This is a genomic window from Actinomycetota bacterium (genome assembly GCA_035640355.1).
Classification (GTDB): Bacteria; Actinomycetota; UBA4738; order UBA4738; family HRBIN12; genus CALGFI01.
On the sequence record DASQWI010000011.1, the window covers coordinates 57672 to 114675 of the forward strand.

The window sequence follows — 57004 nt, forward strand, 5'->3', positions numbered from 1 at the left end:
CGGCGCGGAACTCGCCGAGGAGCATGCCGAGAGCGGAGAAGTGACCCGGCGCCGGCGGGATCACCGTGCGAGCTACGCCGAGCTCGCGCGCGAGCAGCGCCGCGTGCAGCGGACCGGCACCGCCGAACGCGACGAACGTGAAATCGCGGGGGTCGTGACCTCGCCGCAACGTCACCAGTCGCAGCGCATGCGCCATCTGCGCGACGACGTACCGGAGGACGCCACGCGCCGCGGACGGAGCATCGACGTTCAGTTGCTGCCCGAGCCGGGCAAGGCTCCGATGCGCCGCGCCGACGTCGAGCGGCATGGTTCCACCGAGGAAGTAGTTGGGGTCGAGGCGTCCGGCGACCAGGTTCGCATCCGTGACCGTCGCGTCGGCGCCACCGCGTCCGTAGCACGCCGGACCCGGATCGGCGGCCGCGCTCCGTGGGCCCACGTGCAGGCCGCCGGCGTCGTCGACCCACGCGATGGAACCGCCTCCGGCGCCGATCTCGACGATCTCGACGACCGGCACCTGGATCGGGTAGCCGGCCGTCTTCGGCGTCCGTTCGACGTGGTGCAGTGTCTCGATCCGAACCCGACCGTCGCGAACGGCCGAGGTCTTCGCGGTGGTCCCTCCGATGTCCAACGTGAGCACGTCCGCCGTGCCGAGCCGTCGTCCGAGCTCCGCGGCGGCGGTGACGCCGGCCACGGGTCCCGATTCGAGGAGGGTGATGGGTGCCGTGACGGCGCGTTCAAACGACGAGACGCCGCCGCTCGACCGCATCGCATAGAGCGGTGACGCGATTCCGGCGTCGCGCAATCCGGAACGGAGGTCGTACAGGTAGTCCGCGACCGTGGGCTTCACGTAGGCAGACAGCACGGCCGTGCTTGTCCGTTCGTACTCGCGCCACTGCGTGCTGACCTCGTGCGAGGCGACGATCTCGACGCCCTTCAGCAGCTTCGATAGGAGCTCGGCTGTTCGGCGCTCGTGGTCCGGGTTGATCCACGAGTGAAGGAAGCAGATCGCGACGGCGTCGATGTCCGCGCGAAGGTGGTCGGCAATTCGCTCGACGCCGACTTTGTCGAGCGGAACGAGGACCTCCCCGCGATGGGAGATCCGCTCGCGCACCTCGAATCGAAACCGCCGGGGCACGAACGGCTCCGGCTTTCGGTAGGAAAGGTTGTACAGGTCGGGGCGGTTCGCCCGTCCGATCTCGAGGACGTCGCGGAACCCCTCGGTTGTCACCACGGCCGTCCGGGCTCCTCGCCGTTCGGTGATGGCGTTGATCACGACCGTGCTGCCGTGGACAAAGGCGCCGACGTCGCGTGGTTCGAGGCCGGAGCGCTCGAGCGCCGAGAGCACGCCTTGCTGGAGGCGCGTCGGCGTCGAATCGGCCTTGGCGAGGAGAAGCTCGCCCGTCCGTGCGTCGACCGCCGCGAGATCGGTGAACGTGCCGCCGATGTCGATCGCCAGCGCTACGGGGCTCTGTTCGGCGCGCATATCGCCTTATACCGCCGCACGACGCTCAGACGTCCTGATCGATCACGTCTCGGGCGAGAGCCGAACGAGCGCGCCGTACGTCTCCGGCCGGCGGTCGCGGTAGAACTGGAACAAGGCGCGGGCCCGCCGGATGGCGCCGATGTCGCACTCGGCGACGAGAACGCCCTCGTCGTCAATCCCCGCCTGCACCAGTACGTTGCCCCATGGGTCGGCCACGAAGCTGCTCCCGAAGAAGCGCAGCACCTCCTCCTGGCCCGTGCGGTTCACCGCGGCTACGAAGACCTGGTTGAACAGGGCCTGTGCCCTGCACGCCGTGATCCACGACTCGCGAGACGAGAACTCCGGCTCGGTCGGCTCGTCACCGATCGCCGTCGGGAACGCGATGAGCTCGGCTCCGCTCAGCCCGAGGCTACGTCCGACCTCGGGGAACCACTGGTCCCAGCACACGGCGAGCCCTACCGCGATCTCCGGTTCGCCTGCAGGGACGACCCGGAAACCGAGATCGCCCGGCGCGAAATAGAACTTCTCCTCGTAGCCGGGGCCGTGCGGGATGTGCACCTTGCGATACTTGCCGAGGAGCGCGCCGTCGGCCGAGACGGCGATCGACGTGTTGAACATCAGGCCTTCGGCCGCGCGCTCAAACACACCTCCGACGACCGTGATCCCGTTCTCCCTCGCCATCTCGGCGATCGCAGTGGCAACCTCGCCGCCTGGGACCTGCTCCGCCAGCGCGTACAGCTCGACATCCATGCGCTGTCCGACGTACCGGTCGGCAAACAGCTCGGGAAGGACGACGACGCCCCCGCCGCTCGACGCGGCCTCAGCGACGAACTTGGACGCCTTGGCCAGGTTGTCTTCGCGCGAGGGCGACATCGCCATCTGCGCGATCGCGACACGGGCGACGCGCGGGCTCCTGCTCATGCCCGTTTCGTGGACCTGGGTATCGGGGTCGTGTAGCCGGGGTCGGGCGTGTAGACGGCGTGCAACTTGACCTCCTCGTCCGAGCGGAACAATCATCCATCAAACGGCCATAGGGAGGGATCGTGAGCGAGACGATCACGGAGCCCGAGGGTCGCAAGCTCTTCACGCGGCAATCATCGGGGCTCGTCCGCGAGGTCAGCGTCACCAACGCGCTGTTCTTCAATACCGCCGCGTTCGTCGGAACCGGGGTGGGCTGGTATCCGGTCTTCTACACGCTCGCGTTCATCCCCGTCGGGTCGGCGCTGTTCACGACGTATGGGTGGGCGGCGATCATCGTCGGCGCGTTCTGCATCCTGCTGGCGTTGATCTTCGCGTCGTTGTCGAGCGTCATGCCGCGCTCAGGCGGCGACTACGTGTTCACCAGCCGGCTGATCCCAGGTGTCGGCCCGTTCCTCGGTTGGGTCGAGTCGTTCACGCTCGTGATGGCGTCGATCGCCATCATCGCGTTCGAGGTGCCGATCGTTCTGCGGAACCTCCAGATCACGGGCCGGATCATCGGCATCGGTACGGGCAGCGACTTCTTCGAGCGGGCGAACGGGTGGTTCGCGCGCGACGGCGTCATCATCGGATGGCCCGGGTTCATCGGCGCGCTGCTTGTTCTAGCGCTCATCTTCTGGGTGGTGATCCAGTCCACACGCCGGTTCCACCGCATCGTCACGGGGCTCGCCGTCGTCTCGCTCGCATCGGCCGTCGCCATGTTCTTGTTCGGACTGATCTCCATCAGCAAAGGAGCGTTCGAGTCGAACCTTCCGCGGTTCGCCGACGGCGTGACCGTCGCCGACCTGCAGCAGGCGGCCATCGACAACGGCTTCAAGGGAGACAGCGTCGGGATCTTCCCCATCTCGGTCTTCGCCTTCATGGCGGCGATCCTTCTGCTCAATTTCATCGGCTTCCAATACAGCGCATACATCGCCGGTGAGGTCACCGGCAACGTGCGGCGTGGGATCCTCATCGCGTTGCTCGGCGCCCTCGGGATCGCCGTGGTAATGAGCAGCGTGTACACCGACTTCCTTTCGCACCGCATTGGGCTGGACACGCAGCTCGGATGGGGCGGGCTGTTCTGGCTGGGTGATCCGTCGCTCCCGCTCGGCCAGCCGAACTCGCTCCCGCTGCTCGCTTCGATCTCGCGTCCCGGGCTGTGGCCGATCTGGGCAGCCGTCTCCTTCGGCGGGGCGATCTTCCCGTTCCTACTGTGTCCTGTGTACCTGAACTTCATCGGCCGCCTTGGGCTCGCGTGGAGCCTGGACCGTCAGGTTCCCGAATGGTTCGGCAACGTGAGCGAGCGCCTGCGCGCGCCGATCAACGCCATCCTGACGGCGCTTGGGGTCGCGGTCGTGTTCGCCATTCTCCAGAACTTCGCACTTCTGCCGACGAGCGTCGCGCCGCCCGACGGTCACCTCAACCTCGTCGCCACGCTGTGGTTCAGCATCCTCATGGCCTTCCTCACGTGGTTCATGCCGGGGATCAACGCCCTCGTCGGGCCGTTCGCGCGCCGAGACCTGCTCCGGAACGCACCGTGGCGTTCGTGGCTCCCGGTGTTCGGGATCGTGTGGGTGGTGTTCGCCGGCGTTCTGTTCTGGTTCGCCGGATTCAAGCCGATCATCGACGCGCTCGGCGCGGGCGAGGAGTCGACCCTCGATTACCTGAACCGGACCGGCATCACGTTCACTCTGATCTTCTTCGGACTCGCGATCATCGTGTACGTGATCCAGGCCCTCCGCCGACGGGCTCAGGGTGTCGACGTCGCCATGATGTATCGAGAGATCCCGCCAGAATAGGTCTGGTGGGAAAGGACACCGTCCGCCTGTACGTCGTCTCCGACATCCACGCCTCGGAGAAGGCGTGGCGCAAGATGCTGAACGCAGCCCGCTCGGGCATGTACAAGGCCGACGCCGTCCTGTACGCGGGCGATCTGACCGGCAAGGCGATGGTCCCCGTCGTGAAGACCGGCGACGGCTTCGCTGCGGAGATCGCCGGCCGCAGGCGGATCGTTCGTTCCGAGGACGAGCTGGAGAGACTCGAGCAAGACATCGCGAACCTCGGCTACTACGCGTTCCGCACGACGGAGGACGAGATGGAATCGCTCCGCTCGGATCCGGGCGGGCTCGCGGAGCGGTTCCGAACGGAGATACAAGGTCGGGTCCGGGCGTGGATGCGCCTTGCAGCCGAGCGTATGGAGGGCTCCGGCGTGCCGATCTTCCTCATCCCCGGCAATGACGATCCCTACGAGATCGACGAAGCACTCGCGGAGAGCGAGTACTGCGCCAACGTCGACGGACGGGTGGTCGACATCCCCGGCGGCCTGCAGGTGATCGGCTCGGGCAAGTCGAACCGCACGCCTTGGAGCACGCCGCGCGAGGTCGCGGACGACGACTTCCGCGAGGAGCTGACGAAGTTGACCGATGAGGCGCGCGATCCGCAGCGCACGATCTTTCTGATCCATTGCCCTCCGTACGACTCCGGCCTTGATCGCGCGCCGCTGTTGGACGCCAACCTCCGGCCGAAGGCCTCGGCCGGCGACCTGCTGCGCGGCCCCGTGGGGTCGACCGGCGTCCGGCAGGCCATCGAGGAATACGCTCCGCTGCTCGGGTTGCACGGCCACATCCACGAGTCGGGCGGCGAGGCGAGGATCGGGGCGACACTCACCGTGAACCCGGGGAGCGAGGCGGCGTTCGGTGTTCTCCGCGGGTACCTGATCGACGTGGGCCCCGACGGCGTCGAGCGCGCGTTCCGGGTCGAAGGCTAGGTTTCGCTCCGATGGCGGAGCGCGAGACTCCCGACCTGCTTCCACGCGCGCTGGGGCTGATCGAGGCCGCGGCGGCGGAAGACATTCCGCTCCGGCTCGTCGGCGGTTTCGCTATCCGGGTCCTCTGTCCGATGTTCACGCCCCGGATACGCGATCGTCAGGACCTCGACCTGGCGTCGGTATCGGACGTGCGACGGCGGCTGACCGACTTCCTGGTCGAACTGGGCTACGAGCCGGACAAGCGGTTCAACGCGCTCTACGGGCACAAGCAGCTGTACTTCGTCGCGTCGGACGGCGTCACGGTCGACGTGCTGGTCGACCGGCTCGACATGTGCCACGTGCTTCCGTTCAAGGATCGCATCGCCCGCATGCCGACGACGCTCGACGTGACCGACGTGCTGTTGTCGAAGCTGCAGATCGTCGAGCTGAACGAGAAGGACGTGCAGGACGTTCTGTACCTGCTCTCGGCGTTCGAGATTTCGGACAGCGACGAGCCCGGCACGATCGGTCTCTCGCGGTTCGAAGAGATCCTGCGCGATGACTGGGGCTGGTGGCGAACAGTGACGGGCAACCTGGACCACATCCGGCAGCTCGCCACGGGCCCGTCGGCCGGGTTGATCCCTCCGAATGCCGAGCGCGATCCGGTCGAGCAGATCGACGCATTAGCTCGTGCGGCGAGAGACGTCCCCAAGACGCTCCGGTGGCGGGTGCGCTCAAAGGTCGGTGAGCGCAAGCGCTGGTACCAGCTTCCGGAAGAGGAAGGCCACGACTGAGCGGCCGTCACCTCAACGTTCCGATGCATCCTCGTCTTCGGTCGTCGACTTCGCTAATGGTTGCTACGGGTCTACGCCGGTTCGGTGAATGTCAGGAAGTACCCGTCAGGATCTTGCACGCCGAGTTCTCGGGTACCCCACTCGCGGACCTCGGGCCCCCATGCCGGGGTCGTGTGGCCCTTGATCTGTTCATACAGCGCACCCACGCTCTCGGGCCGGAAATAGAGCGTCCCTGTAAAGGACGGCGGTCCGGGCCACGGCGTGTCACCACCGAGGAACTGGAGGATCACTCCGTCCCGCGTTACTTCGCACCAGGTGGGCTCGCCCGATTCAGGGAAGACGCCGAGGATCTCGAAGCCCATCCGCCTGTACCACTCAATCGTGCGAGCAACGTCGTCGCTCTTGAGGATCGCTGAAACGGATCCCTCGGCCACGGTGGTGAGGATACGAGACTCGCTTACGAGATCCGCTCGAGGAACCCTTCGTACAGCGAGACGAAGCCGTCCTCGTCGAAGGTGATGTCGGCGGTGAACGTGCCCGAGGAGTACCGCACGACGCGATCGCCCAACGGCTCGTACCGCTGTTCCGACGCCACCAGCGCCAGCTCAGGCACCTGCACGAACGTCATTACGTAGTTGCGCGCCGGCCCGGCCTCCATCAACCCGTCGCGCATCACGGGCAACGAGTTGAAGAACGGCGACGCGAATACGTCGAAGAAGTCGCGCTCCTCGAGGGCGACGTGCATCCGACGCTCCCCATCGAGCTTGACGTCGAGGTCGGCGCCGTCGAGGGCCCATCGAAGCTCGTACGTCCGCCCGATCTGCACGCCGTTCGCCCGATCGAACGACTCGACGTGCGCCACTTCCATTCCCGGCTCGTCGAGACGCTGCCAGACGAGGGTCCTCATCGCGCGCGGAGCGCGGCTTCGACCTCGTCGAGGTGCTCGCCACGGTGGGACGCGCGCACGCAGTAAATCGGGCTGTCCGGGTCATTCGGCCACATTCGGTCCGGCGGCAGCGCGGCGACTCGCTCGTCGGTCTCCTGCGCGATCCGCAAAGACAACCGAACCAGATCGGCGGGAGGGACGGCGTGGATCAGCGGACGCGTCGCGTCGTTGATCCAGTCGACGTCCTCGGGCTCGGTGTCGGACTCGGCGAACGGTTCACCACGGTCGAGCTTGTCCGCCAGCGCGAGGATCCGGGCGTCCCAGAACGCGATGTGCCCGAACACGGCCGCTACCGTCCAGAACTCGTTGACCGGAAGTCGGAGGTTCTGTTCGCTCAGCCCGTCGGCGAGCGTTCGCATGCGCTCGAGCTCGCGCGCGTTCTCCTCGACATAGGCCCGTTCGTCCATGGCGCCCCATTCTCCCCGACGGAGGCCGCGGGCGTCGCGAACGCGAGGGGAGCCGCCGCCGGTTCCGTTCGCCGGAGAGGGCGAGCAGAATCAGCCGATGAGCGCGGGGATGCGCGAGGAGCGCAAGGTCGTCACGGCTCTCTTCGCAGACGTCGTGGGCTCCACTCGGCTCATGGAGGAGCTCGATCCAGAAGACGCTCGAGAGGTACTGGGGGCCGCCGTTCGCCGGATGGTCGAAGCGGTGGAGGCGTTCGGCGGAACCATCAAGGACCTTGCCGGCGATGGCGTCCTTGCTCTCTTCGGCGCCCCGGTCGCGCACGAAAACGACGCCGAACGTGCCATCCGCTCCGCGCTCCGGATCGTTCGCGATGTCGACGTCGACGAGTCATCTGTATCCGTTCGCGTCGGGATTGAGACCGGACTGGTCGTCCTCGGACCGGTGGGCGCCGGAGGCCGAGTGGAGTACGGGGCGACCGGCGACGCCGTCAACACCGCGGCTCGTCTGCAGGCGCACGCTCCGCCCGGCGGAATCCTGGTCGGCCGAATCACACGACGAGAGGTCGATGACCTCTTCGATTGGGGCGCGGAGCTCCTTCTCGAGCTCAAGGGAAAGTCGGAACCAGTATCAGCGTTCGAGGTCCTGGCCGAACGATTCGACGCGAAGACTGCCGCTGCATCCGTGCCAATGTTCGGGCGCGAAGTCGAACTCGAACACGCAACCCGCGTCGCGGATCGCGCCCTAAGCGGCGATGGGGGTCTCCTTCTCGTCGTCGGCGAACCGGGCATTGGCAAGAGTCGGCTGGTCGAGGATGTCCGCGACCATGTTTCGACCTCGGCGCTCACTTGGCTCGAGGGTCGGTGCGTCTCGTTCGGTGAATCCACGCCGTACCTGCCGCTGCGCGCCCTCGTGTTGGAAGCGCTCGGCGTCCCGTACGCCGAGTCGTTGATTGACCCCGAGGATCTGGGCACGCGCGTTCGGTCGCTCGATGCGGATCTCCATGACGCCGTGCCGTATCTCGGCGCGTTGGTCGGCGTCCCCTCCGACCGCGCGCACACGCTGTCTCCGGAGACGTTGCGACTTCGCACGATCGACGCGCTTCGGCGCCTGATCCTGGCGCTTGCCGAACGCGGTCCTCTCGTGGTCGCGATCGAGGACGTGCATTGGGCTGACCCCTCCACCGTGCGCTCGCTCGAACGCCTGATCCCCGCCACGGCGGGGACGCCCGTCCTGTTCGTCCTCACGACGCGATCGCGCGATGCGATCGTCGGTGTCGCGGCGAGCGCCGGCGCGAACGCCGACGTGATCGAGCTCGAGCCGCTCCCGCCCGATCGGCTCGACGAACTCGTCGCGGCGCTCCTCGAAGGCGGGGGTGTCCCCGCACATCTGGCGCGACGGGTCGTCGACACCGCCGACGGTAACCCCTTCTTCGCGACCGAGCTCGTTCGCTCGCTTGTCGCCTCAGGTGTCCTTTCGCGCGAGGGCCGGGCGTGGGTCGTGAGCGATCCGAACGTGAGCGTGGAGCTGCCGACGACGATCGAGAAAGTGGTCCTGGCACGACTCGACCTGCTCGAGCCGTCCACGCGCGACGTCGTCACCGCCGCATCGGTGCTGGGGCGCACCGTCACTCTGCCGCTGGTCGAGCGACTCGTCGGCGCGAACGTAGCTTCGGAGACGCACGAGCTCATCCGCGCTCGACTGTTCGCGATCAATGGGCATCCCGACGAGGTGTCGTTCGCGCACGCGCTGATCCAAGAGGTCGCGTACGGGTCGTTGCTGAAGCGACGGCGGCGCGAGCTGCACGCGGTTGCGGCGGCCGCGATCGAGGAGCTGTGGCCGGATCGAATCGAGGAGAACCTCGGTGTTCTGGCACACCACCATCGTGGCGCCGGCGACCTGGAGGCGGCGCGGCGGTGTCACCACCTCGCGGCCGAACGCGCCGAGCGTGTCCACGCGGGCGAGGAGGCGCTCGAACACCTGACGGCGTCGATCGACCTCGCAGCGGAGCTCGGAAAGACGGCGGCCGACCGTGACGTCGCCGAGCAGCTCCTAGCCCGTGCGCGCGTGCGCGCGAGAACGGGCGATGCCGACGGTGCACGCAGCGACCTCGAGTCGATCCTCGCCGAACCGGAACGACCGCCCGAGCTGGCCATGCGCGCGCACGACGAGCTCGGCTTCGTCCTCGCCGGGGCGGCCGACTACCGAGCTGCCGTGCCGCACCTCGAGACGGCGCTCGAGGCGGCGAGCTCGCTCGGAGATACGTGGGGCGAGGTGAGCGCGCTCAGCCGGCTATCGATCGTCCACGCGAACCGTTTGGACTTCGATGCCGCCATGACGCACGGTGAACGCGCGATCGGGGCGGCTTACGGCGAGGAAGGCGCCGAGGCGATCGCGATGGATGCGCTCAAGCAAGTCGCCCTCGAGACCGGTGACTTCGAGACGCTCGAGCGTCTCGCCGAACAGCTTGCCGAGATCCACCGACGGAATGACGATCTGTGGCTGCTGCAGTTCGCCGTGTTCGAGGTCGCATACGCCGACGTTGCAAGGATGCGAGTGGATCGCGCGTTCGCCGGTCTCGAAGAGGCACTTTCGATCAACCGGCGCATCGGCGACGTCGGTAACGAGCCGCTGTACGTGGCGATGCTCGGCCGGGCGCACCGGGCCCGCGGCGAATACGACCAGGCGGCCGCGTTGGGTCGGCGCGCGTTCGACCTCGCCCGCGAGCTCGGGCACGGTGAGTGGATCGCGTGGACGGCGGCGTGGCTCGGCTCGACGCTCCTCGAGCTCGGCGCGATCGGAGCGGCGACCGACGTGCTGTCGGTCGGCGTCGAGGCCGCTGACCGTTCCGGCGCCGACTTGCACCTCGTTCGGTGCGTTGCCTTGAACGCTTGGGCTTGGCAGCGGCTCGATGATCCGAGCCTCGCGCGGGAGTGCGCGGACCGGGCGACGTCGATCCTGGAACGGATCCGCGTCCGCCCTCCGAGGGCGTACGTCGCGGGACAGGACGCGTACGTCGCCGTAGCGCGCGTGCGTGTCGAGCACGGAGAGCCCGACGTTGCAGTGGAGCTCGTCGCGCCAGTCGTGGCGGCGTGTCGTGCTTGCGAATGGAGCGACGGCGTAGTCGACGGCTCGCTCGTGCTCGCACGAGCGGCACTGCAGCTCGGCGATGGCGCCTCGGCAGTCGCGGCCGCCGAGGCCGCCGTCGACGAGGCCACGCGCGTCGATCTTCCAACCTCGTGGCGCGCACACCGAGTGCTCGCCGACGCGTATCGCTCAGCGGGCGAGCCCGAGCGGGCGGCCGAACACGTCGCCGCAGCCGACGATGCGTTTGCGCGCATCGCCGAACGGATCGATGATCGGGACATTCGAGACGCCTTCGCGTCCGCAGCTACGAAAGAAGGAGTGGAACGATGAAGGTGACGAGCCTGCACCACGTCGCCATCCGGGTTCAGGACCCCGATCGCTCGCGCTCGTTCTACGAGAACGTCCTCGGCCTCTCGTTCATGGAGATCCCGGTGGGTGGGGACATGACGAACGCCTGGAAGGGCTCGCCGTCAGAGGGGTCGCTCCTCGCCACACAGGCCGGCGATACGTTCGTCATCCTAGAACCGCCGCTGGAGGGGACGGCGGCCGATGATCGGTTCAGTGAGCGCAGGATCGGCGTCGACCATCTGGCGTTCGGGGTGGAGGATCGGGCCACGCTCGACGAGCTAACCGAGCGTCTGCGCTCAGTCGGCGCCGAGACAGCCGGCGTGGAGCACGACCCTGTCCTCGATAAGGACTATGTCGCGTTCCGAGACCCCGACAACGTGCAGTGGGAGTTCTACATGCGGTGAGCCGCATTCGGGCTCAGACGTGCCGGATCGGCGCCGTCAGGATCGGGTCTGACGTCGGCTGGGTCGAGCACTCCGAGGGCTCCACCGTGACGGCCATCGCGTCGGTCGTTCCTACGTCGGCGTCGACGAAACGGAACACGGAACCGTCGGGTGCGGGTCGGAAACACGGACCGGGGACCACCGCGCTGCCGGAGATGATCCACAGCTCGTAGACGCGGTCTGAGGGCGGCGTTTCAAGGTCGGATCCGAGCACGTACGCCCCCGCAGTGCCGGGCGCGTACGCGACCGACAGGCTTCCGGGCACCTGCCCCTCGAACGTCACGACACGCGCGCCTTCGGCAATCAAGGGGTCGTCATCGAACAGGTCGCCCGCGGCCCAGCCGCCGACGAACAACGCGAGCGCGGCTGCCGCGGCGACGAGCGGCCGCAACCAGCCGGGACCAGCGGGCTTTCGCCGTGGCAGCACCGGCGGTGCAGTCTCCGCAGTTCCGGTTGCGTCACGCGTCGCCGTCGCCAGGACGCGATCCTCGAACCCCTCGGGCAGGGCGACCGGGTCGACCGCGAACGCGAGCCGACCCGCGACCTCGTCGGCGTCGGCCTCCAGGCGACGGCACTCGGCGCAGTCGGTGCCGTGCGACGCCATCTCGGCCTGGAGCGTGGCGGCCTCCTCTGGGTCGAGGCCGCCGAGAGCTCGTGCCGCGGTCAGCTCCTCGATCAGCGCGTGGTCTCTCATCGCGTCTCCAGGAGAGCCGCGCGCAGGCGCCGCATCCCGAGTAGCGTCCGCGACTTGACGGTACCGAGCGGCAGGCCGAGCCGACCCGCGATCGTCGACTGCGACATGCCGCCGAAGTACATCAGCTCGATCACGCGCCGCTGCTCCTCTGGCAGATCGTCGAGGGCCGCGCGTACCGCCTTCCTTTCCTCGGGCAACCCGAGCTCGTCGAGGACGTCGTCCGCGGGATCCGGGACGACGACCAGATCGGCGCCGCGTGCGTCCAGGGCGCGTCGGCGCTGCGATCCCTCGCGCCGAACGGCGTCGACGGCCCGGTGGTGGACGGTGCCCATGAGCCACGAGCGAACGGACCCGCGATCCGCGTCGTACCCGTCGGGATTGCGCCACACGGCGAGGAACGCCTCCTGGACGATCTCCTCTGCGAGGAACTGTTGGCCGACGACGCGTCGAGCGAGCGACAGCGCCGTCGGTGCGTAGCGGCCGAACAGCGCGCGGAAGGAGGCTTCGTCTCGGGCCCGCACCCCGTCGACGAGCTGACGGTCCTCGTCGTCAACCGGCATGGGGACATCCCAGGTCGTTCCCGGTCGTGCCACGTCGAGGATCAGCTCGCCCACCGTTCTTTCGCTCGCGCGCCTCTGGTTGTTCGCACCGGGACGCGCGTCGGATCGACGACGCCATGGGCCAGAGCCTAGCGACCTCGGTTCTGTCGATCTCGGGTGATCCGGTGGGGGTCGGTCCGCGAAGGAGGCGTTGACCGCGCCACTCCGGAGGTGGTGACGAAGGACGGCGCCGGACGGACCGGCTCTTTCGCGGACGCGGTCGCGACAGAACGCATCGACCGAAGGAGGGGAACGTTGCATACGAAGCGAATGCGAACGCGGGCGTTCGCCGCGGCGGCGGCGTGCATCGCGGTGGTGGCGGCCGGGCTCTTCGCGCTGGCGCCACTGACGGGCGGCGCGTCCAGCCACCGCGAGGCGCCGCTCGTGGCGGCCGATCCACAGATCGACACGACCGACGTGTGGGCGTTCGTCAGCGAGGACCGGCCCGACACGGTGACGTTGATCGCGTCGTGGATCCCGTTCGAGGAGCCGGCCGGCGGCCCGAACTTCTACGCCTGGGCCGAGGGAGCTCGCTACGACATCAACATCGACAACGACCACGACGCGAAGCCGGACGTGATCTACCGGTGGGTGTTCTCCGATCACTACCGCAACCCGAACACCTTCCTGTACAACACCGGCCAGGTCACGTCGCTAAACGATCGGGATCTGAACTTCTTCCAGACCTACGACCTGATCCGGGTCGACCGTGAAGCCGGACGGAGCCGGCTGCTCGTCGATGACGCGACGGCGGTGCCGAGCAACGTCGGCGCGGCCTCGATGCCGAGCTACAACTCCAACCTGTTCGACGCCGGAACGGTGGGGTTCGGCGGGCCGAGCAAGACGTGGGTGGGGCAATCCGACGACGCGTTCTTCCTGGATCTTCGCGTGTTCGACCTGCTCTACGGGGCGGACCTGTCCGAGGTCGGCGACGACACGCTCGCCGGGTTCAACGTGAACACGCTCGCCCTGCAGGTTCCGAAGGACGACCTCGCCGCCGGCGGTGACGCCGATGCGAAGCCGATCATCGGAATCTGGAGCACCACGTCCCGGAAGAGCCTTCGGGTCCAGGAGCCAGACGGCTCGACCGCGGCACGTGGCAGATTCGTCCAGGTCTCGCGACTGGGGATGCCGCTCGTGAACGAGGTCGTCATCCCGGTCGGGCTGAAGGACTACTTCAACGGATCGAAGCCGACGGCGGACGGTGCGGCGCTCCCGCTCGTGCAGGACCCGGAGCTGCCACATCTGCTGAAAGCCATCTACGGGACCGCGGTCCCGGACTCGGATCCCGACAAGGCCGGTGTCCAGCGGGCGGACCTGATCTCGGTGTTCCTCACCGGCGTGAAGGACCTCAACCAGCCCGCCGGCGTGACGCCGAGCGAGATGCTCCGGCTCAACATGTCGATCTCGCCGTGCTCGACGACGTGCTCGCCGTTCGGCGTGCTCGGCGGCGACACGGCCGGCTTCCCGAACGGGCGCCGTCTCGCGGACGACGTGATCGACATCTCGCTTCGGGTTGTGCTCGGTGTGCTGCTCGAGCAGAACAAGCCGCTGTCCGAGACGATCGGCGACGGTGTCAACGCGAACGACGTCGCTTTCAACGACGCGTTCCCGTACGTCGCGTACCCGCACGCGGGCTCGGACGCCGACCCGCACTGACGCTGATGGGGGGTCCGGCCGCCTTCGGCGCGGCGGCCGGACCCACCTCCCTTGGAGTAGCCATGAAAGCGGTCGGACGGATCGGGATCGTCGTCGCCATCGCCGCGACCTCCCTCGTCGTGGCCGGCATCGCCGTCGTACGGACGCCGGCCGGGCGCGACGACGGCGACGCCGCCGCGTTCTCTGCATCCGCGCTTCTGCGGCCGGGTGTCGGAGCCCTCGACGATCCGATCGATCGGCTTCAGCAACGCCTTCGAGAGCTGCCGGAGGATTGGCGCGGGTACGCGTCGCTCGGCCTCGCCTACGTCGCGAAGGCCCGCGTGACGGCGGATCCCACGTACTACCCGAAGGCGGAGGGCGCGTTGCAGCGCTCGCTCCACTTGAACGAACGCGACAACGTGAACGCCGTCCTCGGACTGGGTGCGCTCGCCCTGGCGCGCCACGATTTCGCGGCGGCGCTCCAGCACGGCCGCCGGGCGCGGGCGATGGCGCCGTACTCGATGGACGCCTACGGCGTGATCGGCGATTCCCTCGTGGAGCTCGGGCGGTATCGGGCTGCGTTCCACGCGATCCAGCGGATGGTCGACACGAAGCCCGCGCTCGCGTCCTACGCGCGCGTCTCGTACGCGCGCGAGCTGACGGGAGACGTGGACGCCGCGGTGCGCGCGATGCGGCTCGCCTTCGACGCCGCCGGAACACCGACCGACGCGGCGTGGGCCGCCCACCGCCTCGGCGAGCTCGCGTGGGGAAGCGGCGACGTGCGAACCGCCGCGGGGTGGTTCCGCCGCGCGCGAGATCTCGATCCGAACGGCGTCAACGCCCTCGCGGGTTTGGCCAAAGTCGCCTGGGCGCGTGGGCGGCCGGCGATCGCCATCGAGCGATACACGGAGGTCGTGGAGCGCTTCCCATCGCCGGAGCACCTGATCGCGCTCGGCGATCTGTACGCGACGACCGGACGACCCGAGCTCGCCGAACAGCAGTACGCCGTGGTCAGGGCAACCGCCGAGCTCGCCGCGGCGAACGGGGTCAACGTCGACCTCGAGCTCGCGCTGTTCCTGGCCGACCACGGCGAGCCCGAGGCGGCGCTCACGGCCGCGGAAGCGGAGTGGGAGCGGCGGCGAAGCGTTCACGTCGCCGACACGTACGCGTGGGCGCTGTTTCGGAACGGCCGGTTCGACGAGGCGGCCGGCGCTTCGAATCGCGCGCTCTCGCTCGGAACGCACGATGCGTTGTTCCTGTTCCATGCCGCGACGATCCGCCACGGCCTCGGCGACGACGATGCCGCTCTGGCGCTGATCGCCGAGGCACTTCAGAGGAACCCGAACTTCTCGATCCTTCACCGGCGGGCTGCGGAAGATCTCCTCACCGAGCTGAAGGCGTCGCGATGACGGCGCGCCTCTCGCACCGGAGCCGGCGAGCTCTCTTCCGAGCGGTCGTTGTGCTCGGCGTCGTCGCAGGCGTGGTGTGGTTGCCCGCCACAGCGTTTGCGCATCCCCTGGGGAACTTCTCAGTGAACGTGTCCGCGGAGATCAGGATCTCGGCCGGCGACGTGCAGATCGAGCATGTCGTCGATCTGGCCGAGATCCCCACCGTCCAAATCACGCCGGAGATCGACGTCGACGAGGACGGGACGCTCTCCGAGGGGGAGCTCTCCGCGTGGGCGTGGTCGACGGCGCGCGAGCTCGTTCCCGATCTCACGCTCACCGTCGACGACGATCCGGTGACGCTCTCGGTCGTCTCGTCAGCTGCGGGTCTGCGCCCGGGCCAAGGCGGCCTGTCGATCCTGCGGCTCGAATCGAGATACGGCGGTTCGATCCCGGCGCGAGGTGAGCTGTCCTTCCACGACGAAACGTTCGCCGATCGCGTTGGGTGGCGAGAGATCACCGCCGTCGCGGACGACGGAGCGGCGCTCGTCCGCTCGAGCGTTCCCGACCGGAGCCTCACCGGCGGCCTTCGCCTCTACCCGCGCGATCTGCTCACGAGTCCTCTCGACGTTCGCGCCGCCGTTGTCGACTTCGAAGCCGGGACGACGACACCGGAAAGCGAACGCGCCGAGGTCCCCGCGGCGCCCGATGGGCCGGCCGGCGTTGCCGCTGCACCGCTAGTCGACTTGGTCACCGGCCATGGCCCGTTCATGCTCCTCGGTCTGCTGTTGGCGTTCGCCATCGGCGCGCTGCACGCGATCGGTCCCGGTCACGGCAAGACGATGATGGCGGCCTACATCGTCGGGAGCGGCGGACGCCTTCGCCATGCGGTCGCGATCGGCGGGACGGTCGCCGTGTTGCACACCGTTTCCGTGCTCGGCCTCGGCGCGGTCGTCCTCGTCGCCAGCGAGGTGTTCCCCCCCGAGCGGATCTATCCATGGCTGACGCTCGGATCCGGGGTGATCGCGTGCTGCCTGGGGGCGGGTCTGCTCGCGCGGCGAATAAGTGCGAGGCAGGCAGCCCGTCGGCACGAGAACGACCAGCCGCACGAGCACCACCACCCGACTGCCTCGACGGGACGAGTCCTGTCGTGGCGAGGGATCGCGGCGATCTCGGTCGCCGGGGGAATCCTTCCATCGCCGACGGCACTCGTCGCCCTGCTCGGTTCGATCGCACTGGACCGCGTGCCCTACGGGCTCGCCCTCGTCGCCGCGTTCAGCTTTGGACTCGCTACGGCACTTGTCGTGGTGGGTGTCGTTGCGCTGCGCGCGGGTGCAATCGTCTCGCGCCGTTGGTCGCGGCGATCGACCGCGCTGGTACCGGTGCTGTCGGCGTCGGCGATAGCTATGACCGGGGTCGCGCTTGCCGTGCGCGGCCTCGCTCAGCTCTGACGAGCTGACCTACGCCGCGAGCAGGCGAGCGAAGAACGAACGGTAGCGCTGCATCGCCACCCGCAGGTCCTCCGTCGAGGCGTCCTTGCCTTCACTCCACTGCGACTCGAGCGATGATCGCTCGTCGGTGAACGTCTGGGTGAGCCGCTCCATGACGTCGTTCACGAGCGCGTCGGCATCCTTCACCGTGCCCCGTGGATCGTCGACGAATCTGGCCTGCACGTCGTCCCAGCGACGTCGGTACCCGCCGAGCTCGTTGTCATCGAACAGCGGTCGCCGCGCGTCGATCTCGTGCGAAGTATCGTCCGCCGAGTCCTCGCCGTGTTCGTGCGGCTCGATCGTCATCGGGTTTCCTCCTTGACGTCGCTCGTCTCGCCTTCTTCCAACAGCTCGGAGAAGAGGGCGCGATAGTGGACGAGGGCCTGTCGCATGTCCTCGGTCGTCGCGTCGTTCGACCCAACACGCTCGGAGATCCCGTGCGCGGCTCGGTAGTCCTCGACGACCTTCGGATGGTCGACGGACACGTCGGCGGCCCGCTGATCGAATTCGTTCATCGGATAGCCGCGCTCGCTCATGACTTCGGTCACCAGCTCGTCGGCCTCTCCAAGGGCCGACTTGGGGTCGTCCACGAACCTCGCCTGAACGGCGATCCACCGACTGGCGAACCGGGTGCGCTCCGCCGGGTCCAGCGGTCGGATTTCGAACCCCTCAACCCGCTTCTGTCGCTCCAACAGCTCCGATTCGGCGGTCTTTCGGTCCTCACTCTCCTCCACGGTTCGGTCGTACTCGGGACCGAACACCTCGCGGAGCTGTCCCGACCGCTGCTTGTTGATCGCGAACCATACGAGCACCCCGATCACGACCAGCGCAACGATCGCGATCACCACCCAGATCGCGGCATCCATCTTTCTTCCTCCCTCGCAGGCGAACCACCGGTTCGCATCGAGGGCCTACCCATCGCGGGTCGTGAACATACGCATTCACGTGGATTCGCCTGATGCCGCGATGGGTATGGCGGGAGGCGAAGGCCTACGACGAAAGCACGAGGGAGGTAGAGATGTATATCGGAGTGTCTCTCGTCGGATTGCTGGTGCTCATACTTCTTCTGGTCTGGCTGTTCTGAGGCACCGAACCCATGACACCAGCTAGGGATGCTGCGGCTCGGCGTGACGCCGAAGACGTCACGCCGACCGCGGCTGTTCGGCCGCGCCTTACGCTCGTCGATCCGCCAAAGCCAGGGCCCAAGCCGCGAACGAGCGACCGGCTCAGAAGGGCGGCTCGCACGGCCGCGGCGTTCTTCGCGGTCGGACCGTCACCCGTATAGACCGTTTAGACCCAGCGCGCTGTCCCGCGTCGCCGGGCGAACCAGCTCGAATTCGCCTAGGCTGTCGGTAGGAGGCGCGCAACATGGTTGACCTGCCGGCACCATCGATAGCCGAACGCACCGTGTTCTTCGAACCACCCCACTACACGCCCGACGAGATCGAGGCCGTGCTGTCCGACGGAACGCACATCAAGGCGGAGTATCAGCTCGACGGCACACGACTCGGATTCGCTCGCCCGCTGCCTGTCGGAACACGCATCCTGTTGGGCGGAATCCTCGGCTGGGTCGTCGGATCGAGCCCGAACGAACAGCGGAACGAGGAACCGAAGTCGTAACCGCTCGATAGGTGGCCGAGACTCTCCTTTCGCTCGCCACCGGGCTGGGCCTCTCCACCGCCGCGGGCTTCAACGCCTACGTTCCACTCCTGATCACCGGCGTTCTGGCGCGAACGACCGACCTGATCACGCTCTACGCTCCGTTCGATCGACTCGAGGAACCCGTCGTGCTCGGCGTGATCGCGGCGATCGGACTGATCGACTTCATCGGCGACAAGGTGCCTACGGTCGATCACGTGTTGCACGCGATCGGCTTTGTCGTCGCGCCGATCGTCGGGGCTTCTCTCGCACTGGGGGTGACGTCGGACACCGGCGCAGCGCCGATCGTGGCGCTGGTCCTCGGCGCGGTGGCGGCCGAGGCGACCCAGGGCGCTCGGTCCGTCGCTCGACCGGTCTCCACCGTCACGACAGCAGGCGTGGGGAACCCGGTGTTGAGTCTCGGTGAGGACGCCCTGTCCGCGACGCTCTCGTTCGCGGCGATCCTCGCGCCGCTCCTGGCGGTCGTCCTCGTCGCGGGAGTCGTCGCGCTCGTGGTCGTGGCGATCCGCCGGCGCCCCCGGCGCCGACCGATCGCCTAGCGGTCTCCGCTACTCGGCGTCGGGAACACGCACGACGCCGGTCACGCCGTTCCGTCGAAAGGCGCCGAGCGCCGCGCGAAGGTCCACGACCTCAGAGCTGATATCGGTGAAGCCTCGAGATCGTTCGAGCCCGGCGGCGACCTTTTCCAGCTCGGAGACGCGGGATTCGAGCAGTCGAAGGTTCACGATCGTCTTCGTGTCCGTTTCGTCGAGCGTCGTCGTCTCCAGGGCCACCGCTCGCATCCCGAGCGTCGTCAGAAGTACGACCACGCAGGTCAGGAGGGCGAGCCCGGCAAGTACGACCTGCAGCCACTCCACCGTAGAGATACCCATCCACAAGCCCTCCCTCCAGTCGACGGGGAGAGAGTGCGCCATGACGCGGGTCGAGCACATCGGACTATCGGCCATTCGTGGGGCGTCAACGGGCCCGCGGCCGATCGACGCGGGACCCCGAGGTCTAGGCCTTCGGCTGAGCGTGGCAGACGGGTGCGACTCTCTCGGCCGCGTGGGTCCGCCAGAGTGGGTTTGCTAACTGGTCAACTCGGATGTTGCCGGAGCCCTTCGGATCGCCATAGGTTGGCTTCACCGTTCTGTCACTCAGGCGGTTTCTGTCCACTCAGGTGGGAGTCCACATGAGCCTTCCGAGGCGCCTCCTCACGTTCGCGCCCGTCATCGTAGTCGTGACCGGGGTCGTCGCCGTGCCCGCCTCGGCGGCCGTTCCGCGGTGCTTTGGAAAGGCCGCCACGATCGTCGGGACGTCGCGCGACGATCGCCTCAAAGGAACGCAGGGCCGCGACGTCATTCACGGCCGCGGCGGCGACGATTTCATCAGAGGACTCGCCGGCAACGATCTGCTCTGCGGCGGCCGTGGCAGCGACCTCCTCATCGGTCGCGACGGCCGCGACCGCTTGGACGGTGGCGGCAGCGACGACGGTCTCCAGCCCGGGGCGGGCAAGGATGTCGTTCGAGGCGGCGGCGGTCGGCTCGACGACGTGCGGTATCCGGACGCTACGCGTTCGATCACGGCCAGCCTGGCTGATGATCAGGTGACCGGCATGGGTACCGACACGCTCGACGGCGGCGTCGAGCTGATCGTGGGCGGCCCCTTCGATGACGAGATCGAGGGAAACAAGGGGCTCAACGTCCTGATCGGCCTGGAGGGCAACGACACGATCACCGGACTCGGCGGCGGTGATGGCGTGGTAGGCGGCGCGGGGGACGACGTGCTCGACGGGGGCAACGGCGTCGACTTCGCCGAGAACTACTTCGTCGACGCGTACTTCCGCCCGAACAGCATCCTCGCGGGGCCCGTGAACGTGAACCTTCTGACCGGCGTCTCGACCGGCAACGGGAACGACACCCTCGTCGGGATCGAAGGGGCGTCCGGAAGCCGTGGCAATGACATCATGACCGGCGATGCGGGGAACAACACCTTCGTCGTCCTCAACGAGGGCGCTGACACGGTCGACGGGGGCGATGGAGACGACCTCATCGACGGTGGCGACGGCGTCGACAGCCTGAACGGAGGTCTCGGAATCGACGTCTTGGGGAACCTCGACTCGACGGCGGGGATGACGATCGACCTCAACACGCAGACAGACTCACACGGTGACACGCTGGCGGGTTTCGAGAACGTGTTGGGGACCGTGTTCGACGACACGATCACCGGAAACGACGCTTCGAACACGATCGAAGGCAGCATCGGAGCCGACAACCTGTTCGGACTCGGCGGCGACGACGTGATCCTCGGTGGCTTCATCGGGTTCGCCGATCAGGACGCCGACACCGCCGACGGCGGTCTCGGGTCGGACGCGTGCGATGCCGAGACGGAGACCAACTGCGAGACGAACCCCGCGCGGGCGTCCGTACGACACGCGATCGCGGCGAGGATCGCGTACTCGCTGACCTGGAAGTAGCGCGTCAGCGCCGGGCGACAGGGCCCGACCTCAACGCTCAATGGCGAGCTCGGCACCCTCAGTGGCGATGACGACGCGCGAGGGTTCGACGCTCCAGCGTTCGAGGACGCGCTCGCGAATCGCGTCGAGCTCGTCATCCGAGTGAAACGGGTCGTGGTGGAACAGCGCGAGCCGGCGGGCGCCGACCTTGGCCGCGAACGCCGCGGCGTCGGCAGCGCTCGTGTGGCCGAACCCGACCCGAGCTTCGTACTCCTCGTCGGTGTACTGGCAGTCGTGGATCAGCAGGTCGGCCTTCCACGCCAGGGCGGCTCCGGAGATCCACTCGGGCATGGCCGTCTCGATGTCGGCGCCGAGAGCGGGCTCGTGATCGGTGAGATACGTGACCGCTGCGCCGTCTGCCTCGACGCGGTACCCGACGGTGATGCCCTGATGCTGGATCGCTGTGGAGTGAACCGTCGCGCCACCGATCGTCCACGAGCCCTCGGGTGCATCGTGGAACGTGACGTGCGCCGGGACTTCGGACAGGTGCAGCGGGAACAGCGGCGGCGAGAAGTATTTGGCCAACCGTTGGTCATGCGAGTCAACAGGCGAGGGCGGCCCCCACACGTGCAGTTCGGTCTCGGTGCGCCAGATCGGCTCGAAGAAGCCCAGCCCCTCGATGTGGTCCACGTGCAGGTGTGTGATCAACAGGTCGATCCGCGACGGGGATTCCTTGATTCGCGCTTGGCCGAGGGCGCGGAGTCCCGTCCCGGCGTCGAGGATCAGGAGTGTCCCGTCATCCAGACGGACCTCGACGCACGACGTGTTGCCGCCGTAGCGCGCGGTGTCGGCGCCTGGAGAGGCGATGGTGCCCCGGCACCCCCAGAACACGACGCGCACGGGTCAGCCCTCGGCGCTCTTCGGGACGCCCTCCCAGAAGAATGCGATGGCGCCCACGAGCTCACCCGCGTGCGCCATGAGCGGGAACGCGGTCGCCTCGATGCGACGAGCTACGCCGTCCCCGGCGGTAATCGTCACCGGCATATGCGCGGGTTCTCGGCGCATCACAGCGATGCCGAGCGGCGTGTCGGGCACCGCGACCCGCTCGCCATGCTCGTCGGCCACTCGGAAGCGTTCCAGATACTCCTTGCGCGACATCCCGTGGCCCTCGCCGAACCCCGTACCGAGCAGCTTCTCGGCTGCCTCGTTGAAGTAGATGACCCGTCCATCGGGGTCGACCAGGAACGCCGCAGTCGCCAAGCGGGAGGCGAAATTCCGAGCGAGGATCAGGATCAGGTGCCGCTGCGGCGGCAGGTCGCCCATGGCGGGGGGAAGACTATCCCGGCGTGCGGTCTTCGATCTCCCACGCGTGGTCGAGGACGTGCCACGCCGACCGTCGAACGAAGTAACGAGGCGTCCACCGTTTGCCGCCGCGGGGTCCTTCGGGAACGCCGTCGCGAGCGACCCGTTCGAGCGTGTCGAGGATCGCTGCGCGGAGTCGCGCGGCGCGTTCCCGGGGTGGGGACTTCGGGGCCCTGGCGCCGAGACGCGACAGGTAGCTCTCGTCGGAGCCGAGAATGTGGTCGACGATCTTGTCGAGGTCTCGGCCGCCTCCGCGCGGACCCTTCGTCAGCTCCTTGTCCTCGGCGGCGTCGGCGGCGCGATCGAGCGCCCGCCAGCTCGCCTTCAGGATCGTTTGGAACCGTTCGAGGTCCTTCGTCGCGATCGGCTTCGTGTCGGACGACGTCGGGATGTCCGGCGCGCCGAACTCGGTCGTGGCGTTTCCGGAGAGCCGTTCGACGACCGGGAGCGTTGACGGTCGCCACGGCGGATCGAACTTCAGCCCTGTTCCACGGAGGACCTTCGCGTATCGCGGCGCGTACGCGAGGAGCGTCTCGATCGCGGCGTCCTCGTCCCGCCCGCTGCGCGTCCAACCGGGCCAGTCGACCGAGCCGGCGAACACGCGTTTGCGTCCGATCTCCACGTACACGGGCGTCCTCGCCACATCGGTATCGAACCAGATGGCTCTGTCGGCGCCGCTCGGTAGCGTCCGGTCGTGACGGTTAGGCTCGATTCGGATACCATTCGGAGTGTGACAAAGCTCCAGATTCGATCCGTTCGGGCTCCGCTCGACGACCCGGATACGGCCGAGGCCGCCGTCGACGTGCTCAAGGCGATGGAGGCGATGGGCCTGTTGGTCGACGATGTGGACGAGCTGACCCTGGACGTCGTCCGTTCGGTAGCGACGCGAGCGGCGGAGGTAGGCGTCGGCGAGTCGGCCGCCGCGTCACTTCGATCGACGGCGTCTCGCTCGCCCGACCGCGCGGCAGCCGCGTTGCGGGAGCTCCAACGTGCGCTGGAGGGATCGCCGCTCCCGGCGTTCGAGTGGCCGGCGATGATCGAGCTGTTCGGCGTCGAGCGCCTGGCCGAGCTGGTGGGAGTCTCGGTCGCCAGCCTCCGACGCTATGCGGCGGATCAGCGGCCGACGCCGGACGTCGTGGCGGCACGCCTCCACCTGGTCGCGCGGATCGTCGCGGAACTTCGCGGCGCGTACTCGGAGGTGGGTGTGCGCAGATGGTTCGAGCGGACGCGCTCGCTCCTCGGCGGTACGACGCCCGATTCGGTGCTCTCCGGCGAGTGGGATCCGGACGGCGTCGACGCCGAACGTGCGTTGGCGCTGGCGCGTTCGCTCACGGCTTCGCCAACGACGTGATCGTTTTCCGTCACACCGATCCGCGCTTCCCGTTTCTCTGGGAGACCGCTGGGCAGCCGGCGAGCCGATGGAACGGGGATGGCGGCGGACCGGTGAACACGTTCGCCGACACGCCCGAAGGGGCGTGGGCCGAGCTGCTCCGACACGAGGAGATCACCGACCCGGGCGATGTCCTGGAGGTTCGGCGTTCGTTGTGGGCGGTCGAGATCGGCGAGCTCCCGACGGCCAGGCCCCGATTGCCGCGGACCACGATGACGGGCGGCGTGCGCTCGTACCCGGCATGCCGGCGCGAGGCCTCACGCCTGCGCGAGCGTGGGGGCTCCGGGTTCGTCGCTCCTTCCGCCGCGCTCGTCGCCGGAGGCGCGCACGGATGGCTCGTCTCCGGTGGGTTGCGTCGGGGGCCGAGGCGCGACGGGCGGGTGATCGTCCTGTTCGGAGCTCGGCCGAATCTCCTCGGATGGGAAGCCGTGTATCAGGGCCGCCCCTCCGACCTGCTGCTCAGGCGGGTTCGTCACCTCGGGCGCGCTCGAGCGCGATGACGGGGATCCTTCGGGACGTGCGCTTCGGGTACTCGCCGAAATCCGGTCGCCGTTCGACCTGCCGCGCGTAGAGCTCGGCGCGTTCGTTCTCCTCCTGGATCTCTGTGGCACGCACGGGGATCGTCTCGGTCCCCACCTCGATCTCGACGTCCCGGTTCGCCATCAGGTTGAGGTACCAGTGCGGGTTGGTCGGTGCACCGCTCTTCGTGGCGAAGACGACGAACCGGTCGCCGTCGGGCAGGTAGACGAGCGGGTTCACTCGCGGGAGACCCGTCTTCCTGCCCGCCGTGTGAAGGAGCAACATCGTGGCGCCCTCGAAGTAGCCCCCGACGCGTCCTTCGTTCGCCCGGAACTGCTCGATGATCCCGGCGTTGTGATCGGCCATCGTCCTCACCGCTTCCCGGCGCTTTGCGCGCTGAGCAGGATCTGCGTGACGACGTACTGGGTCAAGCCGAGCTTCCTCGCGATCTCGTCCGGCTTCATCCCCATCGCACGGTAGGTCAGCGCGAGCTCTACCTGGGCCTCGCTCCATCGCGGCCGGGACGGGCGGACGCTCGAACGGGGGACCAGCACGCGCGGCTCGTGTCGTGCATCTCCATCATGCGCTCGTATCGATCGGCGCCGAACGGAGCCGCGAGCATCCGGTTCCTTCTTGAACCGGCCGCTCGCCATCTCCTCCTGCGTCTCGTCGTCGAGGACCACGAACTGGTCGGCGGCCTTGTTCACGCCGACGGTTGCGATCACGCGTGGCCTGGCATTGCGCTCTCGGCACGCTGGCTTGGTGCAGTAGTCGTACTTCTGGGCTCGTTCCGGATGCAGCTCGTCGCCGCAGGTAACGCAGGTGGCCACGTTCCTCCTCGAGATGAAAAAGAAAGCCGGGCGTCGCACGGGCACATTTCTCAACCCGCGCGACGCGCCGGCTATTCCGTGCGTCGTGCAGCCGCGCTACCTGGCTTGTTGCAGCCGCCCGTCCTCGGGCTCCTCGAGCAGCTCCGCGAACAGCGCTCGATAGTGAACGAACGCCCGTCGGAGCTCCTCGGTGCTTTCCTCGGTCGAACCGGTCGTACCGGTCCGCTCGAAGACGCCGTGGGCCGAGCGGTAGTTCTCGACGACCTGCGGGTGATCGACCGAGATATCGGCGGCTCGCTGCTCGAAGTCGTCCATCGGGTAGCCGCGGTCGCGCATCACCGTCGTGACGAGCTCATCGGCCTCTCGAACGGCCGCACCGGGCTCGTCGACGAATCGCGCCTGTACGTCCTTCCACTGCGATGAGTAGCGCTGCCGCGTGGCGGGATCGAGCGGGCGGATCTCGAGCTGCTCACGGCGCGCGCGCCGCTCCTCGAGCTCGGACTCGACGATCCTTCGGTCCTCCCGTTCGTCGAGCATGCGGTCGTACTCGGGTCCGAACTGCTCCTTGAGCCGTTCGGTTCGCCGGTTCGCCCACACGAAGTAGGCGGCGACGCCGATCACGACCAACGCGACGACGGCGATGACGATCCACACTTCGGGTCCCATGAAGTTCCCCCTTCCTGGTTCGGCGGCGGCAATCGACGCTGCCCGGGGGTTCGTACCCGGAGCCCTCCAGAGCTACGCGGAGCGTTCGCGGTGCGTGTTGTCCCTGCCTTGGGTCAGGCAGCCGTGAGCTCGGCGGGATGGATCGTGATCGTTCGAAGCTCGCCGTCGCGCCACACCCGCGCCTTCATCGACCGGCCGATCACGTCGCCGACCATCAGCCGCTGGAGATCGCGCGCGTCGGCGACCGGCACTCCGTCCAGCTCGACGATCAGGTCGCCGGAGCGGATGCCCGCCCGAGCCGCGGGGCTCCCCGCCACCACCTGCATGACCTCCACGCCGTCGTCTCGCCCCACAGCGGCCGCGACCCGCGGCGGCAGCGGGCGCCCGCCGCCGGCGATGCCGATGTAGGCGCGTTGGAACCTCCCCGCCGTCATCAGCGCGTGCATGATCCGGCGCGTCGAGTCGTCGATGGGGACGGCCAGGCCGAGCCCCACACCGGCAACGGCGGTGTTGATGCCCACGACCCGGCCCTGCCCGTCGGCGAGCGCGCCGCCGGAGTTCCCGGGGTTCAGGGCGGCGTCCGTCTGGATCACGTTCTCCACGACGCGGCCCGCGCTCACGGGGAGCGCACGACCCAGGGCGCTCACCACGCCCGCGGTCACCGTTCCGCCGAAGCCCATGGGGTTCCCGATGGCCACGACGAGCTGGCCCACGCGGAGGTTCGAGGCGTCGCCGAGCTCCGCAGCCTCGAAGCCGGCGCCCTGCAGACGGAGGACGGCCAGGTCCGAGAGCTCGTCGCGCCCGATCACGTCGAAGGGGACCTCCCGTCCATCGACGAACGAGGCCGACCCGCGATCGGTACCCCCGACGACGTGCGCCGACGTCAGCGCGAACCCGTCCGGCGCGATGACGACGGCCGACCCCGCGCCGTCCACCTGCGTCCCGCGGACGCGGCCTCGAACCCGGAGGCTGGCCACCGAGGGGATCAGCCTGGCAGCGACCGAGGTGACCACGCGCGAATAGGCGTCAAGGGCCTCGTCGGAGGTCGAGCCGTTCAGGTCCTGGCTGCTCGGGGTCACCGCTTGTTCAACGCGATCAGGCCCCGTCCGATTCCGACGGCCCCAAAGGCCGAGAGCAAGGAGTACGGCCCCGTTTCCGGGGGTACGTCCGTGTCCGAGGCGGACCCAACAGGTCCGCGGGGGGAGGAAGCACGATGCTGGCTGCCGACATCAAGATCACGGTCGTCGACGTCATCGTCTACGCCGTGGCCGGTCTCGTCATCGGCGCGATCGCGCGTCTGTTGATGCCCGGGCGACAGGACTTGAGCATCGTGGCGACGATCATCCTCGGGGCGGTCGCTGCCATCATCGGGGGCCTCCTGTGGGAGGCGATCTTCCCGGACAACGACGGGATCGCCTGGATCGGCTCGATCATCGTCGCCGTCCTGCTGCTCTGGCTGTACGCCGCGTTCTTCGGCTCGCGCGGGCGGCGGACCACCGCCTTATAGACCGGCGCCAACCCAGTCGCCCGGGGGCGCTATCCTGCTTTCGGTGGCGACGTACGAGTACGTGTGCATGGCGTGTGAGCGCCGGTTCGAGGAGCGCCGGTCGATGAGCGCCTCCGTCGAGACGGCGCTCGCCTGCCCGTCGTGCGGGAGCGACCGGGTCCGCCGGCAGTTCTCGTTCATCGCGGGAACGAGCTCCGCCGGCTCCACGCCCGCCGCCGGCGGGTGTGCGTGCGGCGGCGCCTGCGCCTGTCGAGGCTGAGCGTCACCGCGTAAAGCTCAATCGAGGCGGGACAGCTCGAGCGGCCGTCCTTCGACACCGCGCAACCACTGCCGGGCGTTCTCGCCGAGGTGCGGAACGTAGTAGCCGCCCTCTTGCAGGATGACGAGGCGCCTTCCGAGCGTCGCCATCCGCCGGCCGACCTCGTGGTACGCCGCGCTCGTCAGCGCGAGGTCGCAGATCGGATCCCGCGCATAGGTGTCGAATCCCAGGGAAACGACGATGACCGATCCACCGTGCCCGGCGACGCGGTCCAGCGCGCGGTCGATCGCCTCCAGATATGCGGCGTCCTCGCACCCTTCCGGCAATGGGATGTTGAGGTTCGCTCCCTTCCCGTCGCCAGCGCCGGTCTCGTCGGCGAAGCCGGCGAAGTACGGGTAGGCCCGATCGGGGTCGCCGTGCAGCGACGCGTACAGCACGTCGCCGCGTGAGTAGAAGATCTGCTGGGTCCCGTTGCCGTGGTGGTAGTCGACGTCGAGGATCGCCACCGGCTCGTGCGTCCTGCGTGTGAGCTCCTCGGCGGCGATTGCCGCGTTGTTGAAGTAGCAGTACCCGCCGAACGCCGCGCGCGGTGCGTGATGGCCGGGCGGACGGCACAGCCCGTACGCGACGCTCTCGCCTCCGAGAACGAGGTCGACCGTCGTGAGCGCGGTGTCCACCGCCCACCTGGCCGCCTCGTACGTCCCGGCGACGATCGGCGTCATCGTCTCCCACGTCCAGTAGCCGAGTCGCGCGAGCGTGGATCGCGGCTCGCCGAGAGATCCCATCCCCTCGCGCAGCGCGGGATGCAGGATCGTGTCGGGGATCATCTCCGGCGCGCCGTTCTCGCCGAGCCACTCCGTCCACGCCGTCTCGAGGAACCGAACCATGTCCGGATCGTGGACCGCGTGGATCGGTTCGACGCCGTGCTCGACCGGGTCGACGAGCTCGAACCCGCCGTCCGCGTCGAGTGCTGCCCGTATGTTCTCGATCCGCGCCGGCACTTCGTATAGCGGGCCCGGGACGCCGAAGTGAACCTCGGTATCCGCGTCATGTTGCCTGTGCCGTGACGTGTAGACGGCGCGCATCGCGAGGACGATCGCGACCTGAGGCGACGGCGTCAAGCCGCTCGAACGGTAGCTACGCGCGGACGTTGCCAAGCCAGCTGCGGTAGAGCCCGGCGTACGTTCCCCCGGCGTCGACGAGCTCCGCGTGTCTGCCGCGTTCGACCACCCGGCCGGCGTCGAACACGAAGATCTCGTCGGCGCCCTCTGCGGTCGACAGGCGGTGCGCGATCGTGATCGTCGTTCGCCCGGCCGACACCCGGCGCAACGCCTCGGAGATGCGGCGCTCGGTGGCCGGATCGACGGCGCTCGTCGCCTCGTCGAGGATCAGCAGTCCGGGGTTCCCGATCTGCGCCCGCACGAGCGAAACGAGCTGGCGTTCGCCGACCGAGAGCGCCTCGCCCCGTTCGCCCACGCGCGTCTCGAGCCCGTGGGACAGCGACTCCACCCAGTCACGCAGGCCGAGCTCGTCGAACGCCGACTCGACGTCGCGGTCGCTCGCGCCTTCACGGCCCGCGCGAACGTTCTCCCGAACGGTGAGGTCGAACAGGAACCCGTCCTGCGGCACCATCCGGATCGCGTTCTGGCGCGATGCGCGAGCGACCTCGCCCAGTTCGACGCCACCGACCTCGATGCGTCCGCTCACCGGATCGGCGAGGCGCGCGAGGAGCTTGCAGAACGTGGTCTTCCCCGAACCGGTCTCGCCGACCACCGCGACGTGTGCCCCGGGTTGGACCTCCACGGATACGTCGCGCAGAACGAGCGGCCCGTCTCCATAGCGGTACGAGACGTCCTCGGCCTTCACGTCGAGCGCGCCGCCGCGGAGCGCCACGCCGGGCGACGGCTCCTGCACGTCCACGGGCATCTCGAGGAGCGCGAGGATCTTGCGCCAGCCGGCAATCGCGGTCTGCGTCTGCGCGTAGATCTCGGGAAGGTCGGTGAACGGGTGCAGGAACATGTCGGCGAGGAAAAGGAACGCCGACACGGTTCCGAAGGTCAGCCCCCACTCCGGACCGAACATCGCGCCGACCACGATGACGACGGCGTACGCGAGGCCCCAGAACACCGTCCCCATCGGCCACATCGTGGCGGTGCGAAGGTGCGCGAGCACGTGCGCGCGATACCGCTCGTGGATCGAGCGCTTGACGCGCATGTCGACGCGCTCCTCGAGTCCGTAGGCGCGGACGACGTCGGCGCCCATCACGCTCTCGGAGACCTCCGACAGCATCTCCCCGACGCGGACCCGGACGGCGTCGTACGCCGCCGACATCGACGCTTGCAGCTTGCCCATCACCAGCAGCAGCGGCAGGACGAGAAGTACGACGGGGATCGTGAGCTGCCACGAGAACAGGAGCATGATCACGAACACCACGACGATCTGGACGATCGCCCAGATCCACGAGATCGCCCCTTCCTCGGTGAACTCGGCGAGCGTGTCCACGTCGGCAGTGACGCGGGCTACGAGCACGCCGCGGCGTTCGCGCGATTGCGTGGCGATCGACAGTCGATGGATGTGCTCGAAGCCCCGCACGCGCAGGCCCATCAGCGCTTCCTCCGAGGAGCGAACCAGCCGGCGAGCCGCTGCTCGCGCCGCGAGGAACGCCAGCGTGACGATGCCGAACGCGACGGCGCACAGACCGAACACGAACGTTGCGCGGAACCCGCCGCGGAAGCCGTGATCGAAGATCTGCTGGATCAGGATCGGCGTCGCCAGGTTGCCGATGACTGCGCCGAGCGAGATGGCGATGGTGAACCCGAGGCCCTTCCGGAGCTCGGGACTGAGACGCAGGCCCTCGAACAGGACGCTCCACGCGCTCCGGAGGTGCGCCGGGATGGGGAGGTCGTCTTCGCGGGCGTCGACCTGCGTGGGGTCGATCGTCGTCGCACTCATCTTCGTGCCGCCTCACGGTCGGCGCCTTGCTCGGTTGCCGCCCGACGCTCCCGGCGCTCGTACGCGCGGATCATGGCGGCGTAGCCGGGCTCGGCCATGAGCTCGTCGTGCGAACCGGTCGCCCGGATGCGTCCGTCGTCCAGGTACAGGACCCGGTCGGCCAGGCGGATCGTGGAGAGTCGGTAAGCGACGACGATCAGCGTCGTCTGCAGGTTCGTTCGAAGGGCCGCCAGGATCTCCGCTTCGATCGTCGGGTCGACCGCGCTCGTCGCGTCGTCGAGGATCAGGACGCGAGGGCTCCGCACGAGCGCGCGGGCGAGCGCGACCCGCTGGCGCTCACCGCCCGAGAGCGTGTGCCCGCGTTCGCCGAGGACCGTGTCGTAGCCGTTCGGGAGGTCGCGGATGAAGCGATCGGCGCGCGCGATGGTGGCGGCGCGTTCGATGTCCTGTCGCGTCGCGTCCGAATCCAGCCCGATGTTCTCGGCGACGGTGTTCGCGAACAGGAAGCTCTCCTGGAACACGATCGATGCCGCGCGACGAAGTGACCTGGGCTCGACGTGGCGGACGTTGACTCCGCCGAGGAGGATCTCGCCGGAATCGGGGTCGTCGAGCCGAACGATCAGTTGCGCGAGCGTCGACTTGCCGACGCCGGTCGCGCCGACGATCGCGACAGACTCGTTCTCTTCGATGTGGAACGCCACTTCGTCGAGCACCCGGAAGCCGTCGAACCCGTACGTCAGGGCCTCGGCGCGAACGTCGAGCGGGCCGTCGGGGAGCGGGGTCGGGTCGGCGGGGAGGTCGATCGTGACCGGCTGCTCGAGCACCTCGGTGACGCGACCGTGCCCGACGACGGCGCGCGGGATCTCGGCGAGGATCCAGCCGACGAACCGCATCGGCCACGACAGCAGACCGAACAGCGTGACGACCTGGACGAGCGTTCCGAGCGTCACGTCGCCGGTCGACAGGCGCCACGACCCGATCGCGAGCAGAACGATCACCGCGAGATTGGGGAGCGCCTCGAGCCCTTCCTCGAATGTCGCTCGGACGTAGCCGGCTCGCACACGTTGGTCGCGCAGCTCCTGTGCCTTTGTGCGGAGCCTGTTCACCTCGGCGTTCTCCCGGCCGAGCGTCTTGACGACCAGCGCGCCGTCGATCGACTCGTGCGCGATCGCCGAGACCTCGCCGATCCGCTCCTGCGCGCGCTCGACCGGCGCCTGCATCCGTCGAGCGAACGCGCGGTTCATCAATCCGAGCGTTGGGATGACGACGAGGCCGACCAGCGTGAGAAACGGGTCGGTCACGACGAGCGAGATCAGAGCAAAGACGACGAGGAGGATCACCCCCACCGAGAAGGGGACGGGGTAGATGACTTCGATCGACGCCTCGACGTCGGCCTCCATGTGCGCGAGCAGCTCGCCCGTGGGTCGTCCGCGGTGGTACGAGAGCGACAGATCGCGGTAGCGGTCGGAGACTCGGTCGCGCAGCGACGCGGCGACCGATGAACCCATCACACCGCTGAAGTACCGGCGGATGCCGATGCCGGCGGCTCGGATGCAGGCCAGACCCACCACCGCGGCGACCCCGAGCCAGATCGTGGACGCCGAGACCCCCTCGGGGGTGAACGCCGGCCGCAGGACTCGATCCGTGACGCGCCCGAGGGCGATGGTGACGGCGACCGATCCGACGGCGAACAGGAGGGCACCGGCCACGGCGAGCGCGAACGGCTTGGGGTGCATCCGGACGTAGGACAGGATCAGGCGGATGCCGCGCCCGAACACGTCGCGAGCGACGCGCTGGGGCGCCTCGAGCTCGGGTTCGTCGGTCCGCATCGCTCCCTATGATGCGCGACGATGACCACCCGCTCCGAGTGGGCCGAGTACTACGACGAGCACGAGGGTCGCGAGCCGCGCGAGATGCTCCTCGAGGTCCTCGACGCGTTCGGTGCGAGCGAAGAGCGTTCGGCCGTCGATCTAGGGTGCGGATCGGGAATCGACACACTGGCCATGCTCCGGCGGGGATGGCGAGTGTTCGCCATCGATGCCGAGGAGGAGGCGATCGAGCGCGTTCGCCGTCGAGTCCCGGGGACTGTGTCCAGCCGCCTGACGACGGTCGTGTCGAGGATGGAGGACGTGGATCTTCCTACCGGCGTCGATCTGGTCTGGGCGAGCTTCACCCTGTTCTTCTGCCGGCCCGACGCGTTCGGCGACGTGTGGAGCCGGATCGGCGACGCGATCGCGCCTGGAGGCCGGTTCGCGGGCGAGCTGCTCGGCGACCGCGATACCTGGGCGCCCGAGGACGACGTCTCGGCGTTCACGCACGACGAGGCGGTGGCGCTCTTCGACGGATTCGAGGTCGAGCGGTTCGACGAGGAAGAGGAAGACGGCCGCGCCACGTCCGAGGACAAGCACTGGCATCTCTTCCACGCGGTCGCGAGAAAGCCGCCGGACGCGTCAGGACCCTGACGCCGTGGCGTTTCGGCGTATCCCCCCTCGGGTAGGCGGACGCTTGTTCGAGCGACATGGCCCAGCGCGAGGAGGAGTCCGCCATCCAACTGGGAACGCGGTGCCGACACGCCGGCTGTCAGTGCGACGTCGCAGACGGTGAGAACGTCTGCAGCGATCACTGCCGCAGGCACGCGGAACAGGGCTCGCACCTCGATCACGTCTGCGAATGCGGTCATCCCGCGTGCGGACCGGTCGGCCAGTGAGGTTGAGCTGACGCAGGCAGAACGGAGCGATTCCGACGCTGCCCTCGCGGAGATCCATAAGGTCAGGGAGACGGCCGAGCGCCTCGCGAACGGCGACTACCCCGCGGACGCGGACGACGTTCGAGTGCTCGCCGGGATGATCCACCAGCTCGCGGAGCAGGTGGAACGGCTCGCGTCGGCGAGCAGAACGTAGCTCTAGCGGCGGGATTCAGGTCGTCGTCGTGTCGGTAATCGCTTCGTCCTGCGTGCCGACCGTCGCGACGATGCGTGCCGCCCTGCGCAACGGCGACACGAGCGAGTACAGGAACGGAATGGCGTACGCCACAGCGGCGATCGCGACGGCCGGGCGCAGGCCGACGGTATCGCCGAGGAGACCGCCGAGGAGCGCGCCGATCACCGACATCACCGCGCCGAGCACGCTCGCGCTCGCCCAGACGCGCCCCAACACGCGCTCGGGCGTAATCGATTGTCGGAGCGCCGTCAGGCCGATGTACTGGATCACGCCGCCGGTTCCGCCGATGAAGCCCGGAAAGGCGAAGAGCAGGACGTTCACCGTGTCTGGCAGCGAGTCGTTCGCGACGACCATCGTGTACGGGCTCGCCGCAACGAGGAACAGGCCGAGCACGATCATGCCGCCGATATCCAATCGACGCTCCACGCGAGGCGCGATCAGCGAACCGGCCACGAACCCGACGGAGCTCAGCGCGAAAGCGAGCCCCATGAGCTGAGGGCTCAGTCCGACCTCGCGAAGGATGTAGAGAACGATCACGGTGAGCGAGATGGCGTCGATCAGGTCGAGGATGGCGCGAGGGACCGTGATGGCGCGCTGCATGGGGTCGACGAACGTCACACGGAGCCCCTCGACGATCCGCCGGAACACGGACGCCGCCTCCTCGGCCTCGTCGGCACGGCGCTCCGGCACGCGGATGCCAGCGAGAAACGCGATCGTCGCGACGAAGGAGACCGCGTCGATCACCATAAGGAACGGCGCCTTCATCAATCCGATCAAAATGCCGCCGACCCCCGGCCCTGTGATACCCGTCGACGAGAAGATGAGCATCAGCTTGCTGTTCGCCTCGACGAGGTGCTCGCGCTCGACGACCGAGGGGAGGAACGCGGCCCATGCGGAGTACCAGAACGGCCAGGCGATGCCGAAGGCAAGTGACAGCACGTAGAGGTGCCCGACTGTGAGAGAGCCGAGGACGAACGCCACGGGAATCGATGCGACGAGGACGGCCGCGGCAGCGTTTATCCAGATGAGGAGTTTCCGGCGTGAGACGCGGTCGACCCAGACCCCCGCCAAGAGCCCGATCGCGACGTTCGGGACGTTGCCGAGCGCGCGGATCAACCCCATCTGTCCGGGCGTCACGCGAAGCGTCACGGCTGCCACGATCGGGAGCGCGAAGTGAGTGAGGCTGTCGCCGAGGCCCGAGACGGCCTCGCCGAACCAGTAGTTGCGGAAGTCGCGGTTCTGCCAGATCGGCGACAAACGCGGGCGGAGCGAGATGATCGGCATCGCGCCTAGCATGACGCACGTGGCTTCGCGGGGGACGCCGATCCGAGCAGCGATCGTCGGGACCGGGTTCGCCGGGTCGGCGCACGTCGACTCGTTGTCGCGCCTTCGCGACGTCGAGCTGGTCGGGGTGCTGGCGAGCACGCCGGAGCGATCTCAGACAGCGGCCGAACGGCTTCGCCTCTCACGCGCCTATGCGTCGTTGGCGGACGTGCTCGACGACGACGTCGACGTCATCCACAACTGCACGCCGAACGTGTTCCACGCCGAGGTGACCGCCGCGGCACTTGTGGCCGGCAAGCACGTCCTGTCCGAGAAGCCGCTAGCGATGGACTCGGCCGAGACGTCCGCGCTCGTCTCGGCGGCGTCGTCGGCGAACGTCGTGACCGGCGTGTGTTTCAACTACCGGCACTTCCCGCTCGTCCAGCAGATCCGCGCCGAGCTCGCGTCCGGCGCGCACGGCGCGGCGCATCTTGTTCGTGGCGCGTATCTCCAGGACTGGCTGCTGTTCGCCGAGGACTGGAACTGGCGGTTGGAGGCCGCCCGAGCCGGTAGTACCCGCGCGGTCGGCGACATCGGGTCGCACTGGCTGGACCTCGCGCAGCACGTCACGGGCGACGTGGTTGTCGCGGTGATGGCGCAGCTCGGGCGGGTGCACGATGAGCGGGTTCGTCCGACAGCGGAGGCCGAGACGTTTCGGCGCGGGGAGGGACCGACCGAACGCGTTCCCGTCGACACCGACGACTTCGCGAACGTGCTGCTGCAATTTAGGAGTGGCGCGCGCGGAGTCCTCACGGTGTCGCAGGTGACTGCGGGGGCGAAGAACCGGCTGACGATCGGCGTGGACGCGGCGACGGCGTCGTTCGAGTGGAACCAGGAGGAGCCGAACACGCTTCGCGTGGGTCGGCGCGACGGCGCGAGCCTCGAGGTCCCCCGCGACCCCGGCGCGCTCGCGCCGCCTGCGGCGGCGCTCGCCCACCTCCCCGGCGGCCACACAGAAGGCTGGGCCGATGCGCTGCGGAACCTGTTCGAGGACTTCTATGCCGCCGTCGCCGCGCATCGCGACGGGCGAACGCGCAACGGAACGTTCGCGACGTTCGAGGACGCGCATCGGGTGACACGACTGGTGGAGGCGATCGCCGAGAGCGATCGGGAGCAACGCTGGATCGAAGTACGAATGGAACGACAGGGGGCATCGACGTGAAGCTCGGCGTGTTCACGGTGCTGTACCGGGAACTGGCATTCGAGCAGATGCTCGACAAGGTCAAAGCGCTCGGCTTGGACGCGGTCGAGCTCGGGACGGGCAACTATCCCGGTAACCATCACTGCGACCCCGACGAGCTCCTCGCCGATCCGACCAAGGCAACCGCGTTTCGCCGCGCCGTCGAGTCGCGCGGCCTGGTGATCAGCGCGCTCAGCCAGCACGGGAACCCCGTTCATCCCGACGCCGAGTTCGCCAAGCGCGATCGGGAGGTGTTCGACAAGACGATCCGGTTGGCCGAGGTGCTCGAGGTCCCGGTCGTGAACGCATTTTCCGGCTGTCCCGGCGACCACGCCGGCGCGAAGTACCCGAACTGGGTCACCTGCCCGTGGCCGGACGACTTTCTGAAAGTGCTCGAGTGGCAGTGGGACGAGGTCGTGATCCCGTACTGGACGGACGCGGCCGAGCTCGCTCGGGCGCATGGCGTCACCAAGATCGCCCTCGAAATGCACCCCGGGTTCGTCGTCTACAACCCGGAGACGCTGTTGAAGCTCCGGGCCGCCGTCGGCGAGTCCATCGGCGCGAACCTCGACCCCAGCCACCTGTTCTGGCAGGGGATCGACGTCGTCGAGGCGATCAAGGTCCTCGGCGCCGACAACGCGATCTTCCACGTGCATGCCAAGGACACGTTCGTCGACCGTCGGAACGTCGCCGTGAACGGGAACCTCGACACCAAGCACTACGACAGGGTGCTGGAGCGGGCGTGGACGTTCCGAACCGTCGGCTACGGACAGGGCGAACGCACCTGGCGCGACTTCGTCTCCGCGCTCCGAGCGGTCGACTACGACTACGTGTTGAGCATCGAGCACGAGGACCAGCTCATGTCGATGGACGAGGGGCTCCGCAAGGCGATCGAGCTGCTGCAGGCCGTGGTGATCCGCGAGGAGAAGCCGAAGATGTGGTGGGCGTAGCCGACCGATGGGCGAGGTCGAGCTCGACGACGTCACCAAGGTCTACCGCGGCGGTATCGAGGCGGTGTCGTCGCTCGATCTCGACGTGCCCGACGGCAGCTTCTTCGTGCTCGTCGGTCCCTCGGGATGCGGCAAGACCACGGTGCTTCGGATGGTCGCGGGTCTCGAGGAGGTGACCAACGGCACGATCCGCATCGGCGGGCGCGACGTCACCGACGAATCACCTCGCGATCGCGACGTCGCCATGGTGTTCCAGAACTATGCGCTGTACCCGCACATGACGGCGTACGAGAACATCGCGTTCGGCCTTCGCACCCGCCGCGCCAAGAAGGACGACGTCGACCGGATGGTTCGTCAGGTCGCCCGCATCCTCGAGATCGACAAGGTCCTGGACAAGCGGCCTCGCTCGCTATCAGGCGGCCAGCGCCAGCGCGTCGCGCTTGGACGGGCCATCGTTCGGCAGCCGCAGGTGTTCCTGATGGACGAGCCCTTGTCGAACATCGACGCGAAGCTCCGTGCGGGCATGCGCGGCGAGCTGATCCGGATCCAGCGTGCAGTGGGCGTGACCACGCTGTACGTGACCCACGACCAGGTCGAGGCGATGACACTTGGCGACCACGTCGCGGTGATGCGCGACGGCGTGCTGCAGCAGGTGGGCCGACCGAGCGAGCTGTACGACGAGCCGGCGAACCTGTTCGTCGCCGGGTTCATCGGGACGCCGCCGATGAACCTGGTCGAGGCAACGCTGACCCGTGACGACGGCGTCCCCACGCTCGCGTTCGGAACGCATCGGCTCGGGATTGACGACCGGGTGTTCGAACGTCATCCGCGGCTCCGCGTGTACGAGGGCCTGCCGGTCGTCGTGGGTATCCGCCCGGACGACCTGGAGCACGCGGCGCTCGCGCCGACCGCGCCGGCCGACGCGCGCATGGTGGCGAACGTCGAACGCGTCGACACGATCGGGCGGGATCTGCACGTGCACTTCGACATCGGTGCGCCGGTCGTGGATGTGCCCGACGCCGGCGACGGCGACTTCGGAGTACACGACGACGGGCCGGCGTTCGCGCTCGGGAGTGCCAATCAGTTCGTGGCGCGAATCGACGAACGGACGCCCGTTCGCGTGGGCGATCGGTTGGAGCTCGTCGTGAACACAGCCCGACTGCACGCATTCGACCCCGTAAGCGGCGAGGCGGTCGGCTGAAGCCGGCGGTAGCCGAGCGGCGCGAGGCGGTCGTGCACTCTCCGTGTTCGAAGCTGACTTGGAATCTTGGACGATCGCCCTGGCGTGCCGGTATTTCCCTCACTGGGGCTTGGGAATGATTCTCCGGGCCTTGAGGCGGTCCACCAACGTGCCGATGTTCTGCCCATGGAGAGTTGGGACGCGTGGGAGGCGGAGATCCAGGAGCGCCTCGCCGAGCTGACGGACGAGCAGTCATCGCGCAGGCCGGTTCGAAAGCCCACATGGGCAAGGCTCGTTCTAGCTGTGGTTCGGGCCGCTGCCGGCGTCACCGTTTCCGCGCCTCGCTGATCGACACGAAACACCTCTGGCCGTCCTCCTTCTACGCTGACGTCTAGCGGTGCCCCCGTTTGCGGAGGTGGCTCGTTGCCGCCGCCGGCCCGCGATTCGATCTGGCCCGATGAACGCGTGTCGAAGGACCGATCGCCCAGCTATCCGAGGAAGATCGCGTCGATCTCGCGCTTCGTTTCGTCGTCGAGCCGGAACTCGCCGGCCGACGTGTTGTCACGCACGTGCCGCTCGTCGCGCGACCCAACGATCACGCCGCTCACGCCGGTGATCTCGAGCACGGCCCGGAGCGCGAGCGTGCCAGTCGGTACACCCAGCCCTGCGGCGATCGGGCGGAGTCTTTCGACCTTGTCGAGGTGCGGACCGATCACGCCGGGCGCGAAGTACTCATCGTAGTAGCCGACGTCGCCCTGGCCGCTCCGCCAGTCGTCGGGTTCGAACGTCGTCTCACGCGTGATCGAGCCGGTCAGCAGCCCGAACGCTAGCGGCGAGTAGCCGAGGTAACCGATGCCCCGCGCGGCGAGCCACGGTATGAGTCTGTCGCGATCGCGCTGCGCGAGGAGCGACAGCCGGTTCTGGACCGAGTCCACTTGTCGGATCGCAAGGCACCGTTCGACGAGCGTCCGATCGAAGTTCGACACGCCGATGTGGCGGGCGAGTCCTTCGTCGGCAACCTCGGCCATCGTCGACCACGCTTCCTCGATGGGCACGATGTGCTCCGCCGGCCAGTGGATCTGGTACAGGTCGACCCGATCCGTTCCCAGACGCTTCAGCGAACCGCGGATCGCGCGGCGGATGTCGTCGGGGCGGAGGCCGGACGCGAAGTGCGCCACCTTCGTGAACACCAGCACCTCGTCCCGGCGGTCGCGGAGCACCTCGCCGATGAGCTCCTCGGAGCGCCCGCCGCCGTACGACTCCGCCGTATCGATCCAGTTCATCCCGGCATCGATCGCGGCGTGCATGGCGTGGATCGCGTCGTCGTCGGAGCGTTTGTCCCACTCGTCGCCGCCCGCCTCCCACGTGCCGAGGCCGATCACCGAGATCTTGGCGCCTGTCGCTCCGAGCCTTCGCATCTCCATGGCGGGGAGACCTACCCGCGACCGACGATCTCGACTCGATTCTCGAGCACCCCGAGGCGGTCGATCTCGATCCGGACGACGTCGCCCTCGTGGAGCGTCACGGTTGTGTCAGGCACGATACCGGTACCGGTGAGCAGGATCGCGCCGTGCGGAAGCGTGAGCGCGCGGCCGAGGTGCGCGGCGAGCTCTTCGAACGACCGGCGCATCTTCGCGGTACTCGTCTCGCCCGAGAACACGCTGACGCCCTCGCGCACGATGTCGACGCGGATGTCGAACGGCGGCTCGACGCGGTCGGCCGCGACGAGCGCCGGTCCGAACGCGCACGCCCCGTCGTAGACCTTGGCCTGCGGCAGGTAGAGCGGGTTCTCGCCCTCGATCGTCCGAGACGAGACGTCGTTGCCGATCGTGTAGCCGATGACGTTCATCTCCGTGTCGAGCACGAGGGCGAGCTCCGGTTCGGGAACGTCCCATCCCGAGTCGGCGCGGATGGCGATCGGTTCGTTCGGCCCTCGAACGCGCCAGCCGGGCGCCTTGAAGAAGAGCTCGGGGCGTTCGGCAACGTACACGAGGTCGTACGGCGTCGCGTCGGCCGCTTCTTCGCTACGCGCCTCGAGTGACCGCTCGTACGTGACCCCGGCGGCCCACACCTCTTGCGTTGGCGCGACCGGTGGGAGGACGCGCGAGCCGGGAGGTATGTCGCCGTCACCGGGACCGTCCAGCGCTCGGCGAAGAGCTCCCGCGTCGATGCCGGAAAGCTCGGTGAGCTCGACGAGCTCGACCGGGCCGGACTCGACATCGCCACGCGCGACGCGGACGTTGCCATCGGGCGTCTCGATGCGGAACAGAGCGTTCGCCATCGGTGCGAGACCCTAACGAGTTGACACCGCTGCGGCGGAGGCGTCAGCGTCGAGCAGATGCTCCTTTCGGATGACGCGGCAAGCGTCTTCTACGACGGCACGTTGACGGATCCGCAGCTCGACCATCCCGAAGGCGTCGCGGTGCATCCCGACGGCAGCGTGTGGTGCGGTGGCGAGCGCGGACAGATCTACCGGCTCGATCCGGACGGCCGGTCGCTCACGGAGGTCGCGTCGACGGGCGGGTTCTGCCTGGGGATGGCGTTCGACGACTCGGCGAAATACTTATACGTGTGCGACCTCAAGCACGCGGCCGTGTTCCGGATGGAAGTCGCATCCGGACGCGTCGAGCCATTCTCCGCGGACGGGTTCCGCATCCCGAACTACCCGGCGTTCGGACCCGACGGCGATCTGTACGTTTCGGACAGTCACGCGTTCCGCCATCCCGGACCGGGCGTGTGGCGTGTCGATCCCGAGGGGAAGGCGACGCTCTGGTACGAGCGCTCGGTGAACTTCGCCAACGGGCTGGCGTTCGACGAGAGCGGCTCGAACCTGTATGTCGCCGAGACGTTCGGGAATCGGGTGTCGCGGATCGCGCTGCGCGAGGACGGCTCCGCGGGCGAGCTCGAACGCGTCGTTGAGACGCCGAACGCGTGGCCCGACGGGCTCGCGTTCGACATCGAGGGGAACATGTACGTCGGGTGCTACGAGCCGAGCCAGGTGCTGCGGGTCGATCGCGAGGGCCGGATCGACGTCCTCTACCGCGAGATGTCGGCGCACACGGTGGCGCACCCGACCAACATCGCGTTCCGCGGCACGACGATGTTCACGGCGAACCTCGGACGCTGGCACATCACGCGGATCGAGGTCGGCGTCGAGGGACTTCGGCTCCCCGTTGCGCGATGATCCATCTTCGCGGAATCTCGTGGGATCACGTCCGAGGGCTCGGCGGCGTTCGCGCGACCGCCGACGCGTTCGCGGCGTCGCATGCCGGCGTGCGGATCGAGTGGACCGCGAGGTCGCTCCAGGCGTTCGCGGACGAGCCGGTCGACCGGCTGGCGGAGCGGTTCGACCTCATCGTGCTCGACCATCCGGCGACCGGGTTCGCCGTCGCGCGCGGATGTTTCGTTCCGCTCGGCGAGCATCTCGACCAGGCGTTCCTGGACGAGCTGCGGAGCTGGACCGTGGGACGGAGCTTCGAGAGCTACGAGTGCGAGGGTCACGTGTGGGCGCTCCCGATCGACGCCGCGGCGCAGGTGGCCTCGTACCGGCCGGACCTGCTGAATCGCATCGGCGCCGAGGTGCCGAGGACCTGGGATGACGTCGTCGACCTGGCCGAGCGGGCGCGCTCGGCCGGCGCGTGGGTCGGATTCCCCTCGATCCCCGTCGACGCGGTGCTCGCGTTCCTCGCCCTGTGCGGCGCGCTCGGCGAGGAGCCGTGCGGACACGACGACGTCGTCGTCTCGCGCGACACCGGTATTCGGGCGCTCGAAACGCTCCGGAGCGTCGTCGCCGCGTCCCATCCCGAGAGCACCTCGTGGAACCCGCCGTCGATGCTCGAGCGAATGTGCACGACCGACGAGGTCCCGTACTGCCCGCTCGCGTTCGGCTATTCGAACTACGCGCGTCCGGGCTTCCGTCCGAACATCGTGCGCTTCGCACCGGCGCCCCAGGGCGTCGACGGCGTTCCGCAGGGAACGCTCGGCGGAGCGGGTCTCGCCGTCTCTGTGCATTCGCGCAACGTCGACGCCGCGATCGAGTACGCGAGGTTCGTCGCGGACGCGGAGACCCAGCGCACCGTGTACTTCGAGGGCGGCGGTCAGCCGGGTCACCGAGCCGCATGGACGAATCCGGGCGTGAACGCGTCGTCGTCCGGCTTCTTCGCGGATACGCTCCCCGCCCTGGACGCGGCGTGGCTGCGTCCGCGGTACGACGGCGTGCTCGAGTTCCAGGAGCGAGGTGGCGAGCTGATCAACTCGTGGCTGCGCGACGGCGGTGATGCCGGCGCGGTCCTGAATGCACTCGACACGTGGTACGCGGAGAGCATGCGCACGGGCGACCGGAGAGGCGTGTCCAGGTGACGCGCGCGCTCGAGGGCGTTCGAGTTCTCGACTTCACGCAGATGATGTTGGGCCCGTGGGCCACGCAGTTCCTCGGAGACATGGGCGCCGACGTCGTGAAGATCGAACGGCCCGGCCCGGGCGAATGGGAACGCGGTCTCCGCGCGATGGGAGAGCTGCTCGACGGGCAGAGCCCGTTCTTCTTGGCGATGAACCGCAACAAGCGGAGCGTCGCCATCGACCTGAAGCATCCGCGCGCTCGCGACGTCGTCCTGCGACTCGCGGAGCGATGTGAGCTCATCGTCGAGAACTTCCGGCCGGGTGTGATGGACCGGCTGGGGATCGGCTACGACGACCTTCGGACGGTGAATCCGTCGATCGTGTTCGTATCGGGAACCGGCTTCGGGCCGGACGGACCGTACGTCGGCCGGCCCGGGCAGGACCTGTTGATCCAGTCGATGACGGGGCTCGCCGCGTACGGGGGCCGGCGCGATGACCCGCCGACGCCGTCGGGGAGCTCGATCGTCGATGCGAGCACGGCGCTGCTCCTGGCGTTCTCCGCGATGGTCGGGTTGTTCCACCGCGAGCGCACCGGCGAGGGGCAGCGGATCGACGTGAGTCTGTTCAACACGGCGATCGCGCTCCAGTGTCAGGAGATCGCCGCGTTCCTGAACATGGGCAAGCCTTTCGAGCGAAGCGAAGCGGGGATCGGCGGCGCGTGGCTCTCGGCGCCGTTCGGCATCTATCGAACAGCGGATCGGCCGATCGCCATCGCCATGGCGTCCCTCGCAGTCGTCGGTGAGTTGATCGACGCTCCTGAGCTCGCCCAGTACGACGAGGGGAATCGGGCATACGACGATCGAGACGATGTCTACCGGATCGTTCAGGAGCGGCTCATCGAACGATCCGCCAAAGACTGGCTCGACATCCTGGCGACGAAAGATGTGTGGGCCGCGCCGGTGCAGACGTTCGATGACCTCGTCGACGACCCGCAGGTCGAGCACAACCGGCTGCTCGAGACCGTTCGTCACCCCTCGGGCGGCGACCTTCGCGTCGTCGGCGTTCCGATGCGGTTCTCAGAGACGCCCGGCGAGATCCGTTCCGGTCCGCCCGCCGTCGGCGCGCACACCGACGAGGTCCTGAGCGAATCCGGCTTCTCGGATGCCGAGATCCGCGCGCTGCGAGACGACGGGCTGATGGGCTCGTGACGCTCGTTCTGTCCGAGCGGCGAGGTCCTGCGGTCGTTCTGACGTTCAATCGGCCGGACAAGTTGAACGCGCTCAGCACGTCCATGCTGAACGAGCTCAAACGGGGTCTCGACGAGGCCGAGGGCGATGTCGACGTGCGGGTCGTGATCCTGACCGGAGCCGGCGAGAAGGCGTTCGTGGCCGGCGCCGACATCGGCGAGTACGCCGAGCAGGACGAGGAGGCGTTCGGCGAGTACCAGCGATACACCCGGGGGCTGTTCACGCGGATCGACCGGTTCCCCAAGCCTGTGGTGGGCGCGGTGAACGGCTACGCGCTCGGCGGTGGCTTCGAGATCGCATTGTGCTGCGACGTGTTGATCGCCAGCTCGAACGCCTGGTTCGGACTCCCCGAAGGCTTGCTGGGTCTCTCGCCGGGCGGCGGCGGAACGCAGCGATTGACGCGTGCCGCCGGGCCGTTCGTGGCGGCCGACGTGATGCTGTCGGCCCGGCGGCTGAGCGCGGAGGACGCGTTCCGCCTCGGCCTCGTCGCGGAGATCGTCGACTCGGAGCGGCTGATGGAGACGGCGCTGGCGAAGGCCGAGGCGATGGCGAAGATCGCGCCGCTCGCGACGACGGAGATGCTTCGGTTGATCGAGGTGGCGGGGGATGCGGAGCTGGAGGAAGGGCTGACGGTGGAGCAGTCGGCGCTCGCGCGCTTGCGCGCGACCGCCGACGCAGCTGAGGGGGTCGACGCGTTCGTCAACAAACGCGAGCCGAAGTTCAGGGGCGCGTAGGGGAGGCGAGATGGGTCGGCTCGACGGGAAGGTCGCGGTCGTGACCGGCGGCGCGAACGGCATCGGCAGAGCATCGGCGAAAGCTCTCGCTGCGGAAGGCGCCCGCGTCGTGATCGGCGACGTCGCGGAGGAGCGCGGCGAGAACGTGGCGCACGAGATCCGGGAGTCGAACGGCGAAGCGATGTTCGTTCGAGCGGACGTCACGAGGATGTCGGACGTCGAGGCCCTCGTTCGTGAGGCCGTCGATCGCTGGCGCCGCCTCGACGTGATGTTCAACAACGTCGGCGTGGCGATCCCGGGGACGGCCGACGAGATGAGCGAGGACGATTTCCGCCGCGTGCTGGACGTCAACCTCATCGGGGTGTGGCGCGGCATGCGTGCCGCGATCCCCGAGATGCTGCGGACCGGTGGCGGATCGATCATCAACACCGGCTCGGTACAGGGTCATGTCGCGTTCCTCGGATGGGCCGGATACGCGGCAAGCAAAGGTGGCGTGGATGCGCTGACTCGACAGGCAGCGGTGGAGTATGCGCCGAAAGGGATCCGGATCAACTCGATCGTGCCCGGAACGATCCTCACGGAGATGAACGAGAAAATCCTGAGCGAGGCCGAGGATCCTGACGCGCAGATGGCGATGTGGACGTCGATGCACCCGATCGGCAGGGTAGGTCAACCGGACGAGGTCGCTGCGGCGGTCGTGTTCCTCGCGTCGGACGAGTCGTCGTTCATCACGGGCGAGTCGCTGCGGATCGACGGCGGCTTGATCGTGAGAGCGTGACCGACCCGACGGTCCTCCTGCTCGGTGGCGCGAGCGGCGTCGGCAAGTCGCAGATCGCTTCGGACGTCGCAGCGCGGTTCGGCGCGAGCGTCGTGGCCGTGGACGATTTCCACGTCGTGCTAGAGCGGATGACATCGCCCGAGCGGTATCCGGAGCTCCATCGGTGGCGACTCCATCCCGAGGAGGTGCTGGCGCTCGATGACGCCGGGATGCTCGCGCACACGAGGGCGTACGCCGAGGTGATGGCCGAGGCGCTCGAAGCGGTGATCGGCAACCATCTCGATTCCGGACCTCCGATCGCGCTCGAGGGCGACTTCATCCTCCCCTCGCTCGCGATGCAGAGGACGTACGACGGCGTGGCGGCGGACGGTCACGTCCGCGCGGTGTTCATAGTCGAGGAGGACGAGGACCAGCTTGCTCGCAACTTCCTCACTCGCGAGGGCGAGGAGCAACCTCGCCGCGCGCGAGCGAGCTGGTGCTACAGCGAGTGGCTCCGTGAAGAGTGCGAGCGAATCCGCGTCCCCGCGATCGCCTCGCGGCCGTGGGCGACGACGCTCGAACGCGCGCTGGCTGCTCTTCGATAGTCGCCGCCGGCGGGCTTCAATCAGGACGAGCGGCTGACCTCTCACGTCGTAACCCGCGTCGGGCTCCCTCTGTGAGGAGCTCGTCGAGGCGTGCTGCCCCGTCGAACGCCGTCGGCGCGCGGACGGATAGGCCGGCATAGAGCGCCGCCCACGCGACGCGCCCCTCGACATCGAGTCCGTTCAGATCCGCCCAGATGTAGGCCGGGACGAAGAGATCACCCGCGCCGGTCGTGTCGACGGCCACGACTCCAGGTGCCTCGACTCGCACCTCTCGGCCGTTCTCGACCGCGAGCGCGCCGCGCGGGCCGAGGGTTACGACCACGCACTCGACGTCGCGCGCGAGCGTCGTCGCGGCCGCCGCAGAGTCGGTCGCGCCGGTCAGCCTGTTCGCCTCGCGTTCGTTGAGGATCAGCGCCCGAACGCCGTCGAGCGATCGAGCATCGACGCTGAGGCCTGCTTCGAGTTCGATGCCGCCCGTCGTCGCGTAGACGGCACCATTCGGTGGCCGAAGAGGGAGCCGGCCGAGGGACAGCACGAACGCGCTCGCGCCGACGGCGACGACGTCCCCTGCGGTCGGTTCGGTCTTGTCGAACGCCGTCGCCATCGCCGAACCGTCGGGCGTCGAAAGGATGGTCGTGGTCGCCGTCGATCCGGTACGACGCCCGATCCACTCGACACCCTCCGCCGAGAGCATCGTTCGCAGAACCTCGCCGGCAGGGTCGTCGCCGATCGGCGAGACGAGGGCGGCGGAAAGACCGAGTCGCGCCGCGCCGATCGCCTGCATCCCCGTGCCGCCCGGAGCGATGTGGAGCTCCCGCGCGATGATCTCTTCACCCGGACCGGGCACGCGGGGGAGGCCGGCGAACGTCAGGTCGAGGAAGGGAGCGCCGACGACCGCGATGTCGAACGTGCTCACGTGTACCTCTCCCGCATCCACGTGTGTCGTTCGAAGTAGCCGTCCACGATGCGTTCCGCCAGCTCGCGCGATTGAACGACGGGGTGGCAAGCGATCGCTTCCAACACAGCGCCGCGCGACGGCGAATCGATGGCCGCGAGCGTCGCGCGTTCGGCCTCCCTCACGCGTTCCATGAGCCGACGCTCATCGGCGCCGAGACCGTCGACATGGTCGGCTTCTGGACCTGCATCGCCTACGACGCATGGAACCTCGACCGTCGCGTCGTCGTCGAGCCAGCCGACCGTCTCGCCGTTTCGAACGCCAAGGATGAGCCGGTCGCGCGTGTCGTTCGCGACCGCGCGAACGAAAGCAGCGGCGACCCCGCCGTATCCTTCTTCGTCCGCCGACGTCACCTCGTCGTCCGGCGTTACCACAGAAGTCGACACTGCGGTGGTGACGTCCCCGACGCCGTCCGTCTCGGCCATGTACGTCGAGTGACGAGCGTCCTTCGCCCGGCGCCACGCGGCCACCGCCTCTTCTGGGGACGAGGCCTCCGTGCCGTAAAACGCCGCCTGTTGTCGGGCGAGGATCTCCGCACGCGCGCCGTCGCGTCGGAACGCGGAGATCACGTCAGTCGTCGCTCGGTAGTACGCGAGGTATTCGTTCGGGATCATGCCCCGTTCGCGAACATCGCTCACGCCGGCCAGCTGCACCTCGTGCACCTGCGCGACGCGATCGTCGCCAAGAAACGCGGGCATGACATCGTGGTCTTCGTCCCACAAAGCGCCTAGCCAGCCGAGGTGATTGAGCCCGACGTAGCCGGGCCGCAGCGACGACATCGGCCGTCCGAGCGCCGCGGCCGCATGCCGCCAGAGCGCGGTCGGCGAGTCGCAGATCCCGATCACGCGATCGCCGAGCACCGTGCGCAGCGCCTCGGTGACCAAACCGGCGGGATTGGTGAAGTTGACGAACCCCGTGTCTGGCGCACGATCGCGCACCACCGTCGCGATCCGCTGCATCTCGGGGACGGTTCGGAGCGCGAACGCCACGCCTGCCGGACCGACGGTCTCCTGACCGAGCACGCCGAGCTCGAGCGGGACGCGTTCGTCCACGATCCGGGCGGCGAGGCCGCCGACGCGAACGGCGGCGAACACGGCTCCCGCGCCGTCGCTGGCTTCCTCGAGCGACGTCGTGGTCCGCACCGGGACGACGGTGCCTCCGCGCTCGCGATCGAGACCCGTTATCACCGCTGCCATTCGTTCCAGCCGAGCGGCATCGACGTCGTACAGCGCGAGCTCGGCGACGTCGACGTCGGAGGCGACGCCGACCAGCGCCTCGGCCACCATCGGCGTGCGAAACCCTCCGCCGCCGATGAGCGCGATCTTCACGACGAACGCCGCGCCGAGGCGGCGCACACGGCCTCGAGCCATTTCCGTTCGAACCGCTCGGCGTCGACGGCGACCGCCGTGCGGAGTGGCACTCCGCCCTCGCGCCGTTCCATCCGCAGCAGCCCGTCGTCCTCGCGTTCGAACGAGCACGGCACCCGCTCGACGGTGACCCCGTCCCATCCGAGAGCCACGGCGCACGCGAGCGGGTCGTACTGGAAGTTCAGCAGATCGCTGGGCAGCCCGGGGAACGATGCCGGTAGCCGGTCGCGCCGCTGGTCGCGCGCGTGTCTTTCCGCCTGAGCGGCGATCAGCGCCCCGAGCGCACCGGCATCGCGCAGCGCGTGGAGCTGCCTGCCTCGGACGCAGACCTCGAGCGACACCGCGAGCGGCACGACGATCGGATCGCACCGCCGGAACACGATCGATGCCGCGACGGCGTCTTGCTGCACGTTGAAGTCGTCACGCATCCCCCAGGGCGGCAGACCGTCGCGCGGCGTCGTGTGGTGACCGCCCATGACCGCGACGCCGGCCGATGCGAGCAGTCCCGGCCGCGCAGCCTCGAGCATTGCCAGGTTCGTGTACGGACCGACCGCGACGATCACCGCGCCCGCGCGTGCGTTCGACTCCAGCAGCTCCAACGCGGCGCCTGCGGACCATGGCCGAGGTGCGATCGGCTTGGGCCAATAGTCGGGGAAGGCGAGCGGCTCGAACAATCCGCCGATCGACCCCTCGGCTCCGGCCGCGAACGGAACGTCGCTTCGTCCGGCGAGCTCGAGCGCGTAGGCGACCAGTCCCGCGCGGCGGCCGCCCGGATCGGTTGACGTCGTGACGCCGACGAGCTCGGCGTCCGGCCATCCCAGGACCATCGCGAGCGCGCAGAGATCGTCGGTATCCGAGCCGAGATCCGTGTCGAGATGGATCCGCGTCACGTCGACGCGCGAACCACGAGGCGGCACGGCAGGGTCACCGCACGCTGGGGTCCAGCATAGGCGCCGGTCATTCGCTCCATGAGCAGGGCGGCCGCCGCGTGGCCGGTGTCGAACGCGGGGTTCACGACCGACGTGAGCGGTGGCGAGACGAGCGCGGCCGCCTCGATGTCATCGAAGCCGACGATCGCCACGTCGTCGGGAACGCCGAGCATGTGTGTGCGCAGCACGTCCAGCGCACCGATCGCCATCAGGTCGTTCGCGCAGAACACCCCGTCGGGCGATTGCGTGTTCTCGAGCAACGCGCGCATCGCGCCGGCGCCTCCCTCTCGAGTCCATCTGCCGTGACGGATCATCGACCGATCCGTTATCAGCCCCGCCGCGGCGAGAGCGCGCCGGTATCCCTGGTTGCGTGGTTCGCCCGAGCCGGGGATGCCCTCGATCATCGCGATGCGCGTTCGGTGGCGTTCCACGAGATGCATCGTCGCGTCGTAGGCGCCCTGCTCGTCATCGGGACGGACGATGTCGATGCCGGGATGATCGGACGCCTCGGCACCGATCCACACGACGGGGATGTCGCTCCCCGTCACGTCTCGGAGCTGGTCCACACCGACAGCGAACGAGTCGAGCACGAGTCCGTCCACGCGCCTGTCGCACATCTCCTCGACGAACTCGAGCTCCTCGGTGGGACGCGAGTCCGTGTTGCAGACAACGACGTGATAGCCCGCGCCGATCCCTGCCTCGAGCCCACGGGCGAGCGTCGGATAGAACGGGTTCGTGATGTCGGGGATCAGCAGCGCGACGAGATGTGATCGCCTCGTTCGAAGGCTCCGGGCCAGACCGTCCGGGCGGTAGCCCAGCTTTTGGATCGAGATCTGCACGCGCTCGCGTGTCGGCACTGCGACGGGCCGACGACCGGAGAGCACGTGCGACACGGTCGTCTTGCTGACGCCCGCGTGGAGGGCGACGTCCGCGATGGTCACTCGCCGGTCTGCAAACCGATTCACACGCACAGGACACCGCCACGCCCCGCCCGTGTCAAGGCCCGGTGATCGTTGCCTTGACAGAGGCGAGAGCAGGTGGGCATGCTCGCCGGGCTGGTGTTCCAAATCGGTTTGGACCGTGTCCGTGTGGGGTGCCCGGACGCGTGAGGGCCCGAAGGGGGGACTGCCAGGTGAGATCAGCCCGGACGGTGCTCGTTCGACGCTCGGCGTACGCGATCGCGTCGCTTGCGCTCATCGCGGCCGCGTGCGTGGGCGGTGGCGGCACCGAGCCGTCGCCTGATGCCGGCGCACAGGTCGAGCCGATCGTGGCTCAAGAACCATCCGAACCGGTCACCATTCGATATGCCGTCTTCTCCTCCGTGGCCGAATCGCCCCAGATGAAGGGGTTCAAGCGCGCGTTCGAGCAGGAGCACCCGAACATCACCGTCGAGTTCGAGCCGGTCCCTTCGGGGCGCAGCCGCGAGAAGATGCTGACGCAGATCGCGGGGGGGAACGCGCCGGACACGGCGTTCATCGACGCGGGGTTCGTGCAGGAGCTCGCGTCGCGCGGCGCGCTGATGAACCTCGACGGCTACATCGCCGGAAGTGACGTCGTGGCGAGAGAGGACTACGTCGAGGGTTTCCGCAACACGGCCCTCTTCCAAGACAGCATGTACGGACTCCCATTCGACGGCGAGACCACCGGCCTGTTCTACCGGACGGACCTGTTCGAGGAGGCGGGGATCGAAGGGCCCCCACAGACATGGGAGGAGTTCGAGCAGGCCGCGCAGGCGCTGACCGAGCCCGACGAGCAACAGTACGGCGTCGCGATGTTCTCCACGGAGGCGGCGTACTACTGGTACCCGTGGCTGTGGCAGGCCGGCGGCGACACCCTGAGCGAGGACGGCCAGGACATCGCGTTCGACAGTGCCGAGGGCGTCGAAGCCGCGCAGTTCTACGTCAACCTCGCCCGGAACTACGCTCCGCCGGACTACCTGGCGTCTGACTCATGGAACGGGCGCGTCGCGTTCGCGACGGGCAAGGTCGGGATGTATATCGCCGGCAACTGGTTTGCTGGGCAGCTCCTGTCGGAGTTCCCCGACATCGAGGGAGAGTGGGCGAGCGCTCCGCTTCCGCAGGGCGACGCCGGCTGCGCCACCACGCTCGCCGGTGACAGCCTGGCCATCCTGGGGACTTCGGAGAACGCGGACGCCGCCTGGCTGTGGATTGAGTTCCTGTCCACTCCGGAGAACATGACGACCTGGACGATCGGCGAGGAGACGACGACGCTGCTGCCGCCGCGCGAGTCGCTGCTGAGCTCGCCGCAGCTCGCGGAGAACAAGCCGTTCCTCCAGGGCTTCGCCGACGACATGGAGTGCGCGTTCGTCAGCACCGTCGAGCAGCCTCGGTTCCCAGAGGTCGAGGCCGTCCTGAACGAGAAGCTCGGCGAGGCCATGTTCGGAGACATCACGCCGGAAGAAGCGGTCCAGCAGGCCGCCGCGGAGGGCGAGGAGATCATCGACGAGGGCTAGGCCGGGTCGAGGTCTCGTGGGACCGGACTTGATGCGCGGCGCGCGCTCCTGACGGAGCGCGCCGCCCAACCAACTGGAGCACGTCACTGGCGGAGGCCACGATCGCGCGGGTACCTCGGAAGCGACGCCGAGGCGTGCGCGGCGTGCTCCACGACATGCGTCGCGAATGGACCGCGTACCTGTTCCACGCGCCCGGCCTGATCCTGTTCGCGATCTTCGTCGTCTACGCGCTGTTCACGTCGTTCATCCTGTCGTTCCAGGATTGGGACCTGATCGGCGCGCGCACGTGGGTCGGTCTGGACAACTACCGTGAGCTCCTCCTCGAGGACAGCGACTTCCACGAAGCGCTCGGGCACACGGCGTACTTCGTTGTCGGGACCGTGCTCCCCTCGACGGCGTTGGGCCTTGGCCTCGCGCTGCTGCTGAACTCGCAGATCCGGGGGCTCGGCCTGTTCCGGACGGCGTACTACCTGCCGTCGATCACGCCGCTCGTCATCGCTTCGCTGCTGTGGTTGTGGGTGTACCACTCGGACTACGGGCTGGCGAACTTCTACCTGCAGAAGCTCGGCATCCTCGATCAACCCGTGGTATGGCTGGGCAACCGGGCGACCGCCATGCCGGCGCTGATCGTGATGAGCATCTGGCAGACGGCCGGCTTCGGCATGCTCGTGTACCTCGCCGGTCTTCAGGCGATCCCACAGGAGTACTACGAGGCCGCCGACGTCGACGGCGCCGGCGTGTGGACGAGGTTCTGGCGGATCACGCTTCCTCTGCTCGCGCCCACAACGTTTTTCGTCCTGGTGATCAACACGGTGGGTGCGGCAAGGAACTTCACACCGTTCTTCGTGATGACGAACGGCGGTCCGCCCGGCCCCGGCGGGGCGACCACGACGGTGGGGTTCTGGATCTACCAGAACGCGTTCCGATTCCTGCGCTTCGGCTACGCCTCCGCGCTCGCGTACGCCATGTTCGCGTTGCTGTTCGGACTGTCGTACCTCCAGTTCCGTTGGTACCGAAAGCGGGTGGAGGACTGATGGGCACCGTCATGGGAGGGGAGCGGCACGAGCTCGGCCAACCCGTGCCCGGCGACTTCGAGCGCGTGCGGCAACCTCCGCGTCGACGTCGCCGGTTCAAACCGACGCGCCCGATCCGCTATCTGATCCTGATCGGGCTCTCCGTGATCTTCTTCGCGCCGATGGCGTACATGGTGAGCGCGTCGTTCCAGCCGCTCGAGCAGATGTTCCGGCTTCCGCCGAGCTGGATCCCGCCGGACCCCACGATCGACAACTACGTCGAATTCTTCACGTCCGGCCGGAACATCCCGCGGTGGGTGTTCAACAGCATCTACGTCACCACCATCATCACCGCGGCCGTCGTCTTCACCAGCTCGCTGATCGCCTACACGTTCGCCAAGCGGACGTTCCCCGGTCGCGATTTCCTGTTCCTGCTCACCCTGGCCACGCTGATGCTGCCCTCCGAGGTGCTGGGCATCCCCAACTACCTGATCATGAAGTCGTTCCCGCTCTTCGGCGGGAACGACCTGTACGGCGTCGGCGGCCACGGGCTGCTGAACTCGTATTGGGGGCTGATCGTCCCCAACATCGGAAGCGCGTTCTCGATCTTCCTCCTTCGTCAGTACATGAAGTCCGCTGTTCCCGACGAGCTGATCGACGCGGCCAGGATCGACGGGGCCGGACACTTCCGCATCTATTGGAGGGTCGTGATGCCGCTGTGCCGGCCGGCCCTCGCCGCCGTGGCCATCTTCACCTTCCAATTCTGGTGGCAGGAGCTGTACGGCCCGCTGATCATCATCGACAGCGAGTCCCTGTTCACGATGCCGCTGGGGCTCACCACGTTCGCGCAGGGGAACCGAACGCTATGGCACCTCATCATGGCCGGTTCGGTGCTGATGGTCCTGCCGATCGTGATCATCTTCTTCGTGTTCCAGAAGCTATTCGTCCGGGGCATCTCGCTGTCGGGGCTCAAGGGCTGACGATCCGTGGTCCGTTCGGCTTCGGTTCGTCGATCCCTGGCCGGCGCCGTCGTGCTCACGGTCGTGACGGCCGGATGTACGGGCGCGGATGAGGGTGACGACGACGTGTCGCCAGCACCGCAGGATAGGGCGACCGTCCGTCTCGTCTCGACGGGGGGAGACGTGTTTGGTTGGGAAGAGCGCGTTCGGGGAGCCGGTAGGTGCTCCGACGTCGTCGCGCTCGTGGACGGCGCCGAGGTGGACGCCGAGGTCGAGGTCGACGGCGAAGGCTTCTCGTTCCGCGTTCCGATCCGAACGGGACCGAACAACGTCACCGCGCGATGCATCCTCGATGAGGGCAGCACCATCGAGACCGACCCCATCACCTTCACGGGGATGCTCGCGTCGCGGCCGACCGCGCGCATCGACGTGTCGGTCAACGGCTCGACCGTTGTCTTCGACGGCGCACCGAGCGAGCCGACCGAGCCGGACGGAACGCCCATCGAGACGTACGAGTGGACGCCGTACCGTCAGGTCGGCGCGCCTGAGCCGCATCTGCAGCTGGCCGGCGGTGGCGCGTTCCGCCGCGAGACCGGACGCCGGCTCGAGATCGAGGCGCCGGCGCGCGACGGCGAGTATTTCGTCACGCTGACGGCGACGGACGCGGAGGGCACGACCGACTCGAGCACGACGTACTTCGTCGTCGAGGACGGACAGCCGCGAACCGTCGACCTGATGCATGAGCACCCCGCGTGGATCGATCGGGCGATCGTCTACGCGCCGGTCCACCAGCTATGGGGCGGCGGGGCCGCGAGCGTCGAGGAACGGCTGCCGTACCTTCGCGATCTCGGGGTCGACGCGCTGTGGCTCTGGCCGCCCGTCACGAGGCGCGCGCCGGGCGAGGAGTACGCGATCGCGGACTACTTCTCCATCGACGAGGAGTGGGGATCGCCCGAGGAGATGCGGAGCCTCGTCGATCGAGCGCACGAACTGGGGCTGCGCGTGCTCCTCGACTTCGTGCCGAACCACAGCTCGATCGAGCATCGCTATTACCAAACCGCGCAGCAGGAGGGCCCCGGCTCGCACTACTGGGACTTCTACGACCGAAAGCCGAACGGCGAGTTCACGCACTACTTCGACTGGACGCACCTTCCCAACCTCAACTACGACAACCCGCAGGTCCGAACGATGATGACCGAGGCGTTCTCGTACTGGATCCGCGACTTCGACGTCGACGGGTTCCGCGTGGACGCGGCGTGGGGGATCAAGCGCCGGCGCCCCGACTACTGGGCCCCGTGGCGCGAGGAGCTGAAGCGGATCAAGCCGGACCTGCTGCTCCTGGCCGAGGCGACGGCACGCGATCGCTACTACTTCGAGAACGGGTTCGACGTTGGCTACGACTGGACGGACCATCCCGGCCAGTGGCCGTGGGCATCGGCGTGGGAGTTCCCTCAGGAGATCCAGGCCCTGCTCGTGCCGTCGCTGACGAACCAGGACCGTGGCTATCCCAGGGGCGCCATCGTGCTTCGGTTCCTCAACAACAACGACACGGGCGTCCGGTTCGCGGAACGCTACGGGGCGGACATGACCCGGGTCGCGTCGGCGCTCCAGTTCACCGTGCCGGGTATCCCGCTGATGTTCGGAGGGGACGAGATCGGCGCGAGGTACCAGCCGTACACGGCGTACGACCGGATCCCGTGGAAGGACCGGTACGGTCTGCGCCCCTGGTACGACGGGCTGATCGAGCTCCGCGAACGACTACCGGCGCTGCTGTCACGTGAGCTGTCTGTGCTGACGACGAACTGGGGCAGCGTGATCGCGTACGTCCGTCCGAGGTTTCGGGGCGGCGATCCCGTGCTGGTCGTGCTGAACTTCGCCGGGCGTGCAAACCCGACCATCGAGTCGTCGCCGGCGCTCGATGAGGTGCTATCGACGGGCGCGGTCGAGGATGCGTTGACGGGCGAACGGATCGACGTTCGAGCCGGCGACGACCTGACACTGCGGATGCCGCAGCAGTCCGTGCATGTTCTGGTGCCGTCATCGGGGGGCGCGTCGTGAGGCTCGCGGTCATGGAACGGCCGGGGCGGTTCGAGCTTCGCGAGGAGCCGGTCCCGTCGATCGGGCGGGACGACGTGCTGCTGCGCGTCGCGGCGTGCGGCGTGTGCACGTCCGAGCTCGACATGTGGCGGGGGCTGGCCGGTCACGCGGCATACCCCTGGTATCCGGGGCACGAGGTGAGCGGGACCGTCGAGGCCGCCGGCGAGGACGTGACCACGCTCGTCCCGGGGGAACCCGTCGCGGCGTGGGTGACGACGCGTGGGTACGCCGATTACGTCGCGGTCCCCGCCGAGTACTGCTTCCGCGCGCTCGACGTTCCGCTCCGGCTCGCTCTCGGCGAACCGGTCGCGTGCGCCGTCAACGTCGTCGAGCTTGCCGAGGTGGGGCTCGCCGACGACGTCGTCGTGATCGGCGCGGGATTCATGGGGCTACTCGCGCTGGAGCTCGTTCAGCTTCGCGGTTCCCGCAACGTCATCGTCGCCGACACCCGCGCCGACGCGCTCGAGCGCGCGAGGAAGATCGGCGCCACGCACGTCGTCGACGTGAGCCGTGAGTCGCTCAAGGACGCTGTGTCGGGCCTGACAGACGGTGCCGGGGCCGACGTGACGTTCGAGATGACCGGCGTGCAGGACGCCTTGACGGCTGCCGGAGACGTCACCCGGATGAGCGGGACCGTGGTGATCGGCGGGTACCACCAGGGCGATCCGCGGACGATCCCCCTCGCGGAGTGGAACTGGATGGCGTTCAAGATCGCCAACGCGCACTTTCGCGACGTGTCGACGATCATCCGCGGGATGCGGCGCGGCATGCGGCTCCTGACGTCGGGCCGTATCTCGATGGAGGGCTTGGTGACGCACCCGTTCGACCTGGACCACATCGACGACGCGTTCCGCACGGCGGTAGAGCGGCCGGACGGATTCGTCAAGGCGACGGTGACGCCGTGAGCGAACGCGCGATGCGGGGCGAACGACGTCCAACCACCATCGAGACGTTCCGCGAGCCCTCGCGGGAGTTCGGGATCCTGCCGTTCTGGTTCCTGAACGGCGAGCTCGACCCGGACGAGATGCGGTTCCAGCTCGGGGAGCTGCGAGACAAGGGCATGCAGGGGGTGATCCTGCACGGGCGCTACGGGCTGGAGATCCCGTACGTGAGCGACGAGTACCTCGACCGGATCCGGCTGGCCGTTGACGAGGCCAACCGGCTCGGCCTGGCGGCGTGGATCTACGACGAGATGAACTGGCCGAGCGGGACGGCCGACAAGCGCGTCCTGAAGGAGCGGCCGGATCTCGCGCAGCGCTACATCGAATGCGTGAGTTTCGAGATCAGGGGCCCGTGGTTCATGTGCCTGACCGGGGAGGACAGCCGATACCTGGACTTCGAACGCTCGACGCCCATCGCCGCGTT

General features: G+C 68.2%; 60 protein-coding genes (2 of these 60 only partly in view). 33 read left to right on the forward strand and 27 right to left on the reverse strand.

Annotated features, from left to right (window positions below; genetic code table 11):
* Positions 1–1483: the 5' portion of a hydantoinase/oxoprolinase family protein gene (locus VFA08_05635; GenBank protein ID HYZ13072.1), read on the reverse strand. It extends 557 nt beyond the left edge of the window; 1483 of the gene's 2040 nt are visible here — the first part of the coding sequence; it begins with the start codon at positions 1481–1483; its stop codon lies beyond the left edge, outside the window.
* Positions 1484–1525: 42 nt separating this feature from the next.
* Complete coding sequence (locus tag VFA08_05640; protein ID HYZ13073.1) at positions 1526–2404, reverse strand: nitrilase-related carbon-nitrogen hydrolase; 879 nt, start codon at positions 2402–2404, stop codon at positions 1526–1528.
* 122 nt (positions 2405–2526) lie between these two features.
* Between VFA08_05640 and VFA08_05645 the strand changes: the two genes are divergently transcribed.
* From VFA08_05645 to VFA08_05655, 3 genes are read left to right on the forward strand one after another with little or no spacing between them, the layout of a single operon-like run.
* Positions 2527–4242 carry an APC family permease gene (locus VFA08_05645; GenBank protein ID HYZ13074.1) on the forward strand — a complete coding sequence of 572 codons (1716 nt, stop codon included), beginning with the start codon at positions 2527–2529 and terminating at the stop codon, positions 4240–4242.
* Positions 4243–4247: 5 nt separating this feature from the next.
* Positions 4248–5210 carry a phosphoesterase gene (locus VFA08_05650; protein HYZ13075.1) on the forward strand — a complete coding sequence of 321 codons (963 nt, stop codon included), beginning with the start codon at positions 4248–4250 and terminating at the stop codon, positions 5208–5210.
* Positions 5211–5221: 11 nt separating this feature from the next.
* A complete protein-coding gene (locus VFA08_05655) occupies positions 5222–5983 on the forward strand; it encodes a hypothetical protein (protein ID HYZ13076.1) in 762 nt (253 codons plus the stop codon).
* A gap of 71 nt (positions 5984–6054) precedes the next feature.
* Here VFA08_05655 and VFA08_05660 read toward each other — a convergent pair whose 3' ends face one another.
* From VFA08_05660 to VFA08_05670, 3 genes are read right to left on the reverse strand one after another with little or no spacing between them, the layout of a single operon-like run.
* Positions 6055–6417, reverse strand: a complete 363-nt coding sequence (locus VFA08_05660) for a VOC family protein (GenBank protein HYZ13077.1) — start codon at positions 6415–6417, stop codon at positions 6055–6057.
* 23 nt (positions 6418–6440) lie between these two features.
* Positions 6441–6890: a putative glycolipid-binding domain-containing protein gene (locus tag VFA08_05665; GenBank protein ID HYZ13078.1), complete on the reverse strand. Its 450-nt coding sequence runs from the start codon at positions 6888–6890 to the stop codon at positions 6441–6443.
* The gene (locus VFA08_05670) at positions 6887–7336 is read right to left on the reverse strand and encodes a maleylpyruvate isomerase N-terminal domain-containing protein (GenBank protein ID HYZ13079.1); all 450 of its coding nucleotides are present in this window, start codon (positions 7334–7336) and stop codon (positions 6887–6889) included. Before VFA08_05670 ends, VFA08_05665 begins: the two co-directional genes overlap by 4 nt.
* Before the next feature lie 97 nt (positions 7337–7433).
* Between VFA08_05670 and VFA08_05675 the strand changes: the two genes are divergently transcribed.
* Together VFA08_05675 and VFA08_05680 are read left to right on the forward strand one after the other, a co-directional pair.
* The gene (locus VFA08_05675) at positions 7434–10748 is read left to right on the forward strand and encodes an AAA family ATPase (GenBank protein HYZ13080.1); all 3315 of its coding nucleotides are present in this window, start codon (positions 7434–7436) and stop codon (positions 10746–10748) included.
* Positions 10745–11170: a VOC family protein gene (locus VFA08_05680; protein ID HYZ13081.1), complete on the forward strand. Its 426-nt coding sequence runs from the start codon at positions 10745–10747 to the stop codon at positions 11168–11170. Before VFA08_05675 ends, VFA08_05680 begins: the two co-directional genes overlap by 4 nt.
* 13 nt (positions 11171–11183) lie before the next feature.
* Here the strand turns inward: VFA08_05680 and VFA08_05685 are convergent, their stop codons facing one another.
* Both VFA08_05685 and VFA08_05690 read right to left on the reverse strand, forming a co-directional pair.
* Positions 11184–11903: an anti-sigma factor gene (locus tag VFA08_05685; protein ID HYZ13082.1), complete on the reverse strand. Its 720-nt coding sequence runs from the start codon at positions 11901–11903 to the stop codon at positions 11184–11186.
* Positions 11900–12517 carry a sigma-70 family RNA polymerase sigma factor gene (locus tag VFA08_05690; protein HYZ13083.1) on the reverse strand — a complete coding sequence of 206 codons (618 nt, stop codon included), beginning with the start codon at positions 12515–12517 and terminating at the stop codon, positions 11900–11902. Before VFA08_05690 ends, VFA08_05685 begins: the two co-directional genes overlap by 4 nt.
* A 240-nt stretch (positions 12518–12757) precedes the next feature.
* On the opposite strand from VFA08_05690, the gene VFA08_05695 reads away from it, so the two are divergent.
* The 3 genes from VFA08_05695 to VFA08_05705 all read left to right on the forward strand — a co-directional run bounded on the left by VFA08_05695 (position 12758) and on the right by VFA08_05705 (position 16976).
* Positions 12758–14161 (forward strand): DUF4331 domain-containing protein, encoded by a 1404-nt coding sequence (locus tag VFA08_05695; protein ID HYZ13084.1) that lies wholly within the window; start codon positions 12758–12760, stop codon positions 14159–14161.
* Between the two features lie 62 nt (positions 14162–14223).
* Complete coding sequence (locus VFA08_05700) at positions 14224–15549, forward strand: tetratricopeptide repeat protein (protein ID HYZ13085.1); 1326 nt, start codon at positions 14224–14226, stop codon at positions 15547–15549.
* Complete coding sequence (locus VFA08_05705; protein HYZ13086.1) at positions 15546–16976, forward strand: sulfite exporter TauE/SafE family protein; 1431 nt, start codon at positions 15546–15548, stop codon at positions 16974–16976. Before VFA08_05700 ends, VFA08_05705 begins: the two co-directional genes overlap by 4 nt.
* A gap of 9 nt (positions 16977–16985) precedes the next feature.
* On the opposite strand, the gene VFA08_05710 is transcribed toward VFA08_05705, so the two are convergent.
* Both VFA08_05710 and VFA08_05715 read right to left on the reverse strand, forming a co-directional pair.
* Positions 16986–17321 (reverse strand): hypothetical protein, encoded by a 336-nt coding sequence (locus VFA08_05710; protein ID HYZ13087.1) that lies wholly within the window; start codon positions 17319–17321, stop codon positions 16986–16988.
* Positions 17318–17881, reverse strand: coding sequence for a hypothetical protein (locus tag VFA08_05715; GenBank protein HYZ13088.1), 564 nt, complete (start codon positions 17879–17881; stop codon positions 17318–17320). The genes VFA08_05710 and VFA08_05715 overlap by 4 nt, the downstream gene beginning before the upstream one ends.
* Positions 17882–18383: 502 nt before the next feature.
* On the opposite strand from VFA08_05715, the gene VFA08_05720 reads away from it, so the two are divergent.
* Together VFA08_05720 and VFA08_05725 are read left to right on the forward strand one after the other, a co-directional pair.
* A complete protein-coding gene (locus tag VFA08_05720; protein ID HYZ13089.1) occupies positions 18384–18635 on the forward strand; it encodes a hypothetical protein in 252 nt (83 codons plus the stop codon).
* An 11-nt stretch (positions 18636–18646) separates the two neighbouring features.
* Positions 18647–19213 (forward strand): DUF4126 domain-containing protein, encoded by a 567-nt coding sequence (locus VFA08_05725; GenBank protein ID HYZ13090.1) that lies wholly within the window; start codon positions 18647–18649, stop codon positions 19211–19213.
* A gap of 9 nt (positions 19214–19222) precedes the next feature.
* Here the strand turns inward: VFA08_05725 and VFA08_05730 are convergent, their stop codons facing one another.
* Complete coding sequence (locus VFA08_05730; protein ID HYZ13091.1) at positions 19223–19621, reverse strand: hypothetical protein; 399 nt, start codon at positions 19619–19621, stop codon at positions 19223–19225.
* A gap of 224 nt (positions 19622–19845) precedes the next feature.
* On the opposite strand from VFA08_05730, the gene VFA08_05735 reads away from it, so the two are divergent.
* Positions 19846–21129 carry a calcium-binding protein gene (locus VFA08_05735; GenBank protein HYZ13092.1) on the forward strand — a complete coding sequence of 428 codons (1284 nt, stop codon included), beginning with the start codon at positions 19846–19848 and terminating at the stop codon, positions 21127–21129.
* Positions 21130–21159: 30 nt separating this feature from the next.
* Here the strand turns inward: VFA08_05735 and VFA08_05740 are convergent, their stop codons facing one another.
* From VFA08_05740 to VFA08_05750, 3 genes are read right to left on the reverse strand one after another with little or no spacing between them, the layout of a single operon-like run.
* Complete coding sequence (locus tag VFA08_05740) at positions 21160–22008, reverse strand: MBL fold metallo-hydrolase (GenBank protein HYZ13093.1); 849 nt, start codon at positions 22006–22008, stop codon at positions 21160–21162.
* 3 nt (positions 22009–22011) lie between these two features.
* A complete protein-coding gene (locus tag VFA08_05745; GenBank protein ID HYZ13094.1) occupies positions 22012–22431 on the reverse strand; it encodes a PAS domain-containing protein in 420 nt (139 codons plus the stop codon).
* 13 nt (positions 22432–22444) lie between these two features.
* Positions 22445–23113, reverse strand: coding sequence for a hypothetical protein (locus VFA08_05750; protein HYZ13095.1), 669 nt, complete (start codon positions 23111–23113; stop codon positions 22445–22447).
* A gap of 87 nt (positions 23114–23200) precedes the next feature.
* On the opposite strand from VFA08_05750, the gene VFA08_05755 reads away from it, so the two are divergent.
* Together VFA08_05755 and VFA08_05760 are read left to right on the forward strand one after the other, a co-directional pair.
* Positions 23201–23821, forward strand: a complete 621-nt coding sequence (locus VFA08_05755) for a hypothetical protein (GenBank protein HYZ13096.1) — start codon at positions 23201–23203, stop codon at positions 23819–23821.
* The gene (locus VFA08_05760; GenBank protein HYZ13097.1) at positions 23818–24360 is read left to right on the forward strand and encodes an RES domain-containing protein; all 543 of its coding nucleotides are present in this window, start codon (positions 23818–23820) and stop codon (positions 24358–24360) included. Before VFA08_05755 ends, VFA08_05760 begins: the two co-directional genes overlap by 4 nt.
* Here the strand turns inward: VFA08_05760 and VFA08_05765 are convergent.
* The 4 genes from VFA08_05765 to VFA08_05780 form a co-directional block, all read right to left on the reverse strand.
* The gene (locus tag VFA08_05765) at positions 24320–24745 is read right to left on the reverse strand and encodes a nitroreductase family deazaflavin-dependent oxidoreductase (GenBank protein HYZ13098.1); all 426 of its coding nucleotides are present in this window, start codon (positions 24743–24745) and stop codon (positions 24320–24322) included. The two genes, VFA08_05760 and VFA08_05765, sit on opposite strands and share 41 nt — an antisense overlap.
* A 5-nt stretch (positions 24746–24750) precedes the next feature.
* The gene (locus VFA08_05770) at positions 24751–25209 is read right to left on the reverse strand and encodes a hypothetical protein (protein HYZ13099.1); all 459 of its coding nucleotides are present in this window, start codon (positions 25207–25209) and stop codon (positions 24751–24753) included.
* 96 nt (positions 25210–25305) lie between these two features.
* Positions 25306–25875, reverse strand: coding sequence for a hypothetical protein (locus tag VFA08_05775; protein HYZ13100.1), 570 nt, complete (start codon positions 25873–25875; stop codon positions 25306–25308).
* Between the two features lie 113 nt (positions 25876–25988).
* Positions 25989–26954, reverse strand: a complete 966-nt coding sequence (locus VFA08_05780) for a trypsin-like peptidase domain-containing protein (protein ID HYZ13101.1) — start codon at positions 26952–26954, stop codon at positions 25989–25991.
* Positions 26955–27088: 134 nt separating this feature from the next.
* Between VFA08_05780 and VFA08_05785 the strand changes: the two genes are divergently transcribed.
* A complete protein-coding gene (locus tag VFA08_05785) occupies positions 27089–27382 on the forward strand; it encodes a GlsB/YeaQ/YmgE family stress response membrane protein (protein ID HYZ13102.1) in 294 nt (97 codons plus the stop codon).
* A 43-nt stretch (positions 27383–27425) separates the two neighbouring features.
* On the forward strand, positions 27426–27641 hold the full coding sequence (locus VFA08_05790; protein ID HYZ13103.1) for a zinc ribbon domain-containing protein: 216 nt from the start codon (positions 27426–27428) through the stop codon (positions 27639–27641).
* Between the two features lie 17 nt (positions 27642–27658).
* Here VFA08_05790 and VFA08_05795 read toward each other — a convergent pair whose 3' ends face one another.
* From VFA08_05795 to VFA08_05805, 3 genes are read right to left on the reverse strand one after another with little or no spacing between them, the layout of a single operon-like run.
* A complete protein-coding gene (locus VFA08_05795) occupies positions 27659–28762 on the reverse strand; it encodes a histone deacetylase family protein (protein HYZ13104.1) in 1104 nt (367 codons plus the stop codon).
* 16 nt (positions 28763–28778) lie between these two features.
* Positions 28779–30593, reverse strand: a complete 1815-nt coding sequence (locus VFA08_05800) for an ABC transporter ATP-binding protein (GenBank protein ID HYZ13105.1) — start codon at positions 30591–30593, stop codon at positions 28779–28781.
* Positions 30590–32422, reverse strand: a complete 1833-nt coding sequence (locus VFA08_05805) for an ABC transporter ATP-binding protein (GenBank protein ID HYZ13106.1) — start codon at positions 32420–32422, stop codon at positions 30590–30592. The genes VFA08_05800 and VFA08_05805 overlap by 4 nt, the downstream gene beginning before the upstream one ends.
* 21 nt (positions 32423–32443) lie before the next feature.
* Here VFA08_05805 and VFA08_05810 point away from each other — a divergent pair, with 21 nt between their 5' ends.
* Positions 32444–33055, forward strand: a complete 612-nt coding sequence (locus tag VFA08_05810) for a class I SAM-dependent methyltransferase (GenBank protein HYZ13107.1) — start codon at positions 32444–32446, stop codon at positions 33053–33055.
* 138 nt (positions 33056–33193) lie between these two features.
* Positions 33194–33493, forward strand: coding sequence for a hypothetical protein (locus VFA08_05815; protein ID HYZ13108.1), 300 nt, complete (start codon positions 33194–33196; stop codon positions 33491–33493).
* 15 nt (positions 33494–33508) lie between these two features.
* On the opposite strand, the gene VFA08_05820 is transcribed toward VFA08_05815, so the two are convergent.
* Positions 33509–34816 carry an MFS transporter gene (locus VFA08_05820; protein HYZ13109.1) on the reverse strand — a complete coding sequence of 436 codons (1308 nt, stop codon included), beginning with the start codon at positions 34814–34816 and terminating at the stop codon, positions 33509–33511.
* 19 nt (positions 34817–34835) lie between these two features.
* Here VFA08_05820 and VFA08_05825 point away from each other — a divergent pair, with 19 nt between their 5' ends.
* From VFA08_05825 to VFA08_05840, 4 genes are all read left to right on the forward strand, one after another.
* Positions 34836–36017: a Gfo/Idh/MocA family oxidoreductase gene (locus tag VFA08_05825; protein HYZ13110.1), complete on the forward strand. Its 1182-nt coding sequence runs from the start codon at positions 34836–34838 to the stop codon at positions 36015–36017.
* Positions 36014–36985, forward strand: a complete 972-nt coding sequence (locus VFA08_05830; GenBank protein ID HYZ13111.1) for a sugar phosphate isomerase/epimerase — start codon at positions 36014–36016, stop codon at positions 36983–36985. Before VFA08_05825 ends, VFA08_05830 begins: the two co-directional genes overlap by 4 nt.
* Positions 36986–36992: 7 nt before the next feature.
* The gene (locus VFA08_05835; GenBank protein HYZ13112.1) at positions 36993–38186 is read left to right on the forward strand and encodes an ABC transporter ATP-binding protein; all 1194 of its coding nucleotides are present in this window, start codon (positions 36993–36995) and stop codon (positions 38184–38186) included.
* A 165-nt stretch (positions 38187–38351) separates the two neighbouring features.
* Entirely contained in the window at positions 38352–38513 is a 162-nt protein-coding gene (locus VFA08_05840) for a hypothetical protein (protein HYZ13113.1), read from the forward strand.
* Positions 38514–38653: 140 nt separating this feature from the next.
* Here the strand turns inward: VFA08_05840 and VFA08_05845 are convergent, their stop codons facing one another.
* A complete protein-coding gene (locus tag VFA08_05845) occupies positions 38654–39589 on the reverse strand; it encodes an aldo/keto reductase (protein HYZ13114.1) in 936 nt (311 codons plus the stop codon).
* An 11-nt stretch (positions 39590–39600) separates the two neighbouring features.
* The gene (locus VFA08_05850) at positions 39601–40446 is read right to left on the reverse strand and encodes a fumarylacetoacetate hydrolase family protein (GenBank protein HYZ13115.1); all 846 of its coding nucleotides are present in this window, start codon (positions 40444–40446) and stop codon (positions 39601–39603) included.
* Between the two features lie 57 nt (positions 40447–40503).
* Between VFA08_05850 and VFA08_05855 the strand changes: the two genes are divergently transcribed.
* The 6 genes from VFA08_05855 to VFA08_05880 are packed head-to-tail and all read left to right on the forward strand — an operon-like array spanning position 40504 to position 45846.
* Positions 40504–41349, forward strand: a complete 846-nt coding sequence (locus VFA08_05855) for an SMP-30/gluconolactonase/LRE family protein (GenBank protein ID HYZ13116.1) — start codon at positions 40504–40506, stop codon at positions 41347–41349.
* Positions 41346–42524 carry an extracellular solute-binding protein gene (locus VFA08_05860; protein HYZ13117.1) on the forward strand — a complete coding sequence of 393 codons (1179 nt, stop codon included), beginning with the start codon at positions 41346–41348 and terminating at the stop codon, positions 42522–42524. The genes VFA08_05855 and VFA08_05860 overlap by 4 nt, the downstream gene beginning before the upstream one ends.
* Positions 42521–43711 (forward strand): CoA transferase, encoded by a 1191-nt coding sequence (locus VFA08_05865; GenBank protein HYZ13118.1) that lies wholly within the window; start codon positions 42521–42523, stop codon positions 43709–43711. Before VFA08_05860 ends, VFA08_05865 begins: the two co-directional genes overlap by 4 nt.
* Entirely contained in the window at positions 43708–44484 is a 777-nt protein-coding gene (locus tag VFA08_05870; protein HYZ13119.1) for an enoyl-CoA hydratase/isomerase family protein, read from the forward strand. The genes VFA08_05865 and VFA08_05870 overlap by 4 nt, the downstream gene beginning before the upstream one ends.
* 10 nt (positions 44485–44494) lie before the next feature.
* On the forward strand, positions 44495–45262 hold the full coding sequence (locus VFA08_05875; GenBank protein ID HYZ13120.1) for a glucose 1-dehydrogenase: 768 nt from the start codon (positions 44495–44497) through the stop codon (positions 45260–45262).
* Positions 45259–45846, forward strand: coding sequence for a hypothetical protein (locus VFA08_05880; protein HYZ13121.1), 588 nt, complete (start codon positions 45259–45261; stop codon positions 45844–45846). The genes VFA08_05875 and VFA08_05880 overlap by 4 nt, the downstream gene beginning before the upstream one ends.
* 16 nt (positions 45847–45862) lie before the next feature.
* Here the strand turns inward: VFA08_05880 and VFA08_05885 are convergent, their stop codons facing one another.
* The 4 genes from VFA08_05885 to VFA08_05900 are packed head-to-tail and all read right to left on the reverse strand — an operon-like array spanning position 45863 to position 50038.
* On the reverse strand, positions 45863–46762 hold the full coding sequence (locus tag VFA08_05885; protein HYZ13122.1) for a PfkB family carbohydrate kinase: 900 nt from the start codon (positions 46760–46762) through the stop codon (positions 45863–45865).
* Complete coding sequence (locus VFA08_05890) at positions 46759–48156, reverse strand: 6-phospho-beta-glucosidase (GenBank protein HYZ13123.1); 1398 nt, start codon at positions 48154–48156, stop codon at positions 46759–46761. Before VFA08_05890 ends, VFA08_05885 begins: the two co-directional genes overlap by 4 nt.
* Positions 48126–49085, reverse strand: a complete 960-nt coding sequence (locus VFA08_05895; GenBank protein HYZ13124.1) for a nucleoside hydrolase — start codon at positions 49083–49085, stop codon at positions 48126–48128. Before VFA08_05895 ends, VFA08_05890 begins: the two co-directional genes overlap by 31 nt.
* Entirely contained in the window at positions 49055–50038 is a 984-nt protein-coding gene (locus tag VFA08_05900) for a LacI family DNA-binding transcriptional regulator (GenBank protein ID HYZ13125.1), read from the reverse strand. The genes VFA08_05895 and VFA08_05900 overlap by 31 nt, the downstream gene beginning before the upstream one ends.
* A gap of 191 nt (positions 50039–50229) precedes the next feature.
* Here VFA08_05900 and VFA08_05905 point away from each other — a divergent pair, with 191 nt between their 5' ends.
* The 6 genes from VFA08_05905 to VFA08_05930 form a co-directional block, all read left to right on the forward strand.
* Positions 50230–51570 carry a sugar ABC transporter substrate-binding protein gene (locus tag VFA08_05905; GenBank protein HYZ13126.1) on the forward strand — a complete coding sequence of 447 codons (1341 nt, stop codon included), beginning with the start codon at positions 50230–50232 and terminating at the stop codon, positions 51568–51570.
* 134 nt (positions 51571–51704) lie between these two features.
* On the forward strand, positions 51705–52604 hold the full coding sequence (locus VFA08_05910) for a sugar ABC transporter permease (GenBank protein HYZ13127.1): 900 nt from the start codon (positions 51705–51707) through the stop codon (positions 52602–52604).
* Positions 52604–53563: a carbohydrate ABC transporter permease gene (locus tag VFA08_05915; GenBank protein ID HYZ13128.1), complete on the forward strand. Its 960-nt coding sequence runs from the start codon at positions 52604–52606 to the stop codon at positions 53561–53563. Before VFA08_05910 ends, VFA08_05915 begins: the two co-directional genes overlap by 1 nt.
* 162 nt (positions 53564–53725) lie before the next feature.
* Positions 53726–55600 (forward strand): alpha-amylase family glycosyl hydrolase, encoded by a 1875-nt coding sequence (locus VFA08_05920; GenBank protein ID HYZ13129.1) that lies wholly within the window; start codon positions 53726–53728, stop codon positions 55598–55600.
* Positions 55597–56544: a zinc-binding dehydrogenase gene (locus VFA08_05925; protein ID HYZ13130.1), complete on the forward strand. Its 948-nt coding sequence runs from the start codon at positions 55597–55599 to the stop codon at positions 56542–56544. Before VFA08_05920 ends, VFA08_05925 begins: the two co-directional genes overlap by 4 nt.
* On the forward strand, positions 56541–57004 hold the 5' end (the start) of the coding sequence (locus tag VFA08_05930; GenBank protein HYZ13131.1) for a glycosyl hydrolase. It continues 2692 nt past the right edge of the window; 464 of the gene's 3156 nt are visible here — the first part of the coding sequence; the start codon lies at positions 56541–56543; its stop codon lies off the right edge, out of view. Before VFA08_05925 ends, VFA08_05930 begins: the two co-directional genes overlap by 4 nt.

Coding starts and splice junctions, on each gene's coding strand:
- VFA08_05640 (HYZ13073.1), bottom strand. CDS start 2,404: ATGAGCAGGAGCCCGCGCGTCGCCCGTGTCGCGATCGCGCAGATGGCG.
- VFA08_05655 (HYZ13076.1), top strand. CDS start 5,222: ATGGCGGAGCGCGAGACTCCCGACCTGCTTCCACGCGCGCTGGGGCTG.
- VFA08_05665 (HYZ13078.1), bottom strand. CDS start 6,890: ATGAGGACCCTCGTCTGGCAGCGTCTCGACGAGCCGGGAATGGAAGTG.
- VFA08_05670 (HYZ13079.1), bottom strand. CDS start 7,336: ATGGACGAACGGGCCTATGTCGAGGAGAACGCGCGCGAGCTCGAGCGC.
- VFA08_05675 (HYZ13080.1), top strand. CDS start 7,434: ATGAGCGCGGGGATGCGCGAGGAGCGCAAGGTCGTCACGGCTCTCTTC.
- VFA08_05680 (HYZ13081.1), top strand. CDS start 10,745: ATGAAGGTGACGAGCCTGCACCACGTCGCCATCCGGGTTCAGGACCCC.
- VFA08_05685 (HYZ13082.1), bottom strand. CDS start 11,903: ATGAGAGACCACGCGCTGATCGAGGAGCTGACCGCGGCACGAGCTCTC.
- VFA08_05700 (HYZ13085.1), top strand. CDS start 14,224: ATGAAAGCGGTCGGACGGATCGGGATCGTCGTCGCCATCGCCGCGACC.
- VFA08_05705 (HYZ13086.1), top strand. CDS start 15,546: ATGACGGCGCGCCTCTCGCACCGGAGCCGGCGAGCTCTCTTCCGAGCG.
- VFA08_05710 (HYZ13087.1), bottom strand. CDS start 17,321: ATGACGATCGAGCCGCACGAACACGGCGAGGACTCGGCGGACGATACT.
- VFA08_05715 (HYZ13088.1), bottom strand. CDS start 17,881: ATGGATGCCGCGATCTGGGTGGTGATCGCGATCGTTGCGCTGGTCGTG.
- VFA08_05720 (HYZ13089.1), top strand. CDS start 18,384: ATGGTTGACCTGCCGGCACCATCGATAGCCGAACGCACCGTGTTCTTC.
- VFA08_05730 (HYZ13091.1), bottom strand. CDS start 19,621: ATGGCCGATAGTCCGATGTGCTCGACCCGCGTCATGGCGCACTCTCTC.
- VFA08_05735 (HYZ13092.1), top strand. CDS start 19,846: ATGAGCCTTCCGAGGCGCCTCCTCACGTTCGCGCCCGTCATCGTAGTC.
- VFA08_05745 (HYZ13094.1), bottom strand. CDS start 22,431: ATGGGCGACCTGCCGCCGCAGCGGCACCTGATCCTGATCCTCGCTCGG.
- VFA08_05765 (HYZ13098.1), bottom strand. CDS start 24,745: ATGGCCGATCACAACGCCGGGATCATCGAGCAGTTCCGGGCGAACGAA.
- VFA08_05775 (HYZ13100.1), bottom strand. CDS start 25,875: ATGGGACCCGAAGTGTGGATCGTCATCGCCGTCGTCGCGTTGGTCGTG.
- VFA08_05785 (HYZ13102.1), top strand. CDS start 27,089: ATGCTGGCTGCCGACATCAAGATCACGGTCGTCGACGTCATCGTCTAC.
- VFA08_05800 (HYZ13105.1), bottom strand. CDS start 30,593: ATGAGTGCGACGACGATCGACCCCACGCAGGTCGACGCCCGCGAAGAC.
- VFA08_05805 (HYZ13106.1), bottom strand. CDS start 32,422: ATGCGGACCGACGAACCCGAGCTCGAGGCGCCCCAGCGCGTCGCTCGC.
- VFA08_05810 (HYZ13107.1), top strand. CDS start 32,444: ATGACCACCCGCTCCGAGTGGGCCGAGTACTACGACGAGCACGAGGGT.
- VFA08_05820 (HYZ13109.1), bottom strand. CDS start 34,816: ATGCCGATCATCTCGCTCCGCCCGCGTTTGTCGCCGATCTGGCAGAAC.
- VFA08_05835 (HYZ13112.1), top strand. CDS start 36,993: ATGGGCGAGGTCGAGCTCGACGACGTCACCAAGGTCTACCGCGGCGGT.
- VFA08_05840 (HYZ13113.1), top strand. CDS start 38,352: ATGGAGAGTTGGGACGCGTGGGAGGCGGAGATCCAGGAGCGCCTCGCC.
- VFA08_05845 (HYZ13114.1), bottom strand. CDS start 39,589: ATGGAGATGCGAAGGCTCGGAGCGACAGGCGCCAAGATCTCGGTGATC.
- VFA08_05850 (HYZ13115.1), bottom strand. CDS start 40,446: ATGGCGAACGCTCTGTTCCGCATCGAGACGCCCGATGGCAACGTCCGC.
- VFA08_05855 (HYZ13116.1), top strand. CDS start 40,504: ATGCTCCTTTCGGATGACGCGGCAAGCGTCTTCTACGACGGCACGTTG.
- VFA08_05860 (HYZ13117.1), top strand. CDS start 41,346: ATGATCCATCTTCGCGGAATCTCGTGGGATCACGTCCGAGGGCTCGGC.
- VFA08_05875 (HYZ13120.1), top strand. CDS start 44,495: ATGGGTCGGCTCGACGGGAAGGTCGCGGTCGTGACCGGCGGCGCGAAC.
- VFA08_05915 (HYZ13128.1), top strand. CDS start 52,604: ATGGGCACCGTCATGGGAGGGGAGCGGCACGAGCTCGGCCAACCCGTG.